Raw genomic sequence first — 57,671 nt, 5'->3', positions numbered from 1 at the left:
ACTCCTGGCCGCGTACGAGCAGCTCGTCGTCGGCCGCCGTGTCAATGACCAGAACTCCGCACTCGTCCGGCAGGGCCGGATGGCTGTGTACCCCTCCAGCCATGGCCAGGAAGCCTGCCAGGTGGCGGCCGCCTTGTGCCTCTCCGACGGCGACTGGATGTTCCCCACCTACCGCGACGCCGTCGCCGTGATGACCCGCGGCGTGGACCCCGTCCAGGTGATGACCATCTTCCGCGGCGACTGGCACGGCGGCTTTGATCCGCTCGAGCACAAAGTGGGGATCCAGTGCACGCCGCTGACCACCCAGCTGCTCCACGCCGTCGGCGTTGCCCACGCCGCCAAGCTCCGCGGCGAGGACACCGTGGTGCTGGCCATGTGCGGCGACGGCGCCACCAGCGAAGGCGACTTCCACGAAGCCCTGAACTTCGCCGCCGTCTTCCACCTGCCCGTCATCTTCTTCGTCCAGAACAACAAGTACGCCATCTCGGTGCCGCTGGCGCACCAGTCCGTGGCGCCGTCGCTCGCGCACAAGGCCGTGGGCTACGGCATGGCCGGCGAACGCGTGGACGGCAACGACGTCGTCGCGCTCCTCGCCGTCCTGGACCGCGCCGTGAAGCTCGCCCGGGAAGGCTCCGGCCCCCTGCTCATCGAAGCCAACACCTACCGCATGCAGGCCCACACGAATGCCGACGACGACACCCGCTACCGGGAAAGCTCCGAAGTTGCCGAGTGGCGGGCGAAGGATCCGGTGAACCGGATGCGGACCTACCTGACGGACCGCGGTTTGTTGGACGACGACGGCGAGGCGCGGATCCGCGAGAAGGCGGAAGCAGTTGCCACCCAGCTGCGTGACGGCCTCAGCGAGGACGTTCCCGTGGACCCGCAGGAGCTCTTCCGGCACGTCTTCTCGGCGCCGACTCCGCAGTTGAAGGAACAGTCCGCCCTGCTCGCCGACGAACTCGCCCGCGACGCATCTACCGAGGAGGCCGGCAAATGAGCACCACCATCACCACCTCATCCGAGGCCAACGGCAACGTATCTGCCGCCACTGCTCGGGCCGCCGCGTCCGCCGCCGCTTTGTCCGAGGCATCCGGGCCGCAGCCGGTGACCATGGCCAAGGCGCTCAACACTGCCCTGGCAGACGCGATGCACGCCGATTCCTCCGTCCTGGTGTTCGGCGAGGACGTCGGCTTGCTGGGCGGGGTGTTCCGCATTACTGACGGGCTCACCGCCATCTTCGGCGAGCAGCGCTGCTTCGACACCCCGCTGGCCGAGTCCGGGATTGTGGGCATGGCCGTGGGCATGGCCATGAACGGGATGCGTCCGGTGATCGAGATGCAGTTCGACGCGTTCGCCTACCCGGCGTTCGAGCAGATCATCAGCCACGTGGCCAAGATGCACAACCGGACCCGCGGGGCGGTCAAGCTGCCCATGGTGATCCGGATCCCCTACGGCGGCGGCATCGGGGGAGTGGAGCACCACTGCGACTCCTCCGAGTCCTACTACGCCCACACCGCCGGCCTCAAGGTGTTCACCCCGGCCACCGTGGCGGACGGCTACCGGATGCTCCGCGAGGCCATCGACTCGGACGATCCCGTGGTGTTCATGGAGCCGAAGAAGCTCTACTGGTCCAAGGACCTGGTGGACCTGGCTGAGCTGCGGTCCGCTCACGCTGCCGCTGCCTCGGCGGGCTCTTCTTCGGAGGGGCGTGCCGCCGTCGCCCGTCCCGGCACCGACGCCACCCTGATTGCCTACGGCCCGTCCGTCCCCACCGCTCTCGCCGCCGCCGAGGCCGCCGCGCTGGAAGGGCGCTCACTGGAAGTCATCGACGTGCGGACCATCGTCCCGTTCGACGACGCGACCGTCTGCGAGTCCGTGCGCAAGACCGGCCGGGCCGTGGTGATCGCCGAAGCGCACGGATTCGCGTCCGTGTCCTCCGAGATCGTGGCCCGGGTCCAGGAACGCTGCTTCCACCACCTGGCCGCCCCCATCCGCCGCGTCACCGGGTTCGACATCCCCTACCCGGCCCCGAAGCTTGAGAAGTATTACCTGCCCGGCGTGGACCGCATCCTCGACGCCGTCGACGACCTTCAGTGGGAGAACTGACCATGAGTGAAGCACGCGTGTTTTTATTGCCGGACCTGGGCGAAGGCCTCACCGAAGCGGAGCTGGTGTCCTGGCATGTTGCCGTGGGGGACACGATCACTGTTGACCAGCCGATTGCCGAGGTGGAGACCGCCAAGTCCACGGTGGAGGTGCCTTCTCCCTATGCCGGGATTGTGGCCGAGCTGCACGGGCAGCCGGGGGAGACGCTGGATGTTGGGAAGCCTTTGATTTCGGTGACACCTGTTTCGGTGGGTGCTGGTGCTGCTGCCCCGGTTGCTGAGCCGGCCGAGCCTGAGGTGGAACCCGCCGAAACCGAGCTTGGTGACGCCCCGGCTCCTGTCACCGCCCCTGCCCAGGCCGAGGCGGAAAGCTACCGCGAGGAAGAGAAAGCCGGGTCCGGCAATGTGCTGATCGGGTACGGCACCCCGGGCGGCCATGGCGTTGCCCGGCGGACGCGGGCACGGAAGTCATCTGTTTCCGGCTCTGTCAGCACCCTTCCGTTGGAGGATGGAGCGGCCGACGGCGGTCCGGCGGCGGATGCCGACGTGGACCTTTCGCTCCTCCGCACGCGCGTCCCCGGGAAACTCGGTGCCGTCATCTCACCGCTGGTCCGTCGGATGGCGCGGGAACACGGCGTCGATCTCGGCGACCTGCCCGGTTCCGGCGAGGGCGGGCTGATTATGCGCCGCGACGTGGAGAAGGCCATACATGCTCCGGTGGTTGAGCCCGTTGAAACCCCCAAGGCCCCGGTGGCAGAGCCCGCGATAAGCCCGGAAGCCGCACAGGCTCCGGCGACTGGCGCTGATGCCCGGACCGGTTTGCCCATCGCCGCCCGGACACCGGTCCGCGGAGTGCGCAAAGCCGTTGCGGCCAACATGGCGCGCAGCCGTTCGGAAATTCCGGAGGCGACGGTTTGGGTGGACGTGGACGCCACGGCGCTTCTGGAACTTCGCGAGGGACTCAAGAGCGGAAGCTCCCAGGTGCCCGGGCTGCTCGCGTTCATTGCCCGGTTTGTCACCGCGGGGCTCAAGAAGTACCCGGAGCTGAACACGCGGATCGAAACCGCCGAGGACGGCTCGCAGGAAATCGTCTCGTTCGACGGCGTCAACCTGGGCATCGCGGCCCAGACCGACCGGGGCCTGGTGGTCCCGTCCGTCCGCGCGGCCGAGAAGCTGAGTGCGCGCGAACTGGACGCGGAGATCCGCCGGCTCACCGACGTCGCGCGTCAGGGCAAGGCGACCCCCACCGAACTGGGCAGCGGCACCTTCACGCTGAACAACTACGGGGTGTTCAACGTGGACGGGTCCGCGGCGATCATCAACCACCCTGAGGTGGCCATCCTGGGCGTGGGCCGGATCATCGACAGGCCGTGGGTGGTGAACGGCGGGCTCGCGGTCCGCAAAGTCACCGAGCTGACGCTGACGTTCGACCACCGCGTCTGCGACGGCGGCACGGCAGCCGGCTTCCTCCGCTTCGTGGCCGACGCTATCGAAAACCCGACCAGCCTCCTGGTAGACATCTGAATCCAGCACTCGCAATTGTATTTTGGATTTCGATGACCTACTCAAGGATGCGCCTAAACGTCCACAGGGCCTATTGCTAAAGCTTGATTTCCGCCAACCCGAGCGAGGCGGGAGCTGAACGCCGGCGGGGTAGTTGCGTGCTGTTTTGTCGGATTTCGGTGAAACCCCGTCAGATTTTGAGCTGGGTAACTCCCCGTTTGAGGACGGTGCGGCCCTGTCCGCGAGGACGGATTCGGGCCTTCCCCGGCCGCTGCATGGAACTCTGATCTGCTTGAGGGTGGCGGCCAGCATAGTCGTGTCGTTAATTTGCCGGCCGACAGGACGGCCATGAGCATCCTTCGCTGTCGGTGGCGATGTGAAGCTTGGAAGCCAGACCGCCTCGCGAACATCCCTATGGCATGGTCAGGCAGATCGTGGCCCAGTTTGAAGTAGTTCGTCGGGGCTCGTGAGGCGTAGGGAGAGCTCCACGGCGCTGGTGAAGCCGCACGATGGTGGCCAGTGGGGAAAACAGCGGACCGATTACGGACCCCGCCTCGTCACACTCCAGGATGCGACTACTCATCACCCGCCAACCGCAGCAGGCCCGAAAAGAGGTCTAGCAGCACGTCCTAGCGCCAGGCTTGCCCCTTAGCGTAAACTCTTTGCAGTGGTTATAGAAAAGCGGTAACGGTAATGATGATGAAAAAAAACTGCCCGTGAGACCGAAATTCAAACCTAAGTCATCCGCATATATTAGCGTCGCTCTGCTGATGGTCGTATGCAGCGCCGTGCTGATGGTCTTATGCGCTCCTGCGGTTCGGGGCGATATTAACCAGGATGGAAAAGTTGACGTATTCGATATATCCGTCTTGCCAGGAAAGGGTAAGCTAGCGGCGGGCGTCGATCACAATGCCAAGGTAAAGACACTCGATGTCTCGATTTTACTAGCTCGGTGGGACGCGAATTCGTCCGGGTTGGCCCCTCCTATCTCAATCCCATGGGCCAGCATAAACGTCCAAAATTACGGCGCTAAAGGCGATGGTGCAACTGACGATACAGCAGCTATTCAGCAGGCATTAAATGCCGGGGTAGCGCAGAACCTGCCTGTTTATGTACCGGCAGGGACCTACATTATCGCTGGTAGGCAGGGCGCGTTCGGCGCCATCTTGACTTACCAAAGTAACACCACGTTTTTTGGTGATGGGGAGAAATCTGTCATCAAAGTGATCGACAACCAAGTTGGACGAGGCGACGACTATATGATATTCGCCCCGCCGGCAGCTGGGGCAACAAATAATGTAGTTTTTCGGAACTTTAAATTAGACGGAAATGGTACGAAAAACCTGCAACCTGCCAACGTTCCGATCCTGCATGCCTATGGTGTTTATGTTGATCGGGGCGACAATATCACCATTCAGGACTGCTTTTTTAAAAATTTGCCGGGTCCGAGTGCGATCGTTTTAGGCAATAATACTTCTCCCGCCTCAACTTCTAATGCCAAAGTTATCAACAACCGTTTTCACGGATCAGGGGCAGGTATCTCTGGCAATCGTAATCTGGACGATACATCCACGATTTATGTCCAGGCGGACGGCGGACTCATCAAAGGTAACCGACTCTGGAACGATCGGCCCATTAACCCCAATAGTCCCAACACTGTCGTTGTGACGGCATTGGAAATACATGGGAGTCGCACCTTGGTAGCGGATAACTATATTGAAAACTATACTGCAGGTGCTAATGCCGTCTCAACTGTGATCAACAGTATTGGCAATACTTGGCAAAACAATATTTTTCGTAACCTCTCCAATCTCGGGGTGAATATCTGGGCAAAGGCCCCTTTTACCCATAGCGATCTTACGATTAGGAACAACTCGATACAGATGTACGGAGAATTCGGCTCTGAAATTGCCGGGATCTATCAAGATCATCGTGCTGCATCCACGACTACGGTGGTGAAGAACCTGGCTATCACCGACAATGCGATTTATTTTGATGACACCAGGTCTCGGCCTGCAGTCAATCATGGTATACGCCTGACCGCTGTTAGTGGCGCAAATGTTGCCCGGAATTATATCAAGAATTTTCAAGGTGATGGCATTAATTTTGAGCCTCATCACTCCCTTAGCGTTCCTGTCCAAGATGTGGATATCGCGGATAATACGATTGAAGACGTGGGCCGCACGGCACTTGCTAATCGGCTCTGGGCAATCCATATCAATTGGAATATCGCCGACAGGACCGTTTCGCGCATTAATATTCGCGGGAACCAGATAAAGAAATATACCTCACCCAACATGCAATCGATCCGTATAGAAGGTTCCGGTACGATTCAGGATGTAACCGTAAGTCCGGATAACGTTTTCGAAGGGGACGGAATCTCTGGCGGAATGCCGGCCTTTCGTTAGAATCGAAACCTCACAAATCGTGTTCCAACCGTCGGGGGATAGGCTCGTTGGGAGCCCGCCTTCTTGGTCGGTCAGTGTGGTCAGGCCCGAGTTACACAGGCGTGGGGCCCGGCGCCGCTGATTGGGGGTTGCTGGTCGAGGATGACTCGTTCTTCTTGTGGCAGGCGGGTTGCGCCAGTGGCACGAGAGCTTGGGCCTGGGTGAGCGGCTGCTGGCCGGTGGGTTGCCCATGAAGGGGCCCGCCTGGAAGCTCCCGAGGAGTTCGCGACGACTGAGACCGAGAAGTTTGAGCCCGCTTGTCAGGCCGGAACGCAACGAGGGCCTCGTAACATGTCCGTTCTAATTGCGTGGGGCGAGAGCCAGGAATCAGTGATCATGTCCGGTTCCGGTTTCAGTCCTCCTGCTTTAGGGGCCCAAGCCGGATCGACACCGCCAACTACGAGCGGCCAGCCGGATTCGGCATCGCCTGATCATCACCGAAACTTTTGATTAGACTCTGAGGCCACGCCGCCAGGCGTGTTCTAATGGCGAAGGGTCCGTATAAATGCCGAGCGGTGTCTTGCTCGTGGTGGGTGCCGATGAACGTACGCGTCGATGTCAACCGTCGCAATGAGCCGCCAGTTCGGAGGGTGTTGGGCTGGGTGGTAGACAGGCTAGAGGGTGCAGGTTCGACGCGAAGTTACTACGATTATCGTCCTGAAGAGATTGACTACGGAAGCGACGCAAGTCAACACTGCTGGCTGAAGGTTGGCGTGCTACAGATCATTGTTAGGAAATCTTCAGCCCATGGAAACGCGTAACTTTTTATGGGGAACTGTCCGAGGGGTTCCTCGGTGCATGGCGTCAGTGCGGATGGTCTTATGCAAGCGGAATGTGAGACTCGACAGTTAGGGACGGCACATGTCTAATACTCTATGGTCGCTGGCTGTTATAGCAGTACTCGCCGGGTTTATCGTGCTCGGACGCCTTATAAACCGCGATGGAAGTCGCGTAATGCTCTGGCATAATGTGGTCTGGATTTTTGTTCTGGCATTACTTGCAACCAACCTAATGGCCTATTATGAGGCGAGTGCGACTTCTTGGTTGGTGCTTATTGTAGGCCTGGTTGCTTTTAATATAGCTGCGCTTTTGGCCTTTTCCTTGAGTGACGATAGCAAGCATTCGATTCTCGTTCCCGAGACTGTCGCCCCTGTTATATCCCGCTCATTTCTTTACGCGGCAACTGCCATCTACTTCGCTGCGTTTGCTGTTTATCTCAATGTTATTTCCAATACTTATGGGTTAGACGTTCTCGTCTCAGATCCCGGAAGTATTAGGGCGCTCCCCCTGGATGGGGAAAGTTATCTTTCTAAAACACCACTATTGGCACGACTTGGATTGAACCTAGGTCCTGTACTTCTGGTGATATATGCTGTGCGAAGTGCCGTTCCCATTCCACTGAACATATGGTTCCGTGTAGCTATGCTTGCTGCAATTTCGATATCTATGATAGCCATGCTTCAGAGGACGAACTTCTTCATAGCGGTCCTGTGGTATCTAGCCTACTTATTGTCTCAGCGCTCCGCGCGACATGGGCAGACCAGCGGCAATGCTCTTGCAGCCTCGAGGAGCAACCGTCAAGTGCGTAACCCTAAGGCCCTGTTAGGGTTTATTCTGGGGCCGCTGGCTCTTTTTGGATCTTTTCAGTTCCTCGGTAACGCGTTGGGAAAAGCAGGCAACCAAGACATATACTCGGGTCGAGTTAACGATGTTCTTGTATCTTCCGGTTTAGCAGATATTTTTAGCTATGCGACTGGCGGAATTCCCGCTTTCCTTCAGCTTGTTGAATCCGAAAACTTTCGAAGGCCTCCGGAAACTCCACCAGGGACGTTACTGATCGGGGACTACAACCCGCAGACGTATGGGACGGCCAGTTTGGGACCAATTGCAGAGCTGATTCCCGGTGTCCCGACGTGGGATCCTATAGCCCCATTTATCGATGTCGGCTTCCTTACGAATGTCTTCACTTGGTATGAACTGCCTTTTCGTGACTTTCGCTTATTGGGCGTCTTTGTTTATGCAGCATTATTGGGCTTTGGTCTGACTTGGATGTTCATTCGCCGGTTCAAGTCTCCAACCATATTCTGGGTACAGTCTGCCCTCTTTTCAACCGTGTTCCTTTCCGTATTTATCGCTAAGACAAGCACCGTGATTTTCTGGACGGGTATCATCTTTGTCGTCTTGACTTCGCAATCACTAAAACGAAAAGCTGTAAATGCAAATAGTAAGACCTTTGAATAGGTGAAAGTGATCAACCGCGACCGCCGTCCGTGGAAGCCACATCCGCAACGCCTTCCTTAAGGCCGCGAGGGGGTCGATTGTGACCGGCTTGCGCAGCCAGGCGCCATTCCAGGGACGGTCGAATCCAGGGCTCGAACCGGGTCCACCCTTCGTTATGGGTATTGGTAGTACGGACCGGAACAGGCGCTCACCAATGCCCAACATCGGCGGGCTCAGCGCACCCATGTCCGGCAACGGCAGCAGACATGCTTCGGTCACCGCTGCCCGGACCATACTCCACGAATCAGCGAAGCCGGCGGCCCTCTCCGACACGGCCCTGCCGGAGCAGATGAGGGCGTGCACGAGCAGATGAGGGCGTGCACGAGGTGGTAACGGAGCTGGCTGTTTCCTAAGTTAGCAGCGCCCGAGGCACAGGGCACAACGACAAGTCTTGGTTTGGTCCGGTACTGACGGCTCATGACCGACCTTTGTGCCGGGCATCTATGCCAACCGAAAATTTGCCACAAGATGTGATTTGGGATGGCTTAGGACTAACTGTCCAAGGCCGTCGTGGGTATCCTTACCGTGCAGCATGTTTCAAGCGGAGTCGGCGTGTCGCGAGCCTCCGAAACGTGATCGAAACCTGGCAGACAAGGCTAGAAACCATGGACCTAAGAGACTTTATCCGTGTTGTACGGCTACGGTGGTTGGCCATCGTGGCCATTATCGTCATCGGGTTGGCGCTAGCCTCGGCATACACGTTCCTGCAAACCCCTTTGTATAAGGCGGAGAGTCAGCTTTTCGTTTCGGTGAAGGCGGGCGATTCAGCGCTGGACGTGTCCCAAGGCAACGCATTCGCGGAAAAGCGTGTCCTGTCTTATGTGAGTTTGGCAACGAGCGTAAGGGTTCTTGATGCGGTTGCTCGGGAATTGGATTTGAGCGGTGGAGCGGAAGCACTTGTGGAGAAGGTTACGGCTACTACGCCTTCGCAGACCGTTCTTATCGAGATTGCTGCCACTGATCCTGATCCGGCGCTGGCTGCCAGGATCGCAAATTCGGGTGCTGAGCAACTGATAAGGGCTGTTAACGAAGTTGAAGATGTGGACGTTGTTCGCCTGAGCGTTTTTCAGGAAGCCGCCGTCCCGGATGCGCCGTCCTCCCCGAGAGTGCGGCTAAACCTTGCGCTCGGAATTTTTCTGGGACTCCTTGTTGGATTCGGTTACGTACTTCTTCGCCAGGTGCTTGACACTGGAATTCGAACACAAGCGGATGTAGGGCGTGCCGTCAAAGCAGGTATTCTCGGTACTTTTACCTTTGATGCAAGCGTGAAAGATGAGCCCGTGATCGTTCAGGGAGACGTTTTCAGCCCTAGGGCAGAAGGTTTTCGTCAGCTACGGACGAATCTGCGTTTCACGCATGTTGCAGGGGGAGCGCAGACGGTGGTTGTGTCCTCGTCGGTCCCGGGGGAGGGCAAGACCCTGATAGCAACGAATTTGGCGATCATGTTGGCCGAAAGTGGTACGCGCGTGCTTTTGGTCGACGCTGACCTGCGCCGCCCGCGGGTTGCGGAGTACCTTGGGCTGGACGGTTCCGTAGGGCTGTCGGGTGTGCTGTCGCATTCCGTGACACTAGAAGACGCTATTCAAAAATGGGGACCGGATGGCGCGCTGCATGTTCTTCCTTCGGGAAGCACGGTTTCAAACCCAAGTGAACTTCTGGGCTCGCCCAACATGGAAAAGCTGATCGCTCGGACTGAGACCGCTTACGAGGTTGTGGTGATAGACACACCACCGCTGTTGCCGGTTACGGACCCGGCAATCCTAGGTGCAAAGGCCAGCGGGGTTGTACTTGTCGTCAGTGCTGACGGCCGGACAACCCGCGGTGACGTATCCCAAGCTGTTGTAAATCTGGAGGCGGTTGGTGCCCAGTTGCTCGGCGTGGTGGTGAACCAAATCGATAAGGCCGCCGTTAGTAAGTCGCATTACGCCTATGCCCGGGAGTCCGGGGGATTTGGCAAGAATCCTAAAACAGGCGGGAGGATGTAGCGTGTGTTGCACGCAGCCATCGGTCCGAAGCGAAGACAGCAGCGCGGTGACCCACCCGGCCGTCAATCGGTCGGTCCACCAGTAGTGGTACAGGGTGTGGTGCGGGTTCCTGAAGGGGTTGCTGGGGAGCGCTACGAGGACCGCAACTGGCACCCGTGCACGAGCCCGGGTGGGAGCTGTCGGAGCATCCGGAATGCCTCGAGCCGCCCCGCTGACTTTCCCAGGTCCTTGCTTCAGAAAGCGTCGCGCGCTACACAGATCACGGGTGGCGGTAGGCGGGGAAGTATCCGACGGCGGGGCCCGCGGGAGCGGCTTCGACAAGATGTCGATAACGGTCGGGGTCGACGACCAGCTGCCAGCTCGTGACGGGACCGCGCAAGGGGGAAAAGCCGAGTTTGAACCGGAACAGGGGATTCTCCGCGCCGCCCCACCCACTGCCGCTTCCGAGGTTGTAGGCTACATTTCCCCGTTCCTTTGCCCAGTGCTGAACTGTCAGGAGCAGAAGTTTCGCCGGGCTCATCGGGAGGTATTCGCGAGCAGTCCCGCCCACGTAGTACTGCACGTGCCCGCCCACCTCACTGAACAGGCCTGCCGCGATGACCTCACCACCCCGGCGGACCGTTGCAATCCGGAATACCTCCATAGCGGCGAGCTGACTGAAGAAGTCATCGGATCTGCGGTAGAAGTCGCCGGCACCGACGCGGTCCATTGTGTCGCGGTAGATCCGCTTCAGGTCGTCGAGCGCTTCCCAGCCCTCCTCAACCGCTCCAACGAAGCCTGCGCCCGCAAGTTTCGCAAGATCACGCTTGTGGTTCGTGCGCAGTTGCGAGCGCAGGGTGGCGTCATCTTGAGTCAGGTCCACCCATACCGACTCGCCGTGCTCGGCCACCGTGCCGGCGGCCTCAAGCGCATGCGTCATCAGGCGGAGGTGCGGTAGGGGGTGCAGGCGGATGAAGGCGGACACGACGTGCAGCTCCCGCAGCTTCTCGACAAGCGCCGGAACCGCCGAGCGCAGAAAGTCGTTGCGTTCGGCGGGCGTGGCGGTCTTCTGTCGCGAGAGAACAAGCGGAGTCGGGTAGCCGTAGGGGCTCCGCGCGTCGAGGAGGCCTGTCTCAGCACCGGACATCGGCGGAAGCGGCCGGAGCACGATCGGCAGAAAAAGCTCGAAAGTCCGGTCGGCCACATGCACGGCGACCGGAATCTCGCCGTCGGCCGCGGCGTCGAGTCGCGCGTAGGCAGGCAGATGGTAGACATCGTGCGGCTGTCCGTCGAGGACGCTCGGCCACGCGGCGTCGTCGACACCGTACACCTCAGTGATCACCGCACTGCTCCGATGTTTTCATGGTGATGGCCCTTCCGTGCGTTACTTCTTCTGGCCGCGCGGGCCGAGGCGGCGAAGCCGGCAGCGGCCGCCGCCGAGTCCAGGTACTCCGCCGGCTATACCGGGCGGAAGTTGTGGTCGAGCTCGTAAACCAGCGGGACGCCGGTCGGGATGTTCAGCTCGGCGATATCGGGGTCGCTGATGTCGTCGAGGTGCTTCACAAGCACGAGGAGACTCGAAATACACCCTTGGGTTGGGGCTCATCGTCGCCTCCGGGATTAGTGGTGAGTCGGCCTACTGCCAGCCCAGAACCCAATGTAGACCTGATACCCATCGTGATCCAGACCCTGCCGACGGGCTAGAGGCCGGCCGACCGTGGCCGGAGGGACGAGGATAAGCGGGAGGAACTGGCGGCGAGTAATGGCTACCCTCGCTAACAGCGATGCCCGAACTGCCTGCGCACAAATAGTGCTCGCAGCAGTGCTGCTCGCGGTGCTTTGCCGGAGCGCAGGACCAACGGCGAAACCGGGCGGCGCTGGATAACCTGCTTGAGTATGGTGGACGAATTGGCGGCACCTGCTTCCACCGTCGCAAGAGTTGGTTTTCAAGTACGAAGATTATTTTCCGACCCGCTCCAGGCGACGTGTGCCGCGACCTCCGGCTATCCGCTTTGCCGCCCCAATCACCAGAAGCCCAACGGGCCGGCAAGGCCGACATCAACGAGTCAAGGATGAAGAGCCGCATCTTCCTGCTAATCGATCGTCCTCTCGTGGCGGCGGGGACTGCGTTCACTAAAAAGGGCTTCGTAGCTTTTGCGTGCAGGGGGCGATAACACTTCGCCCCAAGTAACGGTCGCGACGAACCGGCTTCCGACCGGTGTTCAGGATCTTGTAAACGGGTAGTGCTGGTCCCTAAAACAGGTAGTCCTTACGTTGGTGTGCCTCGGGTGAGACGATCTAGCGTTTCGTTATGAACTTTGACTTCTTGGGTCGGCCATGGGCATAAGCCGCGGCAGTTTGGGGCTTTTATGCGCGACCGCCAGGGGCGTATCTGGACCGGCAGGTTTTCTGCGTGCTGTTCGGGTTGGCCGTCGAATTAGTTGGATGAACTCGGCGCCGGTATCGGTTGGATTTCGATCTACGAGAATTACGCCTGTAGTGGTCAGCGTTGCTCGGTTCTTTACGACTATTCCCGAGGCCTGCCGGCTGGTTGTACAAACGCGGGGGAGTTACCGGCCAGGAGAAGTACCAATTCTGGACATGAGAGAGCCTGCCCGGACCCTGGACGTGGGCAGACGAAAGATTGCCGGCTCTGGTCGTGCGATCATGATTTCAGTTACCGGCCTTCGGCGGGGCGAAGAAGTGCACAAGGTCCCTGTAGGACTTTTCGAGTCGATGGACGGCCAGTCCATCCAAAGGTCAGTCACACCGGACTGCCGCCTCTGTCCCCGAAGCATTTCCTGTTCAACCACTGGGCGCGGAAGAATGCCCAGAGTATAGATGAACCTCTGAAGTTCGAAGCCAAAAGAGCTAATGATGGACACCAACATGGATGACCGCACTAGGGCGTACCTGGCCAGACGAGCGATTGTGGAGAAGGGTGCAGCTGGATTGATGCTGATTGTTCTCTCGCCGCTCTTCATGTTGATCTCATTGCTCATAGCGGTACGCATGGGAAAGCCTGTTCTATTCAGACAAACCCGTATCGGCCAATTCGGGGAGGTCTTCACTCTCCTCAAATTTCGCACGTTGATCAATAATGCAGAAGAGATCGGCGGAGGGAAAATCCCGCGGGAGTTGAATCTGGTGCCTCCGCTTGGCCAGAAGCTTCGCTTGTCCAGTTTGGACGAGCTCCCCCAGTTGGTGAATGTACTTCGTGGAGAAATGAGCTTCGTGGGACCGCGTCCTGCGCTACCGGACCAGTACGCGGAGTATACTCCCGAGCAGTCCCGACGAGTTTTGGTACCTCAAGGGATAACAGGGCTGGCGCAGGTGACCCACAGGAATGCGGCCCCATGGAGCATTCGTATTGAAAAAGACCTGGAATACGTTTCGAACGTTGGGCCCTTGCTGGACCTTAAAATCTTGGTTCGCACCATTTATAAAGTAGTTCGTGCTGATGGCGTCATAGCAGAGGTCCCGGCCGATTCCACGGGTATCATCATTCAAAAAGTCCGCGCTCCAGAGCTGAATTGAACAATGTGAAGCTGTTCCGCCAGACTGACTTACGATCGATCACCTTGCTGGCAGCAGCGCAAGCAAAGGCGGCTTCTTTCCATCTTCGCTATAGGGCGTTTCTGCGCTCGGGGAGATGGGTTGACGTTCTTATCGCTGACTCGCAGGGGGTAGTTGGAGTCATCGATAGCTGGGGGTACTCGTGCACTACGCGCACACGACGTTCGCCTGTTCGGTAACTACGGTTGAACAGCTTAGTAGTCGAATAAACCATGCACGCGCGAAGGTCGCTTCTCGTGCCCGATGGCCTACCGGCAGGGCGCTGGGCCGGCAGTTCCACCAAGAGTGCAGATGGCATAGAGTTACCTCGCGTACTGATCCGTCGGCGACCAAGGGATTTCCAGTTCATTGGACTGGCGTCGAAAGCGAGAAGCCAGTTGCGTAAGTTGCATGTTTTTTTGTCTTCTGGCCTTGGCGCTTTAACGAGTATTGCGCCAACGATTTCGGCGCTTCTGCTTCTCTCGACCCAGGAGTTTGGTGCATTTGCATTCTTATACGCGGCTTTTGCTCTCGGTTGGTCGGTCTGCCTGTCAGTTGTTTGTGATGCATTTCTGCGTGCAGTTAGCTGCCGCGGCACGTGGGCGGAATACTCATCAACTCTTGTAGGCTTGTCGACGGTTATTGCTTTAGTGGCCGTTGTTGTCGCCTTGTTCATATACCCAGATGTTCTATCGGCAGTGTTGGCATCAGGCGCCATAGGGTTCGCCATCTATCGCCTTGGGGCGCGCTTTTTTCGATCGCTCGAATTCAGCGCCGCGTCGGTGCTTTGGGTCGATGCGTGCAACCTGTCCGTCTTCTTAGCCGTGCTCTTCAGCGCAATGGCCATCGGGGTAGACCATCTGATGGCGCACTCCGCGGCCTGGGTCATCGCCGGTGTAGCAAGCATGATCATCTCACCGCCCCTCTTGTCTAATCCGTTCAAGGCACTTTTGGTGTGGTGCAGGCTCAGGTGGGGAACCATCCGGACGCTATTATCGGATTCAATTATTATGGATTGTGGAGCTATCGTTGGCCCATTGCTGTTACTGCCCGGATTGAGCGTCCAGGGATTCGGAATATATCGCGGCGTTTCCAGCGTGGCATCGCCAGCGCAACTTCTTCTCGAACCTATAAGACCAAATTTGGCTCGGATGTCCTACGCTCGGCGCACAGACGTAAAGTTGCTGGTGGGAGTCTGCGGGACTGGGTTGGTGATGTCAGGTGCCTGTTTTATCGCGCTTCTATCCATAAGCCACTTTCAATTAGTGCAAGGAACACTCGCCGCGCTTTCAGCGTTTGCTGTGCCATGCTCAATTTTTGTGTTTACTAATTTCCTCGGGCATTTCTATTACTTACTGAGTAGAGCGCACTCGTCGGCCAACCGGATTCGCGCCGGACGATTTGTTCAGACCGTGCTTGTCATGGCTTGTCCGCTGGTCGGGGCAGCACTGTTTGGGTTGTCAGGTGCAATTTGGGGATTTGTTGGAGCCACTATGCTTTCCTCGGTGACTTGGGCATCACTCACGCTCACATCCCTAGGAGAATGAGCAATTTTCAGTTTGTGCGCCGCCTTGCTGTTCTTTGCTACCTCAAGTACTTCGAAGGCTGGGTCAGAGTCCCAAGCATCCTGTGTTGAGGGGCAGGATCGCGCAGCATAACGTTGGTGATCGTCAGCGGCAGGGAAATCGCCCACATATGCCCGCGTGCCTGTAGGCGATGGCCATTGGCAATGGCGATGCCCCTGCAAGGAGTGACGATCAACGCCGGGAGCATATCCGGCGGAGAATGCCGCGGGGTGTTGCTGTTGCTCTTCATCGGATCCCCCCCGGGTTAAGACGGCACGCACAATCCTTAGTACTGCTGCAAGTAGTGCAGGCCTGAAAATCGAGTAGTTAATGCGGTGGTTTCGTCCGTCCGCCGCCAGATACCTTTTCACCATGAATCTTCGCCTGACGAGTCAGGGCCCACCTGAACGTACGGGCCGCTGGAAGTATGCAGCCTTGAGAGGTGCTGATGAGCACTAGGATCTACATGTCGTCACCTGATGTAGGAGGTTTGGAGGAGAAGTTTGTCCTGGATGCAATCCGGTCTGGGTGGGTGGCGCCGTTGGGGCCGGATGTCGATGGGTTCGAGGTCGAGTTAGCGGAACGGGTAGGTGCGTCCTACGGCGTGGCTCTCGTATCGGGGACAGCGGCACTTCATTTGGCGTTGCTGAGTCATGGTATTGGAGCTGGTGACGTGGTATTGACCGCAACCATGACTTTCGCGGCCACTGCTAACGCTATCTGTTACACAGGAGCGCAACCATATTTTATCGATAGTGATGCGTCAGGCAATATCAGTACTGCTTTGTTGGAGGAAGCGGCAGAAAGGCTCGTGGCTGAATCCCGCCCCGTTAAGGCCATAGTTGCGGTGGATCTGCTAGGCAAAGTGTGTAATTACGCCGAAATAGAACGCATTGCCGCACGATTTGGAATGGTGGTCATTGCCGATGCTGCGGAGTCACTGGGCGCCACTCGCGGGGGTAAAGCTGCCGGGTCGTTTGGGGATACAGCCATCGTGTCCTTCAACGGGAATAAGATCATGACCACGTCCGGCGGCGGGATGCTTTTAACGGGAACCAGTGCAATTGCTAACCGCGCACGTTACCTGGCTACTCAAGCAAGGCGGCCTGTGGCTCATTACGAGCACACTGACATCGGCTACAACTACCGAATGAGCAATCTCTTAGCTGCCATGGGTAGGGCGCAACTTCTAAGGTTGGATGAGATGCTTTCCAAACGCCGCCGCCACCGTGAAACCTATCGTGACTTTTTCGCTGGGGTACAGGGTGTGGAAATCTTCGGTGCTCTTGATGACCAGGAGGATAACTGCTGGCTCACCTCGGTAGTGGTGGATTCCGAACTGTCAGGGTTCACTGCTCAGGCTCTGGCCGGCCACATGGACGCAGAAAACATTGAGACCCGCCCGCTCTGGAAGCCAATGCATCTTCAGCCCGTTTTTGCCGGGGCGGAGCGTCTCGTTGACGGTACGTCAGAAAGATTATTCAAAACTGGTCTCGCTCTTCCCTCGGGTTCGGCTTTGACCGCAGAGGAGTTTTCACGCGTTATCGAGCATCTTAGCTTTTTCCTGGCATCCCGAAACTGATGCCCGGCGAGGAAAAATATTCAGCCACTGCCGCTATCAAGATTTGAGCTTGTCACGTGAGACGTCCTCCAGCTTCGAAAAGTCGCCGACCTATGGTGGGTAGCCGTGGTGCTCGCCGTCAACGTGTTCAGGGGGCGGTGATTACTGCACTGGCTTGGAGCAGTGTCGTGCTGGCTACGTGGGTCACCGCCGGTTTCTTCGTCTTCGTGGTTCCAGCGGTGGACCGCCCTCAGCGGGCGGATGCCATTGTGGTCTTAGCGCCCGTTGTTGGAACCGGGCGTCTGGAGCTGGCTGAAGAGCTGATGTCCGACGGACTTGGGACACTGCTCGTTGTTTCCATGCCTGATGGCGTTCACCGACACAACTTTTCTGAAGTTTGCCGTGCAAACCGCAGCTATCGAATCATTTGCTTCGATCCAGACCCCGTGACTACTCAAGGCGAAGCCAGAGCCATCCAGCGATTGAGCGAAGAGTTCAATTGGGGCAGCATCACTGTCGTGACAAACGAATTCCATGTCGCCCGAGCCGAGCTCATAATTCAACGCTGCTACTCATACGAGCTCAATATGGTAGCTGTCAGGAGCGATTTGGCTCTCAAGGATTGGGCCTATCAATTCCTTTATCAGAGTGCCTCGTGGGCGAAAGCCGCGATTAGTTATGAGTGTTGAGCGAAAGTGAGGCTCGCAGCAGGAAACCCTAGGTACATCACTGTAGTTCACGGTGTTGCTGGCCGCTGGGTCAGGACGTCGGCAACGACTTCTTCCGGGGTGGCAGGCCTCATCCCGACCGGTAGACGAAGCCGATACCGGGTCCACGGCTGGAACGGCCTTCAGGACCGCAGCTCCAGACTAAAGTCTTGCCCGGATGCGCCCGGACGGTCTCTCGGATTCTACTCCGGACCGGCAGGCCACCCCTGTGGGACCTGGACCCGGCCACTGGGAAGCGAATCGGCTCCTCCCAAGCAACCGCTCCGTTACGAGCGCGGCGCTCCTGGTGACATGATCCACGTGGATGTCAAGAAACTCGGGCGCACCCGGAAGATTGCGGCTGCCGGGCCGACCCTTCCCAGAACCTGGCCAACCACCGCACCTCGCACCAGAAACTGGGCTTCGACTACGTCCACGTCACCGTGGACGACTACACCCGCTTCGCGTACGCCGACGTCCTGCCCGACCTGACGGGCCCGACCTGCGCCGGCTTCCTCACCAGGGCTGCAGCCACCATTTACGTCCAACCAAGGGTCTTCACCCATTCATGATGTAACCAACGTCCTGACTCAGTACACCTAGGGCCATGCCGGAGTTGAACGCAGCAATGCGAAGATTGCATATGAACCTGCGGCCAAACGGAGGGATGCTTCGGCCCAGCCACATATATCTTTCCGCAGACTTCAACAGTGACCAAGCACGGCCGTGACGGGTAGGGCGACTCCCAAAAACAGGTACTTCCTACGGTGGCTAGTCTCAATGAGGTGACTTAGCGTTTCTAAAATGAACATCGACTTTCGGGGCCAGCTATCACCATGGCGATTCTCGAGCAGTTCAGCCGACCTTCGTACCAAGGCTCCGCGTGAATGAACAGCGAAAGATAACTTTGCTCGTAACATCGGAATCAACGGCGATTTCTTTTTACCCGGGCTACGCGGAGTTTCTGCGATCGAAGGGATGGAATGTCACTATCATCGCAAGCTCGCAGGGAGAGTTAGAGTCATCAGAGGCTTTAGCAGGTGCATCAATTCACGCTGTTCCAATGAAGCGGAATCCATCTCCCGCGCATGATTTACGGAGTCTCTACAAGCTGCTGAGGAAGTTAGGCGAGATATCACCCGATGTTCTCGTCTTTGCGACACCGAAGGCTAGTCTACTCGGATCAATAGCAGGATTTTTGCTTAAGGTGCCTATCAGGAGCTACCACTTGTGGGGCCTCCGATTAGAAACTGAACACGGTCTCCGAAGGAGAATTTTTCTAGGTCTCGAACGATTAACGTCTTTATTGGCAACTGAGGTAGTTGCCAATAGTCCGAGCTTAGCTGCACAGGCGCTGAAAATCGGGGCATCCGCGGGGCGCCCTATCTCGGTGATTGGTGCCGGAAGCGGACTTGGCGTTGATTTGGAACACTACTCTCCTGACGCGCAACTTCCGCCTACGGACCCCGCAACGCGCAGATTCATTGGCGACGCTGGTGGTTTCACTATTGGTTTTGTCGGGAGGATACATCCGGACAAGGGGATCGATACTCTGATAAGTGCGGCGTCCGCACTGTCGCAAGAACGGTCCGGGGTGCGTCTCATGTTAATTGGGGCTGAGGATGGGGCCGCCCTTGAAAAGTTGTTGTGTGGGGTGCCTGATTCTCTTAACGTCCATGTTGCTGGGAGCGTCAGCGATGTTAGGCCCTACTACTCCGTTATGGACATTCACTGCCTGCCGACGCTGAGGGAAGGATTCCCTAACGTTGTTTTGGAGGCCTCTGCGATGGGGATACCAACTATCACTACAGATGCAACTGGTGCGATCGATTCTGTGCTCAATGAGAAAACCGGGTATATATTCCCGAAAGGAGACTCGGAAACTCTATGCGATCGTTTGCGCCGCTTGTACGACCAGCCTGAGTTGCGCCATGAGTTTGGCCAAGCAGCCCGCGCATACGTTGAAAGCTCTTTTAGTCGATCGGTGCTATGGAACCTGCACGAACGCCATTTGCGCAAGCAGCACGATGAGATACACGGGACAGGGACAGGCAGCGCGTATGAGGCGAATGGCTGCTGGCCATGAGAAAGCAAACGTCCCTCGTGACTGTCGCTACGTATGGCGCCGCCGGCAGTAGTGCACGAGTGCGAATCTATGAGTGGTTGCGTTTCCTGAACCTCACGGCAGTACAAAACGACTACCTAGGGGGGCGCGAAAACGGCCTGGGAACACTTATTCATGGACTGCCACGTGTCATCAGCGCGGAGTCGAATCTGCGACGCCTCTCCAAGCAACTATCAACGTCAACGTTACTCATGAGCCGCGAAGCGTCGCCGTTCAGCAACGGAAGATTGGAGTCTTCCCTGTTGGCCAAGGCAGGCCATGGAATCTACGACTTCGATGACGCCATGTTCAATGCCCGTCCCACTATGCCTAAGAAGCTGTGGAGCAAGGCAAAGGTTTGGTCTGCTGCTGTGCGGTCCGCCGATACGGTCATTGCCGGCAACGATTACTTGGCCGAACACGCGGCAAAACTGCGCAACGACGTTGTTATTATACCTAGCTGTGTGAATCCTCGCGAATACATACCTAAATCTAACTATTCGTTGAACGAAATTCCGACCTTGATTTGGATGGGATCACCAGCCACCGAGCACTATTTACAGCTGATCGCGGAGCCTCTTTTATCCATTAATGCTCAAACACGAATACGGCTGATCATCGTGAGTGCGGGATGCAGGTCACTTGGTCAACTTGATCAAATAGTGGAGCGAGTAAACTGGTCGGCGCAGACTTTTGGATCAGTTCTAGCCCAGGCTGACATAGGCATCATGCCCTTGGATAAGTCCTTGTACGCTCAAGGTAAATGCGCATATAAGCTCCTTCAATATGGTGCGGCAGGGCTGCCCGCTGTAGGCAGCCCAGTGGGCGCCAACCGCGCGGTCATAGATTCCATGGGTGGGCATTGCGCTACCAACAACCAGGAATGGGAGCAGTCTCTGCGGGATCTAATTACATCTGCAGTAGCGGACAGGGCAGCGTTGGGGATGCGGGCGCGAGACGTTGTTAGTAGGAGTTATAGTTTCGATTGCTGGGCTGAATTGTGGCGCAGGACTACGGGAATCTAGTCCATCTCACGGGGTCTATCGAGGACGGCTTTCGAAAATATGGGAGTAAGGTCTCGTTGAAATTGGGAGGCGTTCACGCGGCCGTGTTGCCAACGGAGCTATCGCAATAGCTATTTTGACGCGGGTAAAAAGGATACGAGCGCACTCGAGGTGTTCACAATGATCGGCTTCTAAGTTGCTTGTTCTCACCATGATCTATGCCTGCCTGCTGTCTGGTGCACAAAGCAGGTAGCGCGAAGGGCGCAGTCGAGTACTTTCTACGGTGGTTCCGAGTGTACGCGGCGAAGTAGCGTTTCAGTATAAAGCTTCGTGAGGTCGGCTCTGCCCCTGCGAAACTCGCCACATTTATGCACGCCAGTTTTGGAATAGGCAGTGGTATCTAATGAAGTTATTTTGGAACCAGGCATGATCGGAAACTTCGGCGGCGTTCAAACGCCGAAATTTGCTCCCAGCATCGAGTTCATTCGAGGTCGGATCCTCGAGCGAATTCGAATGGACCACACTAACATCCGGCCGCAGGCAGGGCAGGTATTCCGCTGGAAAGAGTATGTCGTTGACGCAGGGATCTGGGCGACTGCCCTCCCAATCGGCACTTTGCTCCGACTCGATTTCGACCCAACGAGAATCAGGCCGTCATTTCTTGTCATGGCGATCCTTCTGGCCGTCGTACTACAAGCCCTATTTGGATGGGCGTTCGGCCTATACAGGTTTTTCCACCCCTATGGTTCGCGACATGATGCCCTAAACCTCATGCTGGTGGTAGCGACCGTGGGCGTGGTCCTCACGGTCGTCAGACTCTTAGCTCCGGCATCTGACGATTTTCCGCGGAGCGCGCCGTGCATCGGGCTGCTTGTTGCTTTTGTACTGATGGGGGGTGCGCGTCTGATACATAGAGGGCTCACCGATCGACGCCAGCGTCCTGGGGTATCTGCCACTCCCGCTCTCGTGTATGGCGCGGGGCACCTGGGGCAACATGTCATCCAGCAGATGAACACTGACAGATACTCACCGTTCCGCCCCGTGGGCATCGTTGATGACAATCCTCGGCTTCGGAAGTTCCGCTTGGAAAGGGTTCCGGTTCTTGGTGGACGGGCTCAACTGCGACGGGTGGCAAATGACACTCGGGCTAAAGTACTTGTTTTTGCAATAGCGCGAGCGAATGCCGAACTGCTGAGGGAGGTTTCCGATTGTGCGGATGCTGCCGGCCTCCGGCTTCTTGTCCTGCCCCCGCTCGCTGACATCCTCGAAGGCCGTACTGGCCTCGGCGACTTGCGGGAAGTGTCTATTGACGACCTGATTGGCCGCCACGCTGTTGACACGGAATTAGATTCAATCGCAGGGTTCATCACAAACAAGCGAGTTTTAGTAACAGGCGCAGGCGGCTCCATAGGGTCCGAGCTTTGCCGTGTCATCACGCGATTTGCGCCCGCCGAAGTGATCATGCTGGATCGGGACGAAACAGGTTTGCAGGGAACGCAAATTTCGATTGCGGGCCACGGCTTGCTGGATACAGACGAAGTGGTCCTTGCTGACATCCGTGATGAAAAGTCCATTCACGACATATTTTTGCAGAGGCGACCTGAGGTAGTGTTCCACGCTGCTGCGCTTAAGCACCTACCTATGCTGGAGCAGTACCCTCACGAAGCCTGGCAGACAAATGTCCTCGGAACCCTTAATGTTCTCCAAGCCGCTAAGGCGGCAGGTGTTGAAACTTTCGTCAACATCTCCACGGACAAGGCGGCAAATCCAACAAGTGTGCTTGGTTACTCAAAAAGGTTGGGTGAGAGATTGACGGCATGGTTCGCCAACGACACAAAGAGAGCATACTTGTCAGTGCGCTTCGGCAACGTCATAGGCAGTCGCGGCTCCATGCTGCCGACGTTCAAGGCGCAAATTGAGGCGGGGGGTCCATTGACCTTGACGCACCCAGACGTGACTCGTTACTTCATGACCATCCCGGAGGCTTGCCAGCTGGTTGTCCAAGCAGGAGCGATAGGTTCCCCCGGGGAAGTACTTATCCTGGACATGGGGGAGCCCGTTCGAATCTTAGATGTGGCCGAACGAATGATTGCAAAGTCCGGTCGAGATATCAGTATCTCGATTACCGGCCTCCGGCATGGTGAAAAGCTGCATGAAGAGCTCGTCGGGACTGGCGAAACAGATGAACGACCGATTCATCCCAAGATTAGCCATACAGTCGCGCCGCCCCTTTTCCCGGATGAACTCTCCCTGAATCATTGGGATCCACACACCTTTAAAGGCGCTGAACGGACTTTTGCCAGGACAAGCCTGGAGCCGCCAATGAACACTCAAACAATGCCGTTTTAGCCTGGCTGGAAAGTATCCGCGTCCCTCGCCTGCAACTGTCATCTGGTACAACCTACCGCGAAGAATTAAAGCGAACCGGGTATCAAGAGCGCTCTCCTACAATAGAAAATGTTTTATGCGACGTAACGCCTGCAGTATAAGATAGCAAGTCCTCAGTCGCGACAGATTTTCCTTCGGCCCAGCGAACATATGCACGTGGCACGTCGGCCCCAGCAAAGTGGCTAAAAGGATATCCGCCCCCAAATCGCGGGTTGACATCGATGAGCCATTGTTTTCCTTCGTCATCGCAAATAATATCTGTATCCATGAGTCCGCGATGCTGTGCGAAGTGCGCCAGAGCGCGGGCTGTATCTTCAAATTCCGCCGCGCTAACTGTTGTTGCAGAGGCTGTCTCTCCATCTCGCATCACGATTTTCTTTCTAGCCAACACTCCGGCAAAATCAGCATGAAAGTCGTTGATTACATCAACCCCATACTCGCGTCCTCTAACGTAACGCTGAAGGACTACCGCGTGTGCTGCCTGCTCGCGGCGGAGGACTTCTCTTCCCCGTACGTCGCGAACTCTTGCCAAAGATGTTTCCAAGTCGCGGGAAAGGTCACCGATATTTGAAAGCAGTAAACCAAATGAACCGCTGCCGTAACGGTTTTTAATTATTATCCGCTCTCCTAGTGCTGATGCGCTTTTAGAGCCGTAGAGAATGTCAAAAGCGGAAACAGTCAAGGGAACGTTTAGTCCGGCAGCTGCCAGTGCATAATATGTCAAAAGCTTATCTTCAAGCACGGTTTGAACTGCTGGGGGCAGGCAGATGAACTTTGTGGGGCCGGATATTCGCGCAAGCCCGAGTTCAGACCATAACGAATTCTCGTAGTCATTTAGGCTAAGTGCCAGGTCGATTGCGTGTTCTTGGCAGAGTAACGCAATTTCTTGGCCATAGTTCGGGTCGTTAACCCGGGGTAGCAAAATGAGTCCGTCTGAGGAGTATTGAGCGGGAACATCGGGGCTGCAGTCGCCCACCAGTATTTGCCCTGGCACATCTTCGGCGGCCAGCGCTCTTTTAAACCACTCTACGAGGTAGTTCCTTCGACCTGCAGATGCCAATAGTATTCTCAACGTCACTGGGAACTACTCGCATTCATGGTGAAGTATGCCTGAAACGAGAGCATAATCTGGGTGCCTCACTGTCTTCAGAGTGGTCGTGCTTCGTTATACACAACTGGGGAGTGCCTGTCGCGCTTCTCCAGGTAAGTGGGTTTTGGCGCCTGCGCGTCCTGGGGTGTAAGCCTCAGCGATATGAGCGAAAGCGTTATCAATTGATCCGCCTGCCTGGGAACCTGCTGGCCCGCTGTGCACACCTCCTAACGCATGGAGCCCTTTGCGAGCTATGCACGCCATTATCCTCTGCCGCTTCACAAATGCTCAAAGATATTCATGTGGTGTTTCCGCTTGCGCAGTTCGTGGTCGTCGTGTGAAGTAGGGCGCCACCCATTTTTCATAGACTCGTACCCGGAGGAGCCGGCGGATGTGCTCGGGCACATCTCAACGCTGCCCACCGCTACGAGTTCCTGATCCCCGGGTGCGGGAAGCCGTGTAGCGACAGTTCATCAAGACCATCAAGCCGACCTGGCCATCACACACCAGGCCGTTCACGGCAGAGGCAATTAGTCTGAGTGCCGCATGACCCGTTTGTACGATCGGCGGTAGGGCGCTGGCTGATAGGGTCTGCTCCACGGACGGGCAGGTCAGCTTTGCAATGTCTGGAGCCGCGGATCCACCCCGATTCATGCGGGCATAGCGCCGGCAGCGTTGCATTTGGGCGTTCAGGTTAGGAGATACATCTCAAGCCGAAGCGGCGGACGCTCAAACAAGTACGTGAGTACACAAAGACAAGTACTGGATTACCCGGATGCCAAGGGTGGGGGCTGTCTAAAGTCGGAGGACAGCACGAGGTTTTGCCCGCTGGAACAAGGGCCGCAACTGGCCATGGAAGCAAACGAAGGGTTTGCCCGTTTTCGCCGTAATCGGCGTCTTTTTATTGGTGGCGTAGGCAAAGGCGCCTACGTCTGGACCCTAGGAAACACAATGCATGTAACTTTGCCGGATGCCGACGGCCAGGACTCTGGTTGCCCTCACCAGTTCGTGGGCAGTTGCGATATGTGCAGCTCTCGAAATGGTATTCGCACTCGGTCCGAGGCGGACCTGGTAGTGGGACAAAACGATGTGGATCGGCACGAGTTTGACTGAAATGGCCGGGATACGGGCTCTAATCCCAGCTTTCGCTCACTTGATGTCAGTCTGACCCAACCCCTCTTTCAGCTGAGGGGCAACCATCCTCCCGGGACGGTGAGGCATACGACGGCGGCCCGCGTGCCGCCGTCGTACATCTTTTTAGGACTGGTGGTTTTATCCACTACAGATCATTTCTGCTTGGGAATCCACACGACGCGTCCACCCCGCCACCTGTGAGATTGTCACAGCGCCAGTTGGGAGCCGATCCGTTCGAGTGGGCAGTCGGCATTGGGTGGTGAGGGCACTATCGCCCGAAGTAGCTTTTGCGCTGGCCCGAGGTGAAAAGGTTCCAATCTAGGAGGGTGGGGTGTCTCGTGGCGCCGGGAAGCTGTCTGAGCTTCGCCATCTCGCACGGCGTCCCGGAGCGAAAAAATTCCCCGATTCCTAACTGGCTCAGAGGAATTGGGCCGCAGGGGTGTTGCTGGAAACCCGTGCCTTTGACCCCCTGGTGATCTGAGGCCGTGATCCGGGGAGAAAAGGGGGGTGCCACCCATTGACCCCGTCCCAACGCTCAGAGGATACTCGAATTATTGGCTGTGCTGGGACGCAGCCAGATATAGATGGCAAATACACGAAGCCGTTTATGTGGGTTCTGAATGCAACTGGCGTCGCTTCACGGCTTGCCGCAGCGCTCGCTTTCTATCTGTAATTAGTCGTCTCCGAGGCGGCTGGAGCTGAGCCAGTCGGTCTAGTCCCCACCGCGAGCCACCCGTTTTCGAGGGGGTTTGCAGAGGAATACGCCATGCTCCGTAACTTCCGGCTTTTGCTTGCCTCGTTGTTGGCCGTGGCAATGATAGGCACTTTTGCTTTAGTTAATTCCGCGCTTTGGATGGCGGACGCCGCCCCGACTACTGTCACCCTAAACCCGGAGGCGGACAGCTATGTATCGACCTCAGCGCCCACCAGCAATTACGGCAGCGCGACGTCTTTGTCCGTCTCGGAGAGCAGCTATCGCGTACTGCTGCGGTTCGATGTTTCGCTCCCGGTAGGCAGTAGTATCACCAGCGTAAATCTCAAACTGTATTCAAATACTTCGTTGAATGGGCGCTTGATCGTACACCCCTCCTCTAACGATTGGGTTGAGACGACCGTAACAGCAGAAAACCAGCCGCTTTGGCAAACAGCTGAACTGGGCAGGACGGGCACTCTCCGCTCGAAGCAATATGCCAGCGCGTCATTGCCAACGAATGCCATTGCCACTTCTGGCAAGGTTAGTTTCGGGATCAACACAACTGCAGGGGTGAAGGGAAACCTGGCGTCTCGAGAATCAACGCAGCGCCCCCAACTTGTTATCGTTTACGAGCCCTCCACGCCGACGCCGACGCCGACGCCGACGCCGACAGCGACGCCCACGCCGACGCCGACACCGACTCCGACGCAGACAGTGACGCCGACTCCGACGGCGACGCCCACACTTACACCGACGTCGACAGCGCCGGCTAACGCGCCGAAGAATATCCGCTTGGATCCTGCTTACACCACGGATCTTGAGCACACCGCCCGGTTCCTATGGGACCCAGTGCCGAACGCAACCCTGTACCGGCACTACATCAACGGTGTGGCTGTAGCGGGCGAGGATGACACGGGTGCAAGTGAAACGATCCGGAACCTCCAGCCAGCAACTGCCTACACGTTCGCGGTGGGTGCTTTTGTCGGCGGTGCAGAGTACAAGTCTGCTCCCTTCAGCTTCACAACTGCAGGCGCGGCCCCGACGCCCACGCCAACCCCCACGCCGACTCCGACTCCGACGCAGACGGCGACGCCCACGCCGACTCCGACGCAGACAGTGACGCCCTCGCCGACTCCGACGCAGACAGTGACGCCCACGCCAACCCCGACGCAGACAGCGACGCCCACTCCGACTCCGACAGTTCCGGCTAACGCGCCGAGGAATATCCGCCTGGATCCTGCTTACACCACGGATCTTGAGCACACCGCCCGGTTCCTTTGGGATGCAGTGCCGAACGCAACCCTGTACCGGCACTACATCAACGGTGTGGCTGTAGCGGGCGAGGATGACACGGGTGCAAGTGAAACGATCCGGAACCTCCAGCCAGCAACTGCGTACACGTTCGTGGTGGGTGCTTTTGTCGGCGGTGCAGAGTACAAGTCTGCTCCCTTCAGCTTCTCAACTGCAGGCGCGGCCCCGACGCCCACGCCAACCCCGACATCAACGCAGACAGCAACGCCCACGCCGACACCGACGTCGACAGCGCCTGCTAACGCGCCGAAAAATATCCGCCTTGATCCTGACTACGCCTTGGATCTCCAACATACCGCCCGGTTCCTTTGGGACGCAGTGCCGAACGCAACCCTGTACCGGCACTACATCAACGGTGTAGCGATAGCGGGCGAGGACGACACCAGTACAAGTGAAACGGTGGTGAACCTTCAACCGGGAACGGCGTATACGTTCACCGTCGGTGCTTTCGTCGGCGGTGCAGAGTACAAATCTGCTCCCTTCAGCTTCACCACCGCCGCTACTTCGCCAACGCCCACACCCACGCCAACCCCCAGCGAGGGTGGTTGGGACATCGCGGCGGTGGGTGACATGAACACCCCCGGCAACACATCCATGGCCACGCACAGCGGCGCCAATGCCACAGCGATTTTGAACGGCATGAACGGCGGAACGATCGACCACTTCCTCGGTCTGGGTGACTTTCAGTATGACTGGGGCACGTGCGCGAACCTCGTGAACTACTGGCAAAAGGTCTGGGGCGGCGTGCTGCCGAAGACATACTGGGCGGCTGGGCCGGGCCACGACGTAGATCTGACCGTTGGATTCAACGACATCGGTAAGTACATGAACGGGCAGTGCGCCGGGAACACGACCAAGAGCGCCACGAACACCCATTTGAACAGGTATGTGGACGCTTTGGAATGGTACTCATTCGATCAAGGCAACTGGCATGTTCTCCACGCGCCGACGGCAGCATGGCGGTACAACGCTACGCGGGCACAGGCCATGACGGCCGAGATCGATGCAGATCTGGCAGCTGCTAAGGCGCAGGGCAAGCACCTGGCTGTGATGTATCACGACCCGTATTTCACCTCTACTACTTCATCGCATACCCGCGAAACGAAGGTGAAGCCTTGGATCGACGTGTTTTGGAAGTACAAGGTCCGGTTACTGCTGTCCGGTTCCCAGCACAACTATGAACGGTCATGCCCGGTAGACAACACGGACCAGTGTGTGGGTGACGGGATGCAACAGTTTCAGGTTTCAACCGGCGGGAGGGAACCGCTGCGGTCGTTCCTCGATTCACCGTCGTACATCCAGAGGCGCTTTGCTGACACATATGGCCATCTGCTGATGTCACTGTTCCCGGACGGTTCCTACACCTGGAACTTCAAGCCCGTCGGAGGTGTACTTCAGACTGACAGCGGATCCCGGCCGGCTGGATAAGTTAGGGGCAGCCCCCGGTTTTGTTGACCCGGGGATGGGCATCGTGGCGGGGGAGAACAGGGTCCAGAGCTTGTGCAGGGACCACGGCTTCTAGTCGGTGTTCACAGGACGATGGGCAGGGTCGGTGCGTGCAGGGACAATTCCGCGATGGAATCGTTCTTCCCGTTGCTGCAAAAGAACGTCCTGAACCGTCAGCGGTGGTTTATCAGGCAGGACCTGCGCCTGGCCATCACATCCTGGAGAGACCGCTGTGCTGGATCCAGACTTCTAACCCGCCGGAGCCGACTCAACCGTGATGACCGAAACCACGCTGGAAACGTTGTTCGTTACGTAGGCTGCAGACCCATTCGGCGTGAGGGCAACACCGACCGGGCCCTCTCCCACCGAGATTGTGGAGGCCACTGTGCCGGACACGACATCGATGACCGACACCGTGTTGGAAAAGTAGTTCGTGACGTAAGCAGTCGCCCCATCCCGGGCGATTGCTACGTTCATCGGGCCAGACCCGACCGGGATCGTGGCGGTCACTGTTCCGGAGGCCACACCAATGACCGATACCGTGTGCGTGCCACTTGACCCGTAGTTGGTGACAAAGGCCTTCGAACCGTCCGGGGTGAACGCAATGCCGAAGGGATTTTCTCCGGCCATTACTGAGGAGGTCACCGTTCCAGAAGCCACATCGATGACCTCTACACCGCCGCCGGTGACATAGGCCTTTGACCCGTCCGGGGTGAACGCAACATTCATCGGGATCGTCCTGAGCGGGATTGTGGAGGTCACCGTTCCGGAGGCCGCGTTGATAACTGAGACCGTGTAGGAACGATTGTTGGTGACGTACGCTTTTGACCCGTCAGGCGTGAACGCAACATCGTACGCGCCGTCACCAACCCGAATGGTGGAGGCCACCCCTCCGGACGCCACATCGACGACCGAAACCGTGCCGGAAAGTTGGTTTGTGACGTAGGCTTTCGACCCGTCCGGGGTGAAGGCAACGGATGTTGGGGCATCACCGAAACGGATAGCGGAGGTTACTGTTCTGGACGCCACGTCGAGGACTGACACTGTGTCGGAGCCCTGGTTGGCCACGTAGGCTTTCGACCCGTCCGGGGCGATGGCGACACCTACAGGGTTCGGCCCGACCGGGATTGTGGAGATCACTTTTCCCGCGGACGCCGGGATGTTGCCGAGCACCGTGAGCGCGACCAAAATTGTGCTGCTGATGGCCGCTCGCCGCCGGGACAGAGGAAAGAATGTTGCACCCAGGCGAAACTTGCGCACTCTGGTGGTGGTTTCTTCCGTGCCTGAGGCCGAAGGTTGCCCTGGGAATCGCCGGGATATTACTGTTGGGAACCGCATTGGTTCCTCCTGTGGGGGAGCGAAGTCTGTTATGAGTGCGGCCTTGCGGAAGATAACCGTCATTGACGGACGAGCATCGGCGCGGCTTGGCGCCGGAACCGAGGTGTGTCGCCAGGACGCCATACAAATGAATGGCCCTTAACGGCTTTGCTTCAGTTTATAGCCGGATCAACCTGCCGTCATGGGTGGAAAATACCCAACTTATGAGTGGCGACCCAGTGCAGGGATGGTTTGTGCGTCGAAACCCGTTCCTCCGGGACGTAAGCGAACGACGGCGGCCGCGTGCCGCCGTCGTACTTCTCCGGTGAGGCGCGTGGCGGCGGAATTTGAAGCACCTGCCCGGTGGCTGCCTCCCGGTAACCGCAGGTACTGCTGGTTAGAATCGAGGCCTGGACGAACGAACACTGCTTTGCCGGAGGTACGGAGAAACAATGTCGGAATGGCTCGAAGTCGGCGCGGACAACTATGTGCTGGTCACCGAAGGATCGCTGCTGAACACCGGACTGGTGGTGGGATCCGAGCGGGCCATGGTGATCGATACCGGCTGCGGGCCACGGCAGGGCCGGGAGATCCTGGACGCCGTACGCGAAAAGACCCAGCTGCCGCTCGTCGTCGTGAACACCCACGCGCACTACGACCACTTCTTCGGCAACGCCGTATTTGCCGAAGCCGGCGTCACCGAATTCTGGGCCCACGAGAACTGCGCCACGGAAATCGAGGAACACGGGGATCTGCAGCGCCGCTTTGTTGGAACTCTGGAACCGGAGATGGCCGCCGGCGAAGGCCGCAACGTGGAACTCGTGGTCCCCAACGCGATCGTGAAGGACCAGCCTGTGCTGGTTGACCTGGGCGGGCTCACCGCAACCCTGTTCTACCTGGGCCGGGGGCACACGGACGGCGACCTAGTGGTAGGCACTGCCACGAGCCTGTTCGTGGGCGACCTCGTGGAGCAGGGGGCCCACCCGTCCTTCGAGGACTCTTACCCGGAGGAGTGGGCGGACGCGCTCCGGCACATCTCAGGGCTGCGCCATCGCTACGAGTACCTGATTCCAGGGCACGGCAAGCCGTGCAGCGACCAGTTCGTCAAGACCATGGCCAACACCATGACCACCGCCGTCCGCCAGGCACGCCAGTCCATCCGGGACACCCCGAGTGATGCCACCAAGGCCATCCCGGTGCTGCCTTACGGCCCGGAGCAGTCCCGCCGGTTCATCAAGCGTTTACAGGAGACCCGCCGGGAGCACTGACAGAGCTTAGGTGCGGCGGTTGTGGTTACCCGAGGACCGAGCTCAGCGGTACATACCTCTGGTTGGAGGTAGAGCCTCCAGAGTTGACCTCATCGTGTACAACCAGCAGCCCCGACTCAAAGCCCGGCCCTGCGTTCCCGGTGGTCACGTCAAGCCCATCCGAGTGCGTCGTAATGTCAATTGAACCGTTAGCGCCCACCGAGAATTTCTTGAGGAACGGGTTGTTGCCAGCGCGGTCGTAAACCAGGAACGTGTCATCGCCTTGGCTCGACGCGAACAGGTGCCCGGTGCCGTTGGGGCCGTAGGCGATGCCCAGACCTTCCACGTCGGCCGCCAGGTTTCCATCGCCCACCTTATTGACGGCCACCGGGGTGCTGCCGGCGCCCGGCTCCGCCCCGTACTTCAAAATGCCCACGTCTTCCTGGGCGGCGTAGAAGTTGGCCAGCCCGTCATCGGCAACACAGCCCTCCGTGATGCTGCTGACCGAGAGCGTACGGACAAGCCTGGCATCCACCTTGCCTGCCCCGTTATCGAACAACTCGAACTGCTGGAGGTCGCCGCCTGAGTAAGGGGTGACGAAGGCGTAGAACTTGCCGCTCACCGGGCTGTGGTACATGCAAAAGCCGTAGTTCCGTGAAACTGTGGAGATGCTTCGCGCATGGACTGAGGACAGGGTTCTGGTCACTGTGTCGTAGGCGTACAGGGCGATGGTGTTGTTGGAGCGGTTGTTGGTTCCGACCAGGACCGTCGGCCTCCCGGCGAGCATGAAGCCCCCGCGCAGGTCGACGTTACCCATCTTCCCGTCCTGCTTGAAGTGGATCAGCTTGCCCTTCATGTCGAACACGCCGAGGCCGCCGCCGGAGTCCGCCTTGTTATCCACGATGACCACACTGTTGCCCGGGTTCGCCGTGTCCACCCAGATCGCCGGGTCATCGGCCACGTCGCCGGAGCCGGTGGGGAAGCTGTCAGTTTCAACCACCGGCAGCGACGTGGATGTACTGGAACCCGTTACGGCAGTCGCTGTCCTGAGTCCGGGATTGATCAAAGTCGGCGCGCCTAAAGTCGCCAAGACGAGCAACGACGCAAGACAAAGTCGGAACTGAGGGAGCATAGCGCATTCCTTAGGCGAGCGACTTAGGAATGGCTCGCATCGAAGGTATACCGGCTCTCCTAGCTATAGCCGATTTTGGACGACGATCTACAGAGGACACATGATGGCTGGCACGGCTTGTGGAGGAGCGCCAAAGCAATATCCCCAGATTTAATGATCGAGCAACTGTAATTGAGGGACGGTGATGTCAGCCTACGTTGCCATAGCCGCCTTTCGACCTAACTGGCACTACCTGTCTTTCCATAGGTGGTTACTCGGATTTCTCCCTGCAAGTGAAGGGCTTCGGCTGCGTCGTTTTCCTCGGAGCCAAGCTATGGAGCCCGATCAGGGACACCCCGAGCGATGCCACCAAGGCCATTCCGGTGTTGCCGTATGGCCCGGAACAGTCGCGCTGGTTCATCAAGCGTTTACAGGAGACCCGCCGGGAGCACTGACTGCGCCCACCTGCGGGTTCAGGATTGCCGGCGAAGCAAGCCGGAGCTTTGCGGCCCGCTCAACGAGGATGGGGATGTAGTCCCGAACCCGGCCGTCCTCAAAAAGGCCGTGTTCGTAGGCCACGACGTCCTCGATGAATGACCGCGGGTGATCAGGGAAGCGCTGAGCCAGCCGGTCCACCACAGCCGCGAGTGCCCGGATTTCAGATTCCTTGGGAACCATCACTTCTCCTGCCCGGAAGGGGAGCTACAACCACCTGCACGTTCCTGAACCCGTTCTGCATGGTTGCATCCTACGAACCCGGGCAGCGCAGGAAAGGGCAAATGCCTGAAGTCTGCGGATTCCCGCAGGCTTGCGATGGCTGTTGCTGTGGTTCCGGCTCGGGTGGGTGGAGGTGCTTGACGGCGCACCCGGCACGGACTAGACAGTAAGTAGCCTTATTATCTTGTCGGTCCTGCGAGGAGAGGAACTGCCATGAGCAACGAGCCCGGTAACCAGACCCCTAACACCCCGGACGTGAGCGAAACCGAGCTGCGGAAGATGAAGGTGGACGAGCTCCGCCAGGAGGCCCGGGATGAGAACGTCTCCGGCGCCTCCGGCATGCGCAAGGAGGAGCTGGTGAAGGAAGTGGCCAATGCCCGGTCCAGCGGTGACGGACGCGGAGGTGACGGGGATGCCGGCTCTGATCCGGACGACCTGGGCGCCGGCCCCGAGGGTGGCAAGATCCGGCATGGCGATGCCTCGTCCAAGTCCCTGAAGTATTCGCAGGAGATCACCTCGACCGATGACGAGGCGGAACGTGAAGGCCGCAGCCTGGCAACAACTCACCATGAGGTCATCAGGCAGTGGGCTGAAGAGCGCGGCGGCGTACCGGCGACGGTTGAAGGCACCGAACACGGCGATCACCTCGGTGTCCTGCGGATCGACTTCCGCGACAAGGACAGCAACCTGCGCCAGGTCAGCTGGGAGGAATGGTTCGATACGTTTGTCGCCCGCCGCCTGAATTTCATCTACCAGGAGCAACGCGCCGACGGAACCCAGTCCAACTTCTTCCGGCTGGAAAACCCGGAACGTGAGGACGCTTAAGACCACCCGCCACGGCCGCGCCGCATCCCGGTTCAAGGTGTCGCGATAGGCCTAACCCCGCCTGCTGCTGCTCATCGGCGGTGGTGATCCCGGCGTACGGTCCGGACGAAAAGGACGGCCGCGCCGGCCACGATCACCACCCCGATGCCCTGCAGGCCCGGAGAGTCATCGGCGCCGCCCAGAACGAACGCGGCGAGGCCGAGCGCGGTGATGAGGACTGGGACTACCAATTTCACGGCTTCTCCGCCGCATCGCCGTCGTCGGCCACCCACTCGAGCAGGTCGCCCGCCTGGCAATCCAGGACCCGGCACATCGCGTCCAAAGTGCTGAAGCGGATGGCCTTTGCGCGGCCGTTCTTCAGCACCGCCACGTTGGCCGGGGTGATCCCCACGCGCTCGGCGAACTCGCCCACGCTCATCTTGCGCTTGGCCAGCTCCACGTCGATGCGAACCACGATGGCCATCAGATCACCCCTTCCATGTCCGTCCGCAGTGATGTTGCCTGCCGCAGCAGTTCCCGCATCACCACAACCAGCAGAACCAGCACGGCACCGATCAGCGTGATGCCGATCAACAGCGCAGGCGTCCCGGGGTCACGCAGTTCGGGCGTGAAGTAGATGTACGCGACGAGGGAACCTGCCAGGGCCGCCAGCAGCAGCCATGCCGCCACGAACGCCCACATGATCACGTCCACCCACCGCAGCGAGGCCGGGGTGAAGATCCGGTCCCGCTGGACCAGGGTCAACAGCCGCCAGACGCACACAATCACAACCTGCAGGCACAGTGCTTCCAGTTCAAAGAACAGCAGCAGCGGCCATCGCCACGGATCTGATTCCGAACCCTCCTCAAAGAGAAACTCGCCGGGGAACGACATGACCTGGGCCACCAGCAACCCAAGGAACACCATCACCAGCAGGACCCGAAGCGGGATGACCAATCGACTTACAATACTCATAGGTTAAGAGTCGTTCGGTTTCTATCGAAAGTCAATATGTCGCCCAGGTCAGCGGGGGATGCGCCGCCCCCGGAACCGGCTCAGCAGCAGCAGGACGAGAGCGGCGGCCAGCAAAACCGGGGCCACCCCTATGAGGAACCCCAACGTGTTGACGGCGAGGCCCAGAACAAAAAGGCCGACGGCGGCAATGGCAAGTCCAATGACTAAGGCTTTCATCAGTTTCCGCCCCACGGTCGCAGTGATGCCCTCAGCGTACGCCTGCGGCCCCCGCCCCACCCAGCTTCAGCCCGGGAACTTTCAGGCCTGCGGTCAGGAGACTTCCGCTGCGCGGCGGTAGCCGGTGGGGCTGACACCGTAGGCCCTGGAGAACGCCGCGCTGAACGCGAACGCGCTGCTGTACCCCACATCCTGCGCGATGGCAGCGGTGGTAGCGGTGCTGGATGCAAGCCTGTCTGCCGCCAGTGCCAGGCGCCACGCCGCCAGGTACGTCATGGGCGGCTGCCCCACGGCGGCTTGGAACCGGGAGGCCATGGTTGCCCTTGAGACGTGTGCTCGCTTTGCAAGCTCTGCGACAGTCCAGGCCGACGCAGGTTCCGCGTGCAGCACCTCCAGTGCCCGGGCAACGACGGGGTCCCGGGTGCCGGTCGCCCAACTGGGGCCTGCGGCGTCCGCGCGGTCCACGCTGGCGCGCACCAGGTGAAGCAGCAGCAGGTCCAGGGCCCGGTCCAGCGCACTTTCCTGGCCCGGCGCTGGCCGGCTCATCTCCCGCTCAATCAGGCCCAGGAGGGCGGGATCGGTTTCCTGCGTATCGAAGACCGCCAGGGGAGGCAGGGCAGAGACTGCCAACTGCCCGGCCGCAGCGGACGACTGATAGGTGCCGATGAGCAGGACCGTGTCCCCGTCAGGGCTGTTGCCCCAGCTCCGGACACCATGGGACATGGTGACGTCCACGTGATCGCCGGCCGGAGTACGGCAGGACTGGCCGGGGCCGATAACAACAGTGGCGGCCCGGTCCGGCGCATCCGCAACCACGTACGGTGCGGGGCCCCGGACCGTCGCTGCCTGTCCGGCCGCCAGGAATTGCGGGTCCGTTCCGGCAGCAATGATCCACGCGCCTCCCTGGATGGCGGCAATGACGGTGAGGGCGGCCTGGTCCTGAACGTCGATGGCGAACGGCGGGTCCATCGTGACGCGAAGCGTGAACGCTGCCTGGGCGCGCGGGCCCGTGAGGAACTGCGAGAGGGGATCCACGCCTGCCAGTGTAGACGGCAGCGTATGGTTTCCGGAGTTTTCGGCATTCAGTGTCGATCCGCCGGAGGGCATCCTTGAGATATGCCATCAACTTCGTTACAAAATCTGCTGCCCCTCATGGCGGGAACCGGATCGGCCCTGGTGGGCGGCTTCTACATCGCCTTCTCCGTGGTGACCATGCCTGCATTGCGGCACCGGCCGCCCCGGGAAGCCGTAGCCGCCATGATGGCCATCAATGAGCAGGCCTTGAAACCTCCGTTCATGGCACTGTTCTTTGGCACCGCCGCAGCCTGCGGCGCTGTTGCTGTCACCGGTGCCTCCCAGCAGCCGCTGGGGCTGGCCGGCGCGGCTGCCTACCTGGCGGGCTGGGCCCTCACCATGGCCATCAACGTGCCCCGCAACAGCAGGCTGCTGACCCACGGCCCGGGCAACCCGGACGTGGAGTGGAACAGGTTCCAGCGGTCCTGGGTGCCCGCGAACCACCTCCGCGCCGGTCTTTCCGCCGCCGGCGCCGTTGCAATGCTGGTGCCCGTATCCCAGTCCTGGCCCTAGGCCACTTTGGCGGGCAGCAGCCAGGGTGAGGCGTACGACGGCGGTGCGCGCCGCCGTCGTGCGCGCTGGGACTGCCGCCCCGCCGCCTGGGCCCCCAGTGGTGGAAGCTTAGTAAAACGAGTAGGCGATACGCGGGTGCCGGCAATGCGGGGCTGCGTAGAGTCGGCGCATGGCAGATGTAGTCGACCGCAAGCATGGACGCAGAAGAGGGCCGGGGCCGGCCAAGGGAGGAAGCAGGAAGCTCGCCATCCTTGGCGTCTTCCTGCTGGTTGTCCTGGCAGTCGCCGCTTTCGCACTGACCCGCTAGCCCGGCCAGCGGCCTGTCAGCTGCCGGCTGCAGTGTTTTGCGCCGGCCAGGAGTGAGCGAGCTCAGCCGGAGGCAGCGGCCGTGCGATGAGGTAGCCCTGGGCAGTGCCGCAGCCCAGTTCCCTCAAAACTGCCAGTTGAGTTTCCCGTTCCACTCCTTCCGCAGTGGTTCTGAGGCCCAGGGCCCTGGCCGAGGCCATGACCCCGGCCACCAGGATCCTGGAGGTGGGATCGGTGTCCACCGCATCGATGAAGGACTTGTCCAGCTTCAGCCCGGTCAGGGGAAGCTCGCGCAGCAGCGCAAGGGACGAATATGCCGTCCCGTAGTCGTCCAGGGAGACGCCGATTCCGGAGTTGATGAGGGTGCGCAGCTGGGCCGCGGCAGCCGGGAGGTCCACAATCGCGGTGCTTTCGGTGATCTCGATGTTCAGCAGTGACGCGGGCACGCTATGCCGCTGCAGGGCTGCGTGAAGGTCTGTGGCCAGGTTCCCGGCTGCCAGCTGCAGCGGCGAGATGTTGACGGACACCGCCCTGGGGGTACCGGCGTCCTGCCAGCGGCGGGCCTGGGCGCAAGCCTCATCGATGACCCACAAGCCAACGGCGTGAATCAGGCCGGTGTGTTCGGCGATGTGGATGAACTCGTCCGGGGAGACGGCACCAAGCTCCGGGTCCTTCCAGCGCAGCAGCGCCTCCACGGCCAGGCTCTGCCCGGTGCGGATGTCCATCAGCGGCTGGTAATGGAGGCTGAACCCTTCGTTGCCCAGGGCCTGCGGCAGGCGGCGGCGGATCAGGGCCTGCCGGGCGAAACGGCTGGCCGGCAGGGCTGGATCGATCCGGCCCAGCCTGCGCTTGCCTTCATGTTTGGCCTGCAGCATCGCCGCGTCCGCCTGGCGGAGCAGGTCCTCGAGGTGCCTGCCGGCGTCCTGCCCTGCAGAGCCGAGGTCACTTCCCATGGCCAGTCCCAGCGTGGCGGAGATCCGCAGCAGATGGCCGTCATGGGCGAAGGGTTCATTCAGGACGTGGAGGATGCGGTCCGCGAGGGTTAGCGCGATGGACTCATCGACGTCGGTCAGGAGCACGGCGAATTCGTCCCCTCCCAGCCGCGCCACCCTGTCCACCGGCCTGGTGCAGGCCACAAGCCGGGTGGCAAACGTGGTGAGCACACTGTCACCGGCCCTGTGCCCGAAGGTGTTGTTGACGACCTTAAAATCATCCAGGTCCACGTAGAGCGCCGCCGTCCGGGTTGCTCCGCTGCCGCCCAGCAGGGCCTGCCCGGATTCCTCCAGCCCCAGCCTGTTGGCCAGGCCTGTCAGCGGGTCGTGGAGGGCGGCATGCCGGAAAACATCGGAAAGGCCCTCGAAAACCTGCCATACCGGGACGACGCGCGGCGCACCTGATCCGGGAACGACCAGCAGGTCCTGGTACCTGCCCTCCTCGGGGCGGTCCAGCAGGGCAGCGGCGGCTGCCCGAAGATCCAGCGACGGCGGCAGGCTGAAAGTGGTGCATGGCAGCAGCGCCTCTGCCGTGACGCGGGCGTTCAACGCCCGCCCGTAGCCCAGCCGTCCGGTCATCTGGTGGTCAAGGTGGTCCCGGGTCAGCAGGTTCAGCGTTCCCCGGACATTGACGACGACGGCGCGGAGTGCGCGGTCTGCGCGGAACAAGGCTTCAATCTCTCCCGAGGACGTCTCGCCCTGCAGGACCATCGCCTCAAAGCCGAGATCACCCAGCGTGGACGTGGACGGCTTCATGATGCGGACGGAGCGTTGGGGGTGGGGCCACCGGTTCTGCTTATCAGCCGAAAGCAAACAGAAGCTGAACACCCGGCCAACAGCGGCAGGGGACTTCACTGCATGGACTGATTTGCAGTTGTGCAACATTTGCAGTCGTGCAAAAATACTTGCATGCCCACTTCTGCTTCGCCCTCGCTCCGTGAGCGCAAAAAGGTCGAAACCTGGACAGCGATCCACGAGGCGGCGGCTTCCCTGGCGCAGGAACGCGGGCTGGACCAGGCAACTGTGGAAGCCATTGCGGAGAGCGCAGGCGTCTCGCCCCGGACATTCTTCAACTACTTCCCCGCCAAGGAGGACGCTGTCCTGGGCCTCCACGAGCCGGTCCTTGAGCCCGGCGAGGCCGCGAAACTCACTGGGGCGGACGATTTCCTGGGGCAGGTCACGCTGGTGCTTGTCGCCGTCGCCCGCTCCGCACTCCGCGGCACGGACAGGGCCCGACGGCGGCAGCTGCTGGAGCGGTACCCGCACCTGTTCGCGCGGCAGATGGAGTACATGGCCAAGGCCGAAGCCCTGGTGTGCGATGCAGTAGCTGACGTCCTTGCCGCTGATCCTTCCTGGTCCTCCGGCGCCGAAGGATTCAGCCCCGGCGAAACCGCCCGCATGCTGGTGATGCTGGCCGCCGTCCCCGCCAAATTCAAGGCCAAATCCAAAGACTTCGACCCCGCCGCGGGACTCACGCCGGAGAACCTGGCGCCCGCCGTCGCTCTTTTTCACCACTTGCAAAGGAAACTCTCATGACCACGCCATCCGGGCCCGGGGCGGTGCAGGCGCCGCAGAGGCGGCACATGGTGCTGCTCTTCGTAGGCCTCATGCTCTCGATGCTCCTCTCCGCACTGAACCAGACGGTCCTCAGTACCGCACTGCCCACCATCGTGGGCGAACTCAACGGCGTCAGTGACATGCTCTGGGTGATCACCGCGTTCATTCTCACCTCCACCATCAGCATGCCCATCTACGGGAAGCTCGGTGACCTGATGGGCCGCAAGTCCCTCCTGATCGCAGCGATCCTGCTGTTCATGATCGGCTCCGTGGTGGGCGCGCTGGCCAACGGCATGGGCGTGCTCATTACAGCCCGCGTGATCCAGGGCCTGGGCGGCGGCGGACTGATGATCCTCTCGCAGGCGGTGATTGCCGACGTCGTCCCTCCCCGGGAGCGCGGAAAATACATGGGCATGATGGGCGGCGTCTTCGCCATTGCCTCCGTGGCCGGGCCGCTGCTGGGCGGCTGGTTCACCGAAGGTCCCGGCTGGCGCTGGGTCTTCTGGATCAACATTCCCCTGGGACTGCTGGCCCTTGCCGGTGCCGCGTTCTTCCTCAAACTGCCCAAGCACTCCGGGAAACCCAAGCTGGACCTCGGCGGCATGGTCCTGATGGCCATCGCCACCACCTGCCTGGTGCTCTTCGCCACCTGGGGCGGCGGCAAGTACGAATGGTCAGACCCCATCATCCTTGCCCTGATTGCCGGCACCCTGGCCAGCGCCGTCGCCTTTGTCCTGGTGGAGCGGCGTACAGCTGAACCCATCATCCCGCTGCACCTGTTCAAGGACCTGAACTTCAACCTCTCCACGTTCGCGGGCCTGCTGATCGGCGTGGCAATGTTCGGCGCAATCGGCTACCTTCCCACCTACCTGCAGATGGCCTTCAGTGTTAACGCCACCGAATCCGGCCTGCTGATGATCCCCATGATGGGTGCCCTCCTGGTGTCCTCCATAGTGTCCGGCCAGCTGGTCAGCAAGACCGGCCGGTACAAATGGATGCCCATCGCGGGAAGCCTGCTGGTGGCGGTTGCCCTGGTGCTGCTCTCCACCCTCAAGCCCGGGCAACCGCTCTGGGAAATATGCGCCTACCTCGCCGTCATGGGACTGGGCCTCGGCCTGAGCATGCAGATCCTGGTTCTGGTTGTCCAGAACTCGTTCCCGCTCCGCGAAGTGGGCACCGCCACGGCGTCGAACAACTTCTTCCGCCAGATCGGCGCCACCCTCGGTTCAGCGGTGGTGGGCAGCCTGTTCGCTGGCCGGCTCGCTGAGCTGCTCTCGCAGCGCCTGCCCGCCGCTCCCGGTGGGGCCGTCCCCGGCGGATCTAATTCCCTCACTCCAGCCCTGGTCAGCACAATGCCCCCGGAGATCAGGAACCTCATCATCTCCTCCTACAACGACGCGCTGACCCCCATCTTCCTCTGGATGGTCCCCCTGGCGCTGACCTCCGCCGTCGTACTGTTCTTCGTCAAGGAGAAGGCCCTGGCAACCGCTGTTGAGCACGACGTCCTCTCTGAATCCATCAGCGAAGGCAACATCCTTATCGCCGCCGACGACGAGGACGCGGCGGTGCGTCGGTAGGCCTGCCCCTGCCGCCGAATATTTTTTCTTTGCAGAACCCCTTTACTGCCCCTCAGCAGGTGATTAAAGTGAGTTCTTGTCATAGTCCGGATGGGCGCCGGGGGCGTCCGGGAAGGGGGAATGCATCACCGCTGACCGTTACCGAATGACCATTGACCACTACATCGAAAGCCCCTCCTAGGAGGGGCTTTCCCTTTGTTTCCGCTATGTTCCCTTGAGCGTCAGTCCGCCTGGGCGGGCCGGAAGGTCATCCCTCCGTCCGTTGAAACCACCACCCCGTCCGATGTGGCGGCCCACAGCCAGGGACGGCCGTCCTCACCCTTGATGGCGCCAATCGCCATGACCTCGGCCTCGATGCGGCCCTTCCTGGTCCATGTCCCGCCGGCATCCGGGGAGTAGTGGACAGTGCCGTCCGGTTCAACGCCAAGCGCTTCAGCCGGGTGTGCGAACGCTGCGAACTGGATTACCGGGCCATTGTCCACTGCCGTCCAGGTGGTGCCGCCGTCCGTGGAGCGCTGGATTCCGTCCGGAGTGGTTGCCAGGACGGTGTTGCTGTCCGGATGTCCGGCGAGGACGGCCGGCGCGAAAGCTGCGGCCACTGTGTTCCATGTTTTCCCGTCCGCGCTGGTCCTGAGGATTCCGTCGAATGCCACGATTCCCGACTTTGTGGCGGCCAGGGCGTGGAAGTCCGATTCCCCCTGCCGCGAAAGCTGTTCCCAGGTCTGTCCGCCGTCCGAGGACCTGAGCAGGCCCATCGGGTTCGGCAGGTCCGAGCCCGGGCCGGGGTGGCCGGAGGCGTAGAAGATGCCGTCAGAGGGCCCGGGAGTGAACCCCATCAGGTCGTTGGTTTCACCAATTTTGGTGGCCGGGGTGGTGGTCACATCGAAGAGGCCGTCGTGAGTGGCCAGGAGCACCTGGCTGGTTTCGCCGCTGACCGTTATTCCGTGGACGTGGGAACCTGGCAGCGCGTTCGCTGCCGTGCTGCTGGTGGCCGGCGCCGGGCTCGTGGCAGGAGCGCAACCTGTAAGAGCGAGCAGGGCGGCTGCTGCCACTGCATAGTTTCTGGTCCTGTGGGCGGGGAAGTGCGGCATCTGTAACTCCAGGTTGGGGGCAACAACAATCCTGCACCGCGTGCTGCGCGGACCACAAAACGCCGCAGCCCGGAACCCGGTGTAGCAACGGGCAACCACAGCGGCGGTCACTGAAAACCCGTTTGGCTGTCCTAGGCGCTGCCCTCCCGGAAGGAGGCAATCATCTCCTGGACTTTCCGGTGCTCATCCGACTCCGCATACGCCTGCGCTTCCGCGAGTGTGCCGAAGTCCTGGTTGGAGGTGAAGAGTATGGTCCGGTGGGTTATTCCGTTGGGGGCAACGACTCCTGTATCAACCAGGCCCAGTCCGTACATCAGCCGCGGCATCAGGGCGGTTGGCGCCGGGGCGGTATTGGAAGTCAGGGACGTCACCACCCTGACATTGTCCGGCCAGCCATTGTCGTTACGGTCCTGCGGGAATCCGGTCAGGTCCATGGCCATCGACCGGACCACGAAGCGCCCTGATTTTGACAGTGGAGCTTTCCCTGCCAGGTCCCCGAGGTGTACGGCAGGGCGTTCTACGCAGGGGCACTCTGCTCCCCATGCGATCAGTATGGTGAGGGCGGCCTTGAGCGTTCCGTCCGGGCCTGTGACCGACACGCTACCTGAGCCCTCAGGGCTCTCCGGCGTGATGTCCTGAACCGTCCAGTCTGCCGGGTGGTCGAAGGAGTAACGAACGTCCTCCCAGGTTCCGGAAAAGGTCGAAAGCACAGGGGAGGGGCTGCCCTGGCCGGGTGTTTCCGTGGGGACTCCGGACACAGGGCTGGACGGCGGAGGCGGGGGCTCGGCGCTCTCGGGTGGTGTGGGAAGCTGGCTGGTGCCTTCCGTACCGACCTGGGCCGGGCCGGCAGGGGCGCCGCAGGAACCGAGCGCCAGGGCCGCGGACAGGATGGCCGGCAGCAGAGCTAAACGGTAGAACCAGCGTCTGCTCATCAGGGGCCTCCTTGGAACGCAAACTTGCGCGTCCCCTGATGATAAGGGTGGCCGGGAGCGCGCGTCTGCACCCCTGCTGCCGCCCCGGCGGTTCCGGGCGCTACTGGATCAGGTAGTGGCGTTCCTCGGCGTTGGACGCCTTGGCAGCTTTCGGGAACATGGACTGGCCCAGTGCCTTCACACCCAATGCGGGCAGCAAGGCAAGGGCCACGGTGATGGAAAGAGTAGTCCAGCCGAGGTCCTCGAGCGGGCCAAGGGTGGTCCCCTGGGGAGAGGCAGTTTTCACGATGTTGACCTTATGTGAGACCGATGGGGAACGGATGTCTGCCCGGGTCTTCGGATGGAACCCTCCCAGGTGTCCGTCCGCCGGCAGCAGATATCCCTCCAAGGCTACGGCACCACACCGGAGCGCGGAAATGGGCAGGCGCTGCTTTCGTCGTCGGAGGACACCCACCCCGGCGCCACGATCCCGCCCACGCCGGGACAGGGATATTTGCCGCTGCCCCTTCATCCCTCTCCTGCTTGTGGCTAGACTCGGGCCGGGGGTGACTCTGTCAGCGCGTCAGCACCGAGTGCGTGGCGCCCGTCCTTGAAGGATGTCCGCGAATGACCCACAGGATCAGCCCCCGCACCGCCGTCGCCCTTAGCTTGGCCGCCGTCCTCGCGCATACAACCCTGGCCGCCCTTCCTGCCCAGGCCGACAACGAACTGGACAACATCCGAAAAACTCCGCCGCGGGCAGCGGCTCCTGCTGTGGACCCGGCCACTGACCAGTTCATCGTGGGCATCCAAGGTGGCCCCGGTACTGCGTCAGAGTCGGCGGTGACGTCCGAGGCTGCACAGATGGCTGCGGGGAGGCTGGGTATCAACGCCCAAAACGTCAAGGACACCGCCGCCGGCACGCAGGTGGTGAAAACCAGCCGCCCCCTTTCCGGCGCCCAAGCCGACGCCTTCCTGGCAGAGCTGCGTTCCGTACCCGGCGTGGCCTACGCCGAGCCGGACATGAAAATGTACCCAACAGCGGAGGCTCCCAACGATCCCGGATACCAGGTCCAGTGGAACTTGTGGGATGACGCCGCCGGCATCCGGGTCCCCGGGGCCTGGGATGTCAACCGCGGCGAGGGGACAGTGGTGGCGGTGGTTGACACCGGAATCACCAGCCACTCCGAACTGGACTCCCGGGTCCTGCCCGGCTTCGACATGATCGTTGATGCCGCCAACGCACGGGACGGGGATGGGCGGGACGCCGACCCGCGGGACGAGGGGGACTGGTTCGCCGCGGACCAGTGCGGTGTCGGGGGTCAGGACGGTACGTCTTCCTGGCATGGAACACACGTGGCGGGGACGATCGCCGCCGTCGCCAACAACGGTGACGGCATCGCAGGTGTGGCACCTGAAGCCAGGTTGCTTCCTGTCCGCGCCCTGGGCGCTTGCGGCGGCTACGAGTCAGACGTGGCCGACTCCATTGTCTGGGCCGCAGGCGGGCAAGTGGCCGCGCTGCCGATCAACCCCAACCCCGCACGCGTGATCAACCTCAGCGTCGGCGGTGACGGTCCCTGCTCCTCGACATTGCAGAACGCTATTAGCCTCGCTAACAAAGCCGGGGCAGCCGTGGTGGTCGCCGCCGGCAACTCGAACCGCCCGGCCTCACGCATGAGCCCGGCAAACTGCAGGAAAGTCATCACAGTCGCCGCCTCCGGACCAAACGGCGCACGAGCCCCCTACTCGAATTACGGCGACGATGTGGACGTGACGGCGCCAGGCGGTGACATCAAAAACGAGTACGTTGAAGGAATCCTCTCCACCTCCAACTTCGGCTCCACCACACCCGGGCTTGAGGCCTACGCCTTCATGCAGGGCACGTCCATGGCAGCCCCCCATGTGGCGGGGATCGCTGCCCTCCTGATGTCCGAGGTGGGCAGCAAATACACGCCCGAGATGGTGGAGAAACGCCTCGAATCCACGGCCCGGCCCCTGTCCGGTGGTTGCCCCGAAGGCTGCGGCCACGGGCTGGTTGACGCCGCCAAAGCACTCGACCTCTCCACTGCGGATCTGCCTTCCGGCATTGTGCTTCCCGAAGCGGTGACCTTCACCGACAAAGACGGCGTCAAAAAGGACACCTTCACAGTCCCCTCTTCGAAGGGCGTGGAATACCTGAGGGACGGAAAAGTTCTTGGGTCCGGCGTGCTTCCAGGCTCCGGCACTGTCACTGTCACTGCCCGTGCCCTTCCCAAGTATTCACTGGCAGCCGGAGCCACCTCCCAGTGGACATACACCTTTTCAACCGATAGCGCGCCCGCGGGGCCTGCGGGGTAACGCCGCCTGAGACTTCAGACAGCCGGGACGCTATGGGATGACCACTGCGGGGCGGGCACGCGGTGCTCTGCGGAAGCGCCCGGTTGCGGGCACTCAGCACAACGTGCGCTGGCAACGAGCGTGCCGGCGTCGTCCTTGTTAAAGTGCGTCACATGCTTGGTGGTCCTGCCACATGCGTGGCAGAAGCTCTGGCTCTGTTTAGTCCACATGCTGGAATCCTCGCGGACACTTGCGCCGTGCAACAGCCAAAAGGGGGAAGTGTGCGGATGCCCGCAGGCAATATGTGCCAATACCCATCTGAGGCTCCCTGCCGCTATGCCACGGCCGGCGGCTCGAAGCGGGCCGATATGCCGCCGGCCAGCGCCTTGATGATGTTCTCGGCGACGCTCCGGACCTTCAGGTTCCGCTGCCGCGAGACGCCCGCCAGCTTGCTGAAAGCCTCCGGATAGGAGCAGCTGTTCTGTGCCATCAGGACACCGCACGCCACATCGATGGAGGTGCGGCTCTCCAGTACATTCTTCAGGTTGTCCCCGGCTGACCGGACGCTGCGCACTTCAAGGGCCAACCGCAGGCTCTGGGATGCCATGTCAGCGAACCGGGTGGCCTCGGCCTCAAACTCCCGCGTCAGCGTCGCGGCGTTACGGACCAGGAACAGCAGCGCGCAGGACGATCGGTCCTCAAGTCCCAGCGGAACAGCCAACGCTCCGCCATAGCCCGAAGCCGCCAGCCGCCGCCGGTACGCCTGCCACCTGGATGATGTGCCGTCGTCGACCATCACCAGCTCCGCCGCGCTCATCGCCTGGGTCAGGGGTCCATCGCCGTGCCGGTCCTCGGAGGCCGCCCAGCCTGCGGCGTCGAACGTGTTGCCTGCAGTTTCGGGTGGGCCGGCCACACGCGCCAGCACGGCGCCACACTCCACCTGACCCGACCCGCCGAGGGCCAGCGCGCCGGCCTCCGCCAACCGCTGCAACGAGTCCAGATCGGTCTCCGTACCCGTGATCAGGTCCAGCAGGAACCCCGGACGTTGCATCCGCCGGGTCCCGGCCGCTGGTTGTATAGCCACGCTTCTGCCCCCGTAAACATCCGCTCCGCCCCGCACCAGCGCGGGCTTTCATCGAACTTACGAGGTTGGCCGGGGGAGGGCACGAGTAGCCGGTACTCTACTTTTCCCGCCCCGCGCAGGGACTACTTGCTTTTGTCAGCGGCGGCCGGCCAGGGCCTGCCGGAACGCGTCCACGGACGAGGTGCTGCTGTTGATCCGCCAGTCGGTTTCCTTGTTGTAGTGGAACCAGGTCAGGGCCGTGATGTCAGGCTGGGCGGCAAGGTAGCCCACCAGGGCGGTGATCCAGTCTGCCTTGGAGCCGCCTGATTCGGCGGAGGACGTTTCAGCAATCAGGATCTGCTTCCCCGGGGCCAGGGCACGAAGCTGGGACAGGCCATCGCCGAAGAGCTGGGAGGGGGAAACCCAGGTGCTCCAGGAAGCGGAGGTGCCCCAGTTGTACCCGTCGAGGGCTACGGCATCCACATAGGCGGCACCAGGATACAGGCCAGTCAGCGGTACTGATCCCCAATAGGGGACGTTGGGATTCCACACCCAGCTGACGTTGCCGGCACCGGCCGCTGTCACGACGCTGTGCACGTGCTGCCACGCGGCCGCGTAGTCGCCTGCGCTGTTGCCGTTGACCTGCTCCGACCATGGATACCAGTTGCCGTTCATTTCGTGGCCGAACCGCAGCATCACCGGGTGGCCCCAGCTGGCCAGGGCCTGGCCCCATTGGCGCAGGTAGGGATCGAAATCCCCGGCGGTGATCCTGTTCAGGGAGAACGCGGGCTGTGATGTTCCGCCGCCCCACACCCAGGGCTCCCAGGTCAGCAGGGTGAGGGCGCCGCGGGTGCGAACCGCCTCCAGTTCCGTGATGGGGGGAGCCTGGTTGAAGTCCTTGTAGGACAGGATGATGGAAGGCGCTTCACCCGCAAGGGCAGTGACCTCGTCCAGTTCTCCTCCTGCAAGCGGCCCGCCGGGAGTGCCGACGCCGAACCGCAGGGTGGACGCGGCCGGTGCCGTCGGGCCGGGGAGCGCAGGTGACGGGGCCGGATCAGCAGGAGGTGTTTCCTCAACGGGGGAGGGGGAGCTGTAGGTGACCGTGAACGCTGCGGAGGCGCCCGCCGTCGTGGTTGCGGCATGGACGGTGATGGCGGGCTCAGCTGTCGCAGGCATCACCAAAGCCGCCGTGAAGTAGCCGGAGGCACTGGTCTTGAAGGGCGCGCTGTTGGTTCCTGCGCTGACGCTCCCGGCCGCCTTCTTTGGGAATCCGGTTCCGGTGACCGTCACGGAGGTGCCCGCAGGGCCGGAAGAAGGGCTGAGCGTGATAACGGGAGTCGCGGCCTGCGCCGGTGCCGCGGCGGCGGGCAGCACCCACGCAAGCATCACGGCGAAACACACGACGTATCTGAACAGTTTCACTGGACCTCCAAGCGGTGGGCTGCGGCCTGCATTAAGGGCGACGGCGGGGGACAGGCACACAAAAAAGGAGACCGGAGTGATCCCCTGGTTAAAGTCTGCGGTCCGCCCGGACAGCAGGGCGCCGATTTCCACGCAGGATCCGCGAAGTTTTGACCCACCTTCTGCACACCGGCTGAACGGTCCACGTAGTCAGCGTGCAGGAAACGAGTAGGGCTTGCCGACGGACCCGGGCCTAAGCTTGATCATGAACGCGATTCCGTCGCTGGTCCTGATCTTCGGTGCGACTTTTGTCTGGGTGGGCCTGACGGTATTGGTGCTCCTGCGGTTGCGCCGCCGCCGGAGAGGATCCTCGGTGGTGGCATCGGCGGCCCCTCCTGCTGTCCACGACATCAGCCATCCCCGCAGGCACTGGCACCGGATCCACCCGGCAGGGAACAGTGCCCCGGCGGGACGGCACCGGGGGATCAGGAAGGTTCGCGGGTAAGGGTTTCCAGCCACTCAACGAACGTCTGGCGTCCGACGGCGGAACCCGGCGCCGGAATCAGCGCACCTCCGCGCATGGCCTTGCCGGTTGGGCCCGGCACCGGCACGGTCACCAGCCGTTTCCGCTGCCCCGTCTTCCGCAGGTACATCCGCACCAGGCCTGCGAGTTGTTCTGTCCGCGGTCCGCCCAGGTCACTGATCCGGCCCTTTGGACCTGCCTCGGCTGCCTTCACGAGGGCCTCGGCCACTTCCCTGGCGGCCACGGGTTGGGTGAACATTTTCGGGACGATCACCAGCGGGCCCGCTGCGGCCGCTTTGACGGCCATCGGCACGAACTCGTGGAACTGGGTGGAACGGAGCAGAGTCCAGGGGACGCCACCGTGCCGCACCTCATCCTCCTGCACCAGCTTCCCGGCGTACAGGCCGGACGTGGCGCCGTCGATTCCCACGATGGAGAGCGCCACGTGGTGCTTCACACCGGCCTCCTTCTCGGCAGCCAGCAGGTTCTGTGTGGCGTTGGTGAAGAAGTCCACGGCCTTCTTGGTGGACAGGGTCTGGACGCCGGAGACGTCAATGACCGCCTCCACCCCTTGCAGGGCCTGCGCCAGGCCGCGGCCGTTCACCAGGTCCACGCCCTCCGCACGGCTGAGGCTCACCACCTCGTGGCCGCGCGCTTTGGCCACCTCCAGCACGTGGCGGCCAACAGTCCCGGTTCCCCCTGCGACGGCTATCCTCATGGATGAAATCTTATGCCCGTCTGCCGCTTTCAGCGCGCTGTGGTGCCGGTGGCTGCCGGCAGGCGGCGGCCGCTGCTGAGCGCCGTCTTGATGTTGACCTTCGAGGCGTAGGAGATGGAGCCGTACTGGAAAAGCCGGACCGCGAGGAAGAACATCAGGACGGCTCCGATGTACAGGATCGCGATCACGATGGCTGCTTCCACGACGCCCAGCGAACCCAGGCCGTTGCGCAGCAGCGCTGTGACGGGCGCTGAGAACGGGAAGTACGTGAAGACCTGCACAATGAGCGCCTGCGGGTTGGAGAAGATCAGGGACACTGCATAGAAGGGAATGAAGATCAGCGCGATCATCACGGCCATGTAGTTTCCCGCTTCCTTGACCGTGGGCATGACCGCGCCGATCGCCACCAGGGTGTTGGTGAACAGGGCGAATCCGCCCACCAGGATCAGGAATCCGGTAATCATGGGCGCCGGTTCGAAGACCAGCGCGGAAAGGTCCAGGTCCGGAATGTTGATCTGCTCGCGGAAGAACAGGTACCCGATCACCACCGGGGACGTGAAAATGACCATCTGCAGGAGCCCGATCGCGAACAGCGCCAGGACCTTGCCGCTGATGAGGGTTGTGGGCTTCAGGGTGGTCAGGATCATCTCGGTCACCCGGTTCTCCTTCTCCTCCAGCGTGGAACTCAGCATCTGCCCGCCGAGGAGGATGATCAGGCCATAGAAGATGACCAGGAAGAACAACGGCGGCACCGCAGAGTTAAAGCCGCCGGATTCCACCCCGTCGTGGTACGTCTTCATGTCGATGGTGGCATCAGTCCCGGCCAGGGCAGAGAGCTCAGGTGATCCGATGCGGGCATTGACCGCCTGGGTGAGCATGGCCTGCGCGACGGCGGAGTACTTGTTGTTCTCGAACAGACCCTGGTCCGCTCCATAGACTTTGACCGCGTTCGTGGCCGGGTCCGCGGGGAAGTCGAAGAAGGCGTCGGTGCGCCCGGACCGGACAGCCGCCACCCCGTCCTCTGCGGAAGCCGCCGTCGTCGCTCCGAACACCGCTGCCTGTTCCGGCGGGATGAGCCCGGACGCGTCCGTGTAGGAGATGGTGAATTCGGCGCTCTTCTGCGCGTCGGCCGCGGTGTCGGTTGCGCTGTTGGAAGCGAAAAGCAGGCCAAAGACGATTGCCATGATGATGGGTACGGCCAGGGTCCCCGCCCAGAAGCGCTTCTTGCCGATGGTGCGGAAAAACTCGAAGGTGACCACTGTGCTGAGGTTGTGCTGTGCCATGCGGGTTATGCCTCTGCCATCTCGTAGGTTTCCGCGCCGGCCCTGTTCTGGTCGCCGTACACCCTGATGAAGATCTCTTCCAGGGAAATTTTGGTGGTGGCGAAGGAGCGCACTGCTACGCCGGAGGCCACGAGCTCCCGCAGGATGTCAGCCTCGTCGGCGTCGTCGCCGATGGACAGTTCGGAATAATTTGTTTCGTTCACGGTGACGGTGTAGCGCGGCGAAGCGGGGATGGGGCCGCTGTGCTTGACCCGGATGATCCGGCCGCCGAACTGGTTCTGCACCTCATCGATGGTTCCGTAGGCTTCGGCGGTACCGTTCTTGAGCAGGATGACCCGGTCGCAAAGGCGTTCCACTTCCTCCATCTGGTGGGTGACCATCACCACGGTGGCGCCCTTGGCCTTCTGTCCGTCGATGATGTCCATCAGCAGCCGGCGGTTAACCGGGTCAAACCCCTTGGTGGGCTCATCCAGGATCAGCAGCTCCGGATCATTCATGATGGTCACGCCGAGCTGCACCTTCTGCTGCTGGCCACCTGAAAGCTTGTCCAGCTGCGCCCCGGCCTTGTCCGCCAGGGCCACCCGCTCCAGATACTCGAGCGACCAGGTTTTGGCGGCGTTCCGGTCCAGGCCCTTGAGCCGGCCGAAGTAGGTCATGACGTCAATGACCTTTTCCTTCTTGTACAGCCCGCGCTCCTCCGGAAGGTAGCCCAGCCGGCCGCCGTCCTCCGGCCGGAAGGGCCTGCCGTCGATGTGCAGGATCCCCGCGGTGGGCTGGTAAATACCCAGCAGGGCGCGGATAGTGGTGGTCTTGCCGGACCCGTTGCTGCCCAGGAACCCGAACGTCTCACCCCGCCCGACGTCGAAGGACAGATCCCGGATGACAGTCCTGTCCCCGAAATCCATCCTGAACTGGTCAATGTGGACGAGTGCTTCGCTCATGGCTGTTCCCCAAAAAGTGCCGGTAGTGTCCTGTGAGTTTATCGAGCGCAAGTCCGGCCGGCTCGATCCTAAGGATGACACTTGGTCTTAGGAATGACGCCCCGGCGCGTTTTCAGCCGCGCCCCGCTCGCAGACGACCTGGAGCCGGTGGAGTACCAGCCAGCCGACCAGGGCCGTGCCGGTCAGAAATCCCTGTCCAGCGCACCGGTTTCCGTGACCGGAGCCGTTGACGTGGCTACCCCTGCCGGGCTGGTGACCGCCGCCGTCGGGCTCCACACCATGGTGGCGGCCGTGCCGAAGATGCGCAGGTTGTTGGCGCCGCTGGCAGCGCTGCCCAGGGTTACTGTCACGACCGTCCGGGGAACTCCGGCTATGGTGACCGTTGCGGCGCTCATGGTGGCGTTGATGGACGTTGCGGAGCGGTTCTTGACGAAATTCCCCCTGGTGTTGACCGCTCCCAGGTTGACGGCAGACCCGTTCCTCAGGACGTCAACGGTGTCGCCGCTGTTGCCCAGTCCGAGCAGGTTCCCGTCCCTGAGCCGGACGGTGACGGGCAGCGCGGCACCGGTCCATCCGGGGACAACGGAAGCGGGATCAATGGGTTGGCTGTAGGTGAAGGCCAGGACGTCGCCGGCGTCAAGTTTGCCTGCCACGCCTGATCGGTTGTCCGCCTGGATATCCACTCCCCTCAGGGGGCTGTTGTCCACCCTGCGGGAGGACACGGTTGCGGAGACGGTCACCCTGCCGGCGGCGTCGGTGAGTACGGCGCGGAAATCGTAGAGGCCGTCGGCCGCAGCGGTGGTGTCCCAGGTGCAGGAGAACGGTGCAGCAGCCAAAGTGCAGCGGGTGGTCCAGGTTGCTGCGCCCGCCGGTGCCGTTTGGATCTCCACCTTGGCGATGCCCGCCGTCGAATTGGCGGCCGCCTTCAGCGCCACGGTGCCGGTGAGGTAGGCGCCCGGATCCTCTACTGAAACGGAAGCGACAGTGTTGTCCACCGTCCGGCTGGCGGCCACCGTGGACACGGCGCTGTTTCCGGCCTCGTCCGTGGCTACCGCCCGGAAGCTGTATGTTCCATTTGCGATGGTGGTGGTATCGAACCGGCACGAATACGGCGACTCTTCCACTGTGCACAGGGGAATCCAGGTGGACGTGCCGGAGCGCAGGTACTGGAACTGCACGTTCGCCACGCCGGAGTGTGGATCCGAGGCGGCAGCGGCGAACGTAGTGGTTCCACGGAGGGCGGTGCCCGGATCAGTCAGGGTGACCGCCGGTGCACCGTTGTCCACCAGGACATCGGTGACGGTTTCCGAATACCTGGTGACAGTTCCGGAGACGGCAACTGCCCTCAGGTCATAGAAGTCATTGGCGAACTGTGCGGTGTTCCAGGCGCAGTTGTAGGGGGCTGCAAGGTTGGAGCAGAGGGTGCTCCAGCGGTTGGTTCCTGCCAGTGAATACTCCACCCGGACCGAGTAGGTACTGGTGCCTGGGCTGTAGAGGGAAGCGCTGAGGGTTGTGGTTCCGCGGACAACCTCGCCGGGATCGTTCAGGACAACGGAGAACGTATTGGCCACGGTGGTGGACACGGTGGCGGATGTTGCGGTGAGGCCGGCGTTGTCCGTTGCCGAGGCACGCAGGGTGTATTGCCCGTCCGGAACCCCGGGCGTATTCCACGGGCAGGAGTAGGGGGCAGTGGTCACCGTGCACAGTGCAACCCAGGTGTTGCTGCCGGCGGCGGCGTACTCGACGGTGACGCTGCGCACGCCCGTTTCGGCATCGTTGGCCTCTGCCGTTACTACGGTGGCGCCGCGGAGGGTCGGGCCGGGGTTGGCCAGGGTGACCGACGGCGGCGTCCAGTCCGGTGCTGCGCTGAAAGTGTTGGCGGCGCTCGCGGTGGTGGCAGTGAACGCGGCGGCTGAGAAGGCGCCCGCTCCCGCGATCACCAGGGTGGTCAAGGCGGCAACAATACCGGCGGCAGTGCCGGCCCGCAGCAGCGGGGGAGTGCCGCCGTCGTCCGACCCGGGGTCGCCGTCCCCGCCGTCGTTCCCGTCACCGGCTCCTGCCGCGGAAGGCTCCTTCGGCGCCCAGCCGAAAAGGGCGGCGACGACGGCGAGCAGCGTCAGCACGGACCAGAAGGCCAGAGCGGGGAATTTTCCGGTGCCCAGCCAGAGGCCGGGCAGGCCGATCGACGGGACGAGCAGCCGGGCCTGGCCGGTAATCTGCCCACGGTCCAGGGGAGTGCTGTCCACGCTGGTGTTGGCATCGCCGGCTGTGACGAAGGTGCCGTCCGTGTTGGCGGCCACGATCCGGTGCAGCCGGATCTTTTCCACCCCGCCGGGTTCGGCCGACGCCGGACTGCGGTACTCCACCACGCCGCCGACGGGCACGGGCTGCGATGGGTCGAGCCGCGCCGCCAGCACCATGTCCCCCGGAGAAATGTGCGGTTCCATGGAACCGCTCTGCACCACAGTGCCGTGCCAGCCGAAAAGGACAGGCAGCACCGCAAAAAGGGACAGGCTCAGCAGGACGCCCAAATAGAGCCGGGACGCCAGGGACGCGAAAAAAAGCGGCCAGCCGTCCGCGGAAAACAAGCGTCCTCCCCGGGAGAGAACCGGGGAGGACCCGGGCCTCTCCCGGTTCACAGCGCCGCTGTTGCCTGTCGACCTGGGTTACGGCGCCGGGGTGGGGGCGTTGTCCGACTGCAGTTCCCAGACCAGGTCGATGCCCACGCGGGCGCCCTGCAGTGCGTTGACCTCGTCCTGGCTCAGGCCGGTGGTGTCGAAGCGCCAGGTGCCGCGGTAGCTCTGCGTTTCTCCGGGCTTTCCTGCAGTCTTCCAGGCAGCCCCGCCGGTAGCGAAGTCCCGGTTGACTGCAGCAAGGGTTGAGAGCGGGTATTCGGGCACAGTGTTGGCCGTGGGAGTGAAGCCGGTGCAGTCGTTGAAGGTGCCGCCGGTGCCCTGTTCCAGGTCAAAGAAGATCCGGTTCTCCATCCCGCGGGAGGTGATGAGGTTCTGGGTGTAGGCGCGGACTTCGCCCGGAACGTTGGACTGGGAGGTGACCACGATGCACTTCTGCCCTGTCTGGCCCGGAACGATGTTTTCCACGGTGAACGCTGCTGCTCCGAGGTCGTCATCCGTGAGCACCACGTTGCCGGTGCTCCAGGAGTTGCCCGCATTGCGGGTCTGAGCGGTGAAGGCCGCCTGGGAGCCCTGCCAGACCATGCCGCCGGCGATGAGGATAGCGAGGGGAGCGGAGGCGAACATAGCGATTTTGCGCACGCGCGAAGAGGGAGAGTTCATAGCTGAGACCTTGCCTTGGACCGATAGGAGGGGGATGTTTCCTGCTCGGTCTGCCCCGCGGACCCCACCCAGGTGTCCGCCAACCCCCCAAGCGCTGACTCGGTCAGCGTACGGGAATCGCCGCCGTTAATCTACGGCGTGTGACACGTTTCATTCATGTCTTAAAACGCATATAACAGGTTTTGTCATGGCTGCCAGGGCGGCTGATTATGAAGCTGCTGCGCAGCCGCCAGATTCCGCCCTGCTGCACAGTGACTATGCGTCCGGCGCGGCTTGCTTGCCAGGGCGTGAAGGGTGTCCACTCAACTGTGAGTGCAGCTATCCGTCTATTCGGATACAACCGCACCCACAGCCAGTGGAAAATCAGAAGAAAGAGTTTGGCTGGCAGCCTGGCCCGACGACGGGGCGCTTCGGGTGCCGTTGCCCGGGACGTCTATGCGGCCATCAATGCAGGCGCGTGCGTCCTGCGGGCGGGATTGCGCGGCGCAAGGACACTGATGGTGCACGGTGCCTGCTGCGGATCAATCCTGGCCGGCAAGTGGTGGGTCTCAGAGGAAGAATGGAGCATCTCCAAAGCATCCTGGTCCACGTACGCGTGGGTGATATCCAGTTCCACGCCCAGGCCTTCCCGCAGGGAATTGGCGCGCTTGACTACTACATACAGTGCGTTGACGCTGTGAATGGTGATGTGCCCCTTTGCAATCACCTGTGCACGAGCGTGGTCGAGATCTACACGGACAACAATGTTCAGCTTGGAATTCAAGTTGTAAAGCCTTCCCCGGCATTGGCTGCGACGCTGCAGCTTCTTGCTATGGCCTGTTTCTTAAGCCTCAACCAGAGTAGGTGCAAGATGTGACCCATGCAACAGTTACGTATTTATTACACCGATTGGGATGCTTATTCCGTGACCCCACAGGCCGCTGACGGCAGCAGGTGCCGGTCAGCTCACAGCTTCGGGAAGCCTTCCGGTTAACACCGTGACCGGCGCCGCGGACCAGCGCTCGCGCTCCGGCTCGTAGGAGATGACCACAGCGGTGTCACTTTCCCTGGCCTCATCCATCGCCAGCAGCAAAGCGTCCTCCACATGCCGGGCGTATTCCAGCCGGTCGGCCAGGCTGCCCTGCAGGTGGGCATCATCAATTAGCACGTGGCCCTTGCCGTCCACCACAACCTTCAACGAATAGCCCTGGTCCTCCTGAAGGGATCCCCGGGTGGATGAAATTTCGGTGACTCTGTCTGCCCGGACCAGCCCGTTGCCGAGCGTGCGGATCCACACTTCACCCATCGAAAGACCTCCCGTTTGGTACGGGCGCGGGACAGCGCCCCATAAGGCGAACGCTACTCCTCCCGGCGGCATTTGTGACCCCTGAATTCTTTGCGGGGACGTGAAAGAGCAGCCGTTTAATCACGCTCACGGATCCGGGCTGTGGGCGGCAGCCCAACCGCACGGCTGGGCCGGCCATAGGATAAATCTGATGACTTCCCCGGACGACCCCCAGCCCTTCAGCCTGCGTGGCATCGCGGTGGCTGCGTTCGGGCCCACGCTGCTCTATGGCATCGGCACGGGCGCCATCCTGCCGGTTGTGGCCCTGAGCGCCCGCCATCTGGGCGCTTCGGTGGCCGTCGCAGCACTGATCGTTACGCTGATCGGCCTGGGGTCCTGGTTCTTCAACCTGCCCGCCTCCCTGGTGACCCTGAAATTCGGTGAGCGCTGGTCCATTGTGGGTGCCGCCGTCGCCGCCGGCCTTGCGCTCGCTGCCGCCGGACTGACCCCACTGGTTGCCGACGGGCTGTGGCTGCTCGCTGCGGCAATGGCCGTCGTCGGAATGTCCGGGGCGGTGTTCGGCCTGGCCCGGCAGAAGTACCTCACCGAAGCGGTGCCCGTGGAGTTCCGTGCCCGGGCGCTGTCCACCCTGGGCGGCGTGAACCGCATCGGGGTGTTCATTGGCCCGTTCCTGGGTGCGGCCGTGATGCAGATTGCCGGCATCAGCGGCGCTTACTGGGTGGGCGTCCTTGCCATGGCGGCCGCCGCCCTGCTGTCCCTCACCATTCCGGATCTGGCTGTTGAGCCAACGCCCGACGGCGGACACAAAGGTCCGGAGCCGACGCTGCGGAGCGTCGCGGTGTCCCACAGCGGGGTGTTCCTTTCGTTGGGCGTGGCGGTCCTCCTGCTCAGCGCCCTGCGCTCGTCCCGGCAGGTGGTGATCCCGCTTTGGGCCGACCACCTCGGCATGGACGCGACGTCCGCCTCCCTCATTTACGGGCTCTCCGGGGCGATCGACATGCTGGTGTTCTATCCCGCCGGAAAGCTCATGGACCGCAAGGGCCGGCAGTTCGTTGCCGTCCCCTCCACGCTGCTCATGGGTGCAGCACTGCTCCTGATTCCGCTCACCGGGTCCTTTGTAGGGCTGCTGCTGGCGGCGCTGCTGATCGGCTTCGGCAACGGGATCAGCTCCGGGCTGGTGATGACACTGGGAGCGGACTTCTCGCCGGACCGCGGCCGCGGGCAGTTTCTGGGGCTGTGGCGCTTCATGGCCGACGCCGGATCCACCGGCGGTCCCGTCCTCCTCTCCGGGGTGACCGCCGTTGCCAGCCTGGGCGCGGGGGTCTCAGCCACGGGCATCCTGGGGTTTGCGGCGGCGGCCGTGTTCGCCGTCGTCATCCCGCGGTTAAAGCACCGGCGGAACTACTGACGACGGTACTCCGCCGCGTCGGTCCGGCCTGTTTGGAAGCGGGATTAGCGGGTAACGAGCCTGAGGGCGATATCCTCGACAGATGGGTGAACGGGACGTGAGCACTCGCATCAGTCCGCTGCAGAAAGCCGTGTGGTGGGCGCAGGACTATGTCTACGCCGCGGTCTGCCA

General features: G+C 61.2%; 49 protein-coding genes and 3 pseudogenes (2 of these 52 cut by a window edge). 28 read left to right on the top strand and 24 right to left on the bottom strand.

The annotated features are described in order from the left end of the window. The 6 genes from pdhA to CXX84_RS03510 form a co-directional block, all read left to right on the top strand. On the top strand, window positions 1-997 hold the 3' portion of the coding sequence (pdhA, locus tag CXX84_RS03535) for a pyruvate dehydrogenase (acetyl-transferring) E1 component subunit alpha (RefSeq protein ID WP_102975293.1). Its footprint begins 221 nt before the window's first position; the window shows 997 of its 1,218 coding nt (coding positions 222-1,218); its start codon lies beyond the left edge, outside the window; the stop codon is at window positions 995-997. Continuing rightward, window positions 994-2,106 carry an alpha-ketoacid dehydrogenase subunit beta gene (locus CXX84_RS03530; RefSeq protein WP_102975292.1) on the top strand — a complete coding sequence of 371 codons (1,113 nt, stop codon included), beginning with the start codon at window positions 994-996 and terminating at the stop codon, window positions 2,104-2,106. Before pdhA ends, CXX84_RS03530 begins: the two co-directional genes overlap by 4 nt. A 2-nt stretch (window positions 2,107-2,108) precedes the next feature. After that, window positions 2,109-3,629, top strand: a complete 1,521-nt coding sequence (locus tag CXX84_RS03525; RefSeq protein WP_102975291.1) for a dihydrolipoamide acetyltransferase family protein — start codon at window positions 2,109-2,111, stop codon at window positions 3,627-3,629. Between the two features lie 695 nt (window positions 3,630-4,324). Continuing rightward, complete coding sequence (locus CXX84_RS03520) at window positions 4,325-6,016, top strand: glycosyl hydrolase family 28-related protein (RefSeq protein ID WP_146031814.1); 1,692 nt, start codon at window positions 4,325-4,327, stop codon at window positions 6,014-6,016. A gap of 900 nt (window positions 6,017-6,916) precedes the next feature. Then, window positions 6,917-8,296, top strand: a complete 1,380-nt coding sequence (locus CXX84_RS03515; RefSeq protein ID WP_102975290.1) for an O-antigen polymerase — start codon at window positions 6,917-6,919, stop codon at window positions 8,294-8,296. A gap of 611 nt (window positions 8,297-8,907) precedes the next feature. After that, window positions 8,908-10,320 carry a polysaccharide biosynthesis tyrosine autokinase gene (locus CXX84_RS03510; protein WP_189337473.1) on the top strand — a complete coding sequence of 471 codons (1,413 nt, stop codon included), beginning with the start codon at window positions 8,908-8,910 and terminating at the stop codon, window positions 10,318-10,320. A gap of 259 nt (window positions 10,321-10,579) precedes the next feature. Here CXX84_RS03510 and CXX84_RS03505 read toward each other — a convergent pair whose 3' ends face one another. Both CXX84_RS03505 and CXX84_RS19520 read right to left on the bottom strand, forming a co-directional pair. After that, entirely contained in the window at window positions 10,580-11,641 is a 1,062-nt protein-coding gene (locus CXX84_RS03505; RefSeq protein ID WP_102975288.1) for a GNAT family N-acetyltransferase, read from the bottom strand. Further along, window positions 11,638-11,880: pseudogene (locus CXX84_RS19520) on the bottom strand (hypothetical protein); the annotation flags it as partial. The pseudogene CXX84_RS19520 and the gene CXX84_RS03505, both read right to left, overlap by 4 nt. A gap of 756 nt (window positions 11,881-12,636) precedes the next feature. On the opposite strand from CXX84_RS19520, the gene CXX84_RS19515 reads away from it, so the two are divergent. The 9 genes from CXX84_RS19515 (at window position 12,637) to CXX84_RS03455 (ending at window position 23,144) form a co-directional block, all read left to right on the top strand. Continuing rightward, window positions 12,637-13,140, top strand: coding sequence for a polysaccharide biosynthesis protein (locus CXX84_RS19515; RefSeq protein WP_102975287.1), 504 nt, complete (start codon window positions 12,637-12,639; stop codon window positions 13,138-13,140). A gap of 48 nt (window positions 13,141-13,188) precedes the next feature. Further along, entirely contained in the window at window positions 13,189-13,836 is a 648-nt protein-coding gene (locus CXX84_RS03490; RefSeq protein ID WP_102975368.1) for a sugar transferase, read from the top strand. A gap of 416 nt (window positions 13,837-14,252) precedes the next feature. After that, a complete protein-coding gene (locus CXX84_RS18935) occupies window positions 14,253-15,401 on the top strand; it encodes a hypothetical protein (RefSeq protein ID WP_189337471.1) in 1,149 nt (382 codons plus the stop codon). Window positions 15,402-15,909: 508 nt separating this feature from the next. After that, window positions 15,910-17,001: a DegT/DnrJ/EryC1/StrS family aminotransferase gene (locus tag CXX84_RS03475; RefSeq protein ID WP_317614929.1), complete on the top strand. Its 1,092-nt coding sequence runs from the start codon at window positions 15,910-15,912 to the stop codon at window positions 16,999-17,001. Between the two features lie 137 nt (window positions 17,002-17,138). After that, window positions 17,139-17,669 (top strand): YdcF family protein, encoded by a 531-nt coding sequence (locus CXX84_RS03470; protein WP_189337470.1) that lies wholly within the window; start codon window positions 17,139-17,141, stop codon window positions 17,667-17,669. Window positions 17,670-18,130: 461 nt separating this feature from the next. Next, the gene (locus tag CXX84_RS19410; protein ID WP_262982118.1) at window positions 18,131-18,259 is read left to right on the top strand and encodes a hypothetical protein; all 129 of its coding nucleotides are present in this window, start codon (window positions 18,131-18,133) and stop codon (window positions 18,257-18,259) included. Window positions 18,260-18,570: 311 nt separating this feature from the next. Next, window positions 18,571-19,773, top strand: a complete 1,203-nt coding sequence (locus CXX84_RS19510) for a glycosyltransferase family 4 protein (RefSeq protein WP_102975283.1) — start codon at window positions 18,571-18,573, stop codon at window positions 19,771-19,773. Window positions 19,774-19,790: 17 nt separating this feature from the next. Further along, a complete protein-coding gene (locus tag CXX84_RS03460; RefSeq protein ID WP_189337469.1) occupies window positions 19,791-20,816 on the top strand; it encodes a glycosyltransferase in 1,026 nt (341 codons plus the stop codon). A 372-nt stretch (window positions 20,817-21,188) separates the two neighbouring features. Beyond that, window positions 21,189-23,144, top strand: coding sequence for a polysaccharide biosynthesis protein (locus CXX84_RS03455; protein WP_223252937.1), 1,956 nt, complete (start codon window positions 21,189-21,191; stop codon window positions 23,142-23,144). An 82-nt stretch (window positions 23,145-23,226) separates the two neighbouring features. Here CXX84_RS03455 and CXX84_RS03450 read toward each other — a convergent pair whose 3' ends face one another. Beyond that, window positions 23,227-24,261, bottom strand: coding sequence for an ATP-grasp domain-containing protein (locus CXX84_RS03450; protein ID WP_102975281.1), 1,035 nt, complete (start codon window positions 24,259-24,261; stop codon window positions 23,227-23,229). Window positions 24,262-26,173: 1,912 nt separating this feature from the next. Between CXX84_RS03450 and CXX84_RS18930 the strand changes: the two genes are divergently transcribed. Together CXX84_RS18930 and CXX84_RS03425 are read left to right on the top strand one after the other, a co-directional pair. Beyond that, entirely contained in the window at window positions 26,174-28,840 is a 2,667-nt protein-coding gene (locus CXX84_RS18930) for a DNRLRE domain-containing protein (RefSeq protein ID WP_146031812.1), read from the top strand. A 96-nt stretch (window positions 28,841-28,936) separates the two neighbouring features. Beyond that, window positions 28,937-29,089 (top strand): annotated as a pseudogene (locus tag CXX84_RS03425) (IS3 family transposase); the annotation flags it as partial. 18 nt (window positions 29,090-29,107) lie between these two features. Here the strand turns inward: CXX84_RS03425 and CXX84_RS03420 are convergent. Further along, complete coding sequence (locus CXX84_RS03420) at window positions 29,108-29,998, bottom strand: beta-propeller fold lactonase family protein (RefSeq protein WP_223252936.1); 891 nt, start codon at window positions 29,996-29,998, stop codon at window positions 29,108-29,110. Window positions 29,999-30,627: 629 nt separating this feature from the next. On the opposite strand from CXX84_RS03420, the gene CXX84_RS03415 reads away from it, so the two are divergent. Next, a complete protein-coding gene (locus tag CXX84_RS03415; protein WP_102975276.1) occupies window positions 30,628-31,443 on the top strand; it encodes an MBL fold metallo-hydrolase in 816 nt (271 codons plus the stop codon). 25 nt (window positions 31,444-31,468) lie between these two features. On the opposite strand, the gene CXX84_RS03410 is transcribed toward CXX84_RS03415, so the two are convergent. Further along, window positions 31,469-32,488 (bottom strand): phytase, encoded by a 1,020-nt coding sequence (locus CXX84_RS03410; protein WP_189337468.1) that lies wholly within the window; start codon window positions 32,486-32,488, stop codon window positions 31,469-31,471. 389 nt (window positions 32,489-32,877) lie between these two features. Between CXX84_RS03410 and CXX84_RS19235 the strand changes: the two are divergent. Then, window positions 32,878-32,988: pseudogene (locus CXX84_RS19235) on the top strand (MBL fold metallo-hydrolase); the annotation flags it as partial. Here CXX84_RS19235 and CXX84_RS03400 read toward each other — a convergent pair. Further along, the gene (locus tag CXX84_RS03400) at window positions 32,954-33,211 is read right to left on the bottom strand and encodes a three-helix bundle dimerization domain-containing protein (RefSeq protein ID WP_223252935.1); all 258 of its coding nucleotides are present in this window, start codon (window positions 33,209-33,211) and stop codon (window positions 32,954-32,956) included. The pseudogene CXX84_RS19235 and the gene CXX84_RS03400 overlap by 35 nt on opposite strands. Before the next feature lie 252 nt (window positions 33,212-33,463). Here CXX84_RS03400 and CXX84_RS03395 point away from each other — a divergent pair, with 252 nt between their 5' ends. Further along, on the top strand, window positions 33,464-34,075 hold the full coding sequence (locus tag CXX84_RS03395; protein WP_102975274.1) for a Rho termination factor N-terminal domain-containing protein: 612 nt from the start codon (window positions 33,464-33,466) through the stop codon (window positions 34,073-34,075). A 71-nt stretch (window positions 34,076-34,146) separates the two neighbouring features. Here the strand turns inward: CXX84_RS03395 and CXX84_RS19060 are convergent, their stop codons facing one another. The 5 genes from CXX84_RS19060 to CXX84_RS03375 form a co-directional block, all read right to left on the bottom strand. Beyond that, window positions 34,147-34,311, bottom strand: coding sequence for a hypothetical protein (locus tag CXX84_RS19060; RefSeq protein WP_189337467.1), 165 nt, complete (start codon window positions 34,309-34,311; stop codon window positions 34,147-34,149). Further along, window positions 34,308-34,538 (bottom strand): helix-turn-helix domain-containing protein, encoded by a 231-nt coding sequence (locus CXX84_RS03390; protein ID WP_102975273.1) that lies wholly within the window; start codon window positions 34,536-34,538, stop codon window positions 34,308-34,310. Before CXX84_RS03390 ends, CXX84_RS19060 begins: the two co-directional genes overlap by 4 nt. Beyond that, window positions 34,538-35,029 (bottom strand): DUF2975 domain-containing protein, encoded by a 492-nt coding sequence (locus tag CXX84_RS03385; protein WP_102975272.1) that lies wholly within the window; start codon window positions 35,027-35,029, stop codon window positions 34,538-34,540. The genes CXX84_RS03390 and CXX84_RS03385 overlap by 1 nt, the downstream gene beginning before the upstream one ends. Window positions 35,030-35,077: 48 nt before the next feature. After that, window positions 35,078-35,245 (bottom strand): hypothetical protein, encoded by a 168-nt coding sequence (locus CXX84_RS19055; protein WP_189337466.1) that lies wholly within the window; start codon window positions 35,243-35,245, stop codon window positions 35,078-35,080. Between the two features lie 93 nt (window positions 35,246-35,338). Then, on the bottom strand, window positions 35,339-36,280 hold the full coding sequence (locus CXX84_RS03375; protein ID WP_189337465.1) for an AraC family transcriptional regulator: 942 nt from the start codon (window positions 36,278-36,280) through the stop codon (window positions 35,339-35,341). A 117-nt stretch (window positions 36,281-36,397) separates the two neighbouring features. Here CXX84_RS03375 and CXX84_RS03370 point away from each other — a divergent pair, with 117 nt between their 5' ends. After that, window positions 36,398-36,832 carry a DUF1772 domain-containing protein gene (locus CXX84_RS03370; protein WP_223252934.1) on the top strand — a complete coding sequence of 145 codons (435 nt, stop codon included), beginning with the start codon at window positions 36,398-36,400 and terminating at the stop codon, window positions 36,830-36,832. A gap of 169 nt (window positions 36,833-37,001) precedes the next feature. Then, window positions 37,002-37,139 carry a hypothetical protein gene (locus CXX84_RS19050; RefSeq protein ID WP_189337464.1) on the top strand — a complete coding sequence of 46 codons (138 nt, stop codon included), beginning with the start codon at window positions 37,002-37,004 and terminating at the stop codon, window positions 37,137-37,139. A gap of 16 nt (window positions 37,140-37,155) precedes the next feature. Here the strand turns inward: CXX84_RS19050 and CXX84_RS03365 are convergent, their stop codons facing one another. Then, window positions 37,156-38,886, bottom strand: coding sequence for a putative bifunctional diguanylate cyclase/phosphodiesterase (locus CXX84_RS03365; RefSeq protein WP_189337463.1), 1,731 nt, complete (start codon window positions 38,884-38,886; stop codon window positions 37,156-37,158). Window positions 38,887-39,039: 153 nt separating this feature from the next. Here CXX84_RS03365 and CXX84_RS03360 point away from each other — a divergent pair, with 153 nt between their 5' ends. Together CXX84_RS03360 and CXX84_RS03355 are read left to right on the top strand one after the other, a co-directional pair. Further along, on the top strand, window positions 39,040-39,666 hold the full coding sequence (locus CXX84_RS03360) for a TetR family transcriptional regulator (RefSeq protein ID WP_102975267.1): 627 nt from the start codon (window positions 39,040-39,042) through the stop codon (window positions 39,664-39,666). Further along, window positions 39,663-41,264 (top strand): MDR family MFS transporter, encoded by a 1,602-nt coding sequence (locus CXX84_RS03355; RefSeq protein ID WP_102975266.1) that lies wholly within the window; start codon window positions 39,663-39,665, stop codon window positions 41,262-41,264. The genes CXX84_RS03360 and CXX84_RS03355 overlap by 4 nt, the downstream gene beginning before the upstream one ends. 221 nt (window positions 41,265-41,485) lie before the next feature. On the opposite strand, the gene CXX84_RS03350 is transcribed toward CXX84_RS03355, so the two are convergent. From CXX84_RS03350 to CXX84_RS18925, 3 genes are all read right to left on the bottom strand, one after another. Beyond that, window positions 41,486-42,355, bottom strand: a complete 870-nt coding sequence (locus tag CXX84_RS03350) for a F510_1955 family glycosylhydrolase (RefSeq protein ID WP_102975265.1) — start codon at window positions 42,353-42,355, stop codon at window positions 41,486-41,488. Window positions 42,356-42,486: 131 nt separating this feature from the next. Beyond that, window positions 42,487-43,287, bottom strand: coding sequence for a hypothetical protein (locus tag CXX84_RS03345; RefSeq protein ID WP_102975264.1), 801 nt, complete (start codon window positions 43,285-43,287; stop codon window positions 42,487-42,489). A 100-nt stretch (window positions 43,288-43,387) separates the two neighbouring features. Further along, window positions 43,388-43,573, bottom strand: coding sequence for a hypothetical protein (locus CXX84_RS18925; RefSeq protein WP_146031811.1), 186 nt, complete (start codon window positions 43,571-43,573; stop codon window positions 43,388-43,390). A gap of 320 nt (window positions 43,574-43,893) precedes the next feature. Between CXX84_RS18925 and CXX84_RS03335 the strand changes: the two genes are divergently transcribed. After that, on the top strand, window positions 43,894-45,603 hold the full coding sequence (locus tag CXX84_RS03335) for a S8 family peptidase (protein WP_102975262.1): 1,710 nt from the start codon (window positions 43,894-43,896) through the stop codon (window positions 45,601-45,603). A gap of 313 nt (window positions 45,604-45,916) precedes the next feature. Here CXX84_RS03335 and CXX84_RS03330 read toward each other — a convergent pair whose 3' ends face one another. Together CXX84_RS03330 and CXX84_RS03325 are read right to left on the bottom strand one after the other, a co-directional pair. Further along, complete coding sequence (locus tag CXX84_RS03330; RefSeq protein WP_223252933.1) at window positions 45,917-46,666, bottom strand: ANTAR domain-containing protein; 750 nt, start codon at window positions 46,664-46,666, stop codon at window positions 45,917-45,919. A gap of 135 nt (window positions 46,667-46,801) precedes the next feature. Next, window positions 46,802-48,061 (bottom strand): glycoside hydrolase family 26 protein, encoded by a 1,260-nt coding sequence (locus CXX84_RS03325; protein WP_411266186.1) that lies wholly within the window; start codon window positions 48,059-48,061, stop codon window positions 46,802-46,804. Window positions 48,062-48,311: 250 nt separating this feature from the next. On the opposite strand from CXX84_RS03325, the gene CXX84_RS18920 reads away from it, so the two are divergent. Continuing rightward, window positions 48,312-48,551: a hypothetical protein gene (locus CXX84_RS18920; protein WP_146031810.1), complete on the top strand. Its 240-nt coding sequence runs from the start codon at window positions 48,312-48,314 to the stop codon at window positions 48,549-48,551. Here CXX84_RS18920 and CXX84_RS03315 read toward each other — a convergent pair. The 7 genes from CXX84_RS03315 to CXX84_RS03285 form a co-directional block, all read right to left on the bottom strand. Then, window positions 48,532-49,287 carry an SDR family oxidoreductase gene (locus tag CXX84_RS03315; protein ID WP_102975259.1) on the bottom strand — a complete coding sequence of 252 codons (756 nt, stop codon included), beginning with the start codon at window positions 49,285-49,287 and terminating at the stop codon, window positions 48,532-48,534. The two genes, CXX84_RS18920 and CXX84_RS03315, sit on opposite strands and share 20 nt — an antisense overlap. A gap of 29 nt (window positions 49,288-49,316) precedes the next feature. Continuing rightward, complete coding sequence (locus tag CXX84_RS03310) at window positions 49,317-50,570, bottom strand: ABC transporter permease (RefSeq protein WP_102975258.1); 1,254 nt, start codon at window positions 50,568-50,570, stop codon at window positions 49,317-49,319. A gap of 5 nt (window positions 50,571-50,575) precedes the next feature. Then, a complete protein-coding gene (locus CXX84_RS03305) occupies window positions 50,576-51,511 on the bottom strand; it encodes an ABC transporter ATP-binding protein (RefSeq protein ID WP_102975257.1) in 936 nt (311 codons plus the stop codon). A gap of 182 nt (window positions 51,512-51,693) precedes the next feature. After that, window positions 51,694-54,099 (bottom strand): Ig-like domain-containing protein, encoded by a 2,406-nt coding sequence (locus CXX84_RS03300; protein ID WP_102975256.1) that lies wholly within the window; start codon window positions 54,097-54,099, stop codon window positions 51,694-51,696. Between the two features lie 78 nt (window positions 54,100-54,177). Continuing rightward, entirely contained in the window at window positions 54,178-54,807 is a 630-nt protein-coding gene (locus CXX84_RS03295) for a hypothetical protein (protein WP_146031809.1), read from the bottom strand. A gap of 433 nt (window positions 54,808-55,240) precedes the next feature. Then, a complete protein-coding gene (locus CXX84_RS03290; protein WP_102975254.1) occupies window positions 55,241-55,570 on the bottom strand; it encodes a hypothetical protein in 330 nt (109 codons plus the stop codon). Between the two features lie 177 nt (window positions 55,571-55,747). Next, window positions 55,748-56,092, bottom strand: a complete 345-nt coding sequence (locus tag CXX84_RS03285) for a hypothetical protein (RefSeq protein ID WP_102975253.1) — start codon at window positions 56,090-56,092, stop codon at window positions 55,748-55,750. Between the two features lie 190 nt (window positions 56,093-56,282). On the opposite strand from CXX84_RS03285, the gene CXX84_RS03280 reads away from it, so the two are divergent. Both CXX84_RS03280 and CXX84_RS03275 read left to right on the top strand, forming a co-directional pair. Next, window positions 56,283-57,500, top strand: coding sequence for an MFS transporter (locus tag CXX84_RS03280; RefSeq protein ID WP_102975252.1), 1,218 nt, complete (start codon window positions 56,283-56,285; stop codon window positions 57,498-57,500). A gap of 82 nt (window positions 57,501-57,582) precedes the next feature. Next, window positions 57,583-57,671 carry the 5' portion of an esterase/lipase family protein gene (locus tag CXX84_RS03275; RefSeq protein ID WP_102975251.1) on the top strand. It continues 616 nt past the right edge of the window, so the window shows 89 of its 705 coding nt (coding positions 1-89); it begins with the start codon at window positions 57,583-57,585; its stop codon lies beyond the right edge, outside the window.

The sequence above is a fragment of the Arthrobacter sp. AFG7.2 genome, from assembly GCF_002892835.1.
Classification (GTDB): Bacteria; Actinomycetota; Actinomycetes; order Actinomycetales; family Micrococcaceae; genus Arthrobacter.
Note: the sequence above shows the minus strand (reverse complement) of the source record. Positions and strands in the feature narration are given on the sequence as shown.

Excerpts from the sequence above, each read along its gene's own strand:
- CXX84_RS03525 (WP_102975291.1), top strand. The coding sequence starts at position 2,109 with ATGAGTGAAGCACGCGTGTTTTTATTGCCGGACCTGGGCGAAGGCCTC.
- CXX84_RS03360 (WP_102975267.1), top strand. The coding sequence starts at position 39,040 with ATGCCCACTTCTGCTTCGCCCTCGCTCCGTGAGCGCAAAAAGGTCGAA.
- CXX84_RS03365 (WP_189337463.1), bottom strand. The coding sequence starts at position 38,886 with ATGAAGCCGTCCACGTCCACGCTGGGTGATCTCGGCTTTGAGGCGATG.
- CXX84_RS03400 (WP_223252935.1), bottom strand. The coding sequence starts at position 33,211 with ATGGTTCCCAAGGAATCTGAAATCCGGGCACTCGCGGCTGTGGTGGAC.
- CXX84_RS03355 (WP_102975266.1), top strand. The coding sequence starts at position 39,663 with ATGACCACGCCATCCGGGCCCGGGGCGGTGCAGGCGCCGCAGAGGCGG.
- CXX84_RS03415 (WP_102975276.1), top strand. The coding sequence starts at position 30,628 with ATGTCGGAATGGCTCGAAGTCGGCGCGGACAACTATGTGCTGGTCACC.
- CXX84_RS03385 (WP_102975272.1), bottom strand. The coding sequence starts at position 35,029 with ATGAGTATTGTAAGTCGATTGGTCATCCCGCTTCGGGTCCTGCTGGTG.
- CXX84_RS03395 (WP_102975274.1), top strand. The coding sequence starts at position 33,464 with ATGAGCAACGAGCCCGGTAACCAGACCCCTAACACCCCGGACGTGAGC.
- CXX84_RS19050 (WP_189337464.1), top strand. The coding sequence starts at position 37,002 with ATGGCAGATGTAGTCGACCGCAAGCATGGACGCAGAAGAGGGCCGGGG.
- CXX84_RS03305 (WP_102975257.1), bottom strand. The coding sequence starts at position 51,511 with ATGAGCGAAGCACTCGTCCACATTGACCAGTTCAGGATGGATTTCGGG.
- CXX84_RS03345 (WP_102975264.1), bottom strand. The coding sequence starts at position 43,287 with ATGAGCAGACGCTGGTTCTACCGTTTAGCTCTGCTGCCGGCCATCCTG.
- CXX84_RS03370 (WP_223252934.1), top strand. The coding sequence starts at position 36,398 with ATGGCGGGAACCGGATCGGCCCTGGTGGGCGGCTTCTACATCGCCTTC.
- CXX84_RS03315 (WP_102975259.1), bottom strand. The coding sequence starts at position 49,287 with ATGAGGATAGCCGTCGCAGGGGGAACCGGGACTGTTGGCCGCCACGTG.
- CXX84_RS03530 (WP_102975292.1), top strand. The coding sequence starts at position 994 with ATGAGCACCACCATCACCACCTCATCCGAGGCCAACGGCAACGTATCT.
- CXX84_RS03310 (WP_102975258.1), bottom strand. The coding sequence starts at position 50,570 with ATGGCACAGCACAACCTCAGCACAGTGGTCACCTTCGAGTTTTTCCGC.
- CXX84_RS19515 (WP_102975287.1), top strand. The coding sequence starts at position 12,637 with ATGGGCATAAGCCGCGGCAGTTTGGGGCTTTTATGCGCGACCGCCAGG.
- CXX84_RS03490 (WP_102975368.1), top strand. The coding sequence starts at position 13,189 with ATGGATGACCGCACTAGGGCGTACCTGGCCAGACGAGCGATTGTGGAG.
- CXX84_RS18920 (WP_146031810.1), top strand. The coding sequence starts at position 48,312 with ATGAACGCGATTCCGTCGCTGGTCCTGATCTTCGGTGCGACTTTTGTC.
- CXX84_RS19055 (WP_189337466.1), bottom strand. The coding sequence starts at position 35,245 with ATGAAAGCCTTAGTCATTGGACTTGCCATTGCCGCCGTCGGCCTTTTT.
- CXX84_RS03295 (WP_146031809.1), bottom strand. The coding sequence starts at position 54,807 with ATGAACTCTCCCTCTTCGCGCGTGCGCAAAATCGCTATGTTCGCCTCC.
- CXX84_RS03350 (WP_102975265.1), bottom strand. The coding sequence starts at position 42,355 with ATGCCGCACTTCCCCGCCCACAGGACCAGAAACTATGCAGTGGCAGCA.
- CXX84_RS18930 (WP_146031812.1), top strand. The coding sequence starts at position 26,174 with ATGCTCCGTAACTTCCGGCTTTTGCTTGCCTCGTTGTTGGCCGTGGCA.
- CXX84_RS03280 (WP_102975252.1), top strand. The coding sequence starts at position 56,283 with ATGACTTCCCCGGACGACCCCCAGCCCTTCAGCCTGCGTGGCATCGCG.
- CXX84_RS03335 (WP_102975262.1), top strand. The coding sequence starts at position 43,894 with ATGACCCACAGGATCAGCCCCCGCACCGCCGTCGCCCTTAGCTTGGCC.
- CXX84_RS03285 (WP_102975253.1), bottom strand. The coding sequence starts at position 56,092 with ATGGGTGAAGTGTGGATCCGCACGCTCGGCAACGGGCTGGTCCGGGCA.
- CXX84_RS03515 (WP_102975290.1), top strand. The coding sequence starts at position 6,917 with ATGTCTAATACTCTATGGTCGCTGGCTGTTATAGCAGTACTCGCCGGG.
- CXX84_RS03390 (WP_102975273.1), bottom strand. The coding sequence starts at position 34,538 with ATGGCCATCGTGGTTCGCATCGACGTGGAGCTGGCCAAGCGCAAGATG.